General features: G+C 65.1%; 58 protein-coding genes (1 of these 58 cut by a window edge). 23 read left to right on the top strand and 35 right to left on the bottom strand.

What is annotated here, in order from left to right:
* Nucleotides 1–1505, top strand: the 3' portion of a protein-coding gene (locus AC30QB_RS12285; RefSeq protein WP_489546507.1) for a DUF1631 family protein. 1165 nt of this gene lie to the left of the window's left edge; the window shows 1505 of its 2670 coding nt (coding positions 1166–2670); its start codon lies beyond the left edge, outside the window; the stop codon is at nt 1503–1505.
* Nucleotides 1506–1516: 11 nt separating this feature from the next.
* On the opposite strand, the gene pdxA is transcribed toward AC30QB_RS12285, so the two are convergent.
* Nucleotides 1517–2530, bottom strand: coding sequence for a 4-hydroxythreonine-4-phosphate dehydrogenase PdxA (gene pdxA, locus AC30QB_RS12280; RefSeq protein ID WP_489546506.1), 1014 nt, complete (start codon nt 2528–2530; stop codon nt 1517–1519).
* Between the two features lie 42 nt (nt 2531–2572).
* Complete coding sequence (locus tag AC30QB_RS12275; RefSeq protein ID WP_489546505.1) at nt 2573–3325, bottom strand: Nif3-like dinuclear metal center hexameric protein; 753 nt, start codon at nt 3323–3325, stop codon at nt 2573–2575.
* Nucleotides 3326–3342: 17 nt separating this feature from the next.
* Here AC30QB_RS12275 and AC30QB_RS12270 point away from each other — a divergent pair, with 17 nt between their 5' ends.
* Nucleotides 3343–4521 (top strand): S1C family serine protease, encoded by a 1179-nt coding sequence (locus AC30QB_RS12270; RefSeq protein ID WP_489546504.1) that lies wholly within the window; start codon nt 3343–3345, stop codon nt 4519–4521.
* Between the two features lie 12 nt (nt 4522–4533).
* Here AC30QB_RS12270 and tatC read toward each other — a convergent pair whose 3' ends face one another.
* The 9 genes from tatC to AC30QB_RS12225 form a co-directional block, all read right to left on the bottom strand.
* A complete protein-coding gene (gene tatC / locus AC30QB_RS12265) occupies nt 4534–5316 on the bottom strand; it encodes a twin-arginine translocase subunit TatC (protein ID WP_489546503.1) in 783 nt (260 codons plus the stop codon).
* Complete coding sequence (gene tatB, locus AC30QB_RS12260) at nt 5313–5795, bottom strand: Sec-independent protein translocase protein TatB (RefSeq protein WP_489546502.1); 483 nt, start codon at nt 5793–5795, stop codon at nt 5313–5315. The genes tatC and tatB overlap by 4 nt, the downstream gene beginning before the upstream one ends.
* A 105-nt stretch (nt 5796–5900) precedes the next feature.
* Nucleotides 5901–6140, bottom strand: a complete 240-nt coding sequence (gene tatA / locus AC30QB_RS12255; RefSeq protein ID WP_489546501.1) for a Sec-independent protein translocase subunit TatA — start codon at nt 6138–6140, stop codon at nt 5901–5903.
* A 44-nt stretch (nt 6141–6184) separates the two neighbouring features.
* Nucleotides 6185–6535: a histidine triad nucleotide-binding protein gene (locus tag AC30QB_RS12250; RefSeq protein ID WP_489546500.1), complete on the bottom strand. Its 351-nt coding sequence runs from the start codon at nt 6533–6535 to the stop codon at nt 6185–6187.
* A 32-nt stretch (nt 6536–6567) separates the two neighbouring features.
* Entirely contained in the window at nt 6568–6951 is a 384-nt protein-coding gene (locus AC30QB_RS12245) for a DUF4870 family protein (RefSeq protein WP_489546499.1), read from the bottom strand.
* Nucleotides 6948–7298, bottom strand: coding sequence for a phosphoribosyl-ATP diphosphatase (locus AC30QB_RS12240; RefSeq protein ID WP_489546498.1), 351 nt, complete (start codon nt 7296–7298; stop codon nt 6948–6950). Before AC30QB_RS12240 ends, AC30QB_RS12245 begins: the two co-directional genes overlap by 4 nt.
* Nucleotides 7295–7684: a phosphoribosyl-AMP cyclohydrolase gene (gene hisI, locus AC30QB_RS12235; RefSeq protein ID WP_489546497.1), complete on the bottom strand. Its 390-nt coding sequence runs from the start codon at nt 7682–7684 to the stop codon at nt 7295–7297. The genes AC30QB_RS12240 and hisI overlap by 4 nt, the downstream gene beginning before the upstream one ends.
* A gap of 12 nt (nt 7685–7696) precedes the next feature.
* A complete protein-coding gene (locus AC30QB_RS12230; RefSeq protein WP_489546527.1) occupies nt 7697–8122 on the bottom strand; it encodes an NUDIX domain-containing protein in 426 nt (141 codons plus the stop codon).
* Nucleotides 8123–8133: 11 nt separating this feature from the next.
* Nucleotides 8134–9012, bottom strand: coding sequence for an ATP-binding protein (locus tag AC30QB_RS12225; protein ID WP_489546496.1), 879 nt, complete (start codon nt 9010–9012; stop codon nt 8134–8136).
* A gap of 203 nt (nt 9013–9215) precedes the next feature.
* On the opposite strand from AC30QB_RS12225, the gene AC30QB_RS12220 reads away from it, so the two are divergent.
* From AC30QB_RS12220 to AC30QB_RS12205, 4 genes are all read left to right on the top strand, one after another.
* Entirely contained in the window at nt 9216–9842 is a 627-nt protein-coding gene (locus AC30QB_RS12220) for an esterase/lipase family protein (RefSeq protein WP_489546495.1), read from the top strand.
* Nucleotides 9843–10051: 209 nt separating this feature from the next.
* Nucleotides 10052–10771 carry a peptidyl-prolyl cis-trans isomerase gene (locus AC30QB_RS12215; protein WP_489546494.1) on the top strand — a complete coding sequence of 240 codons (720 nt, stop codon included), beginning with the start codon at nt 10052–10054 and terminating at the stop codon, nt 10769–10771.
* A gap of 110 nt (nt 10772–10881) precedes the next feature.
* The gene (locus tag AC30QB_RS12210) at nt 10882–11751 is read left to right on the top strand and encodes a lipase secretion chaperone (protein WP_489546493.1); all 870 of its coding nucleotides are present in this window, start codon (nt 10882–10884) and stop codon (nt 11749–11751) included.
* Nucleotides 11729–12550 (top strand): peptidylprolyl isomerase, encoded by an 822-nt coding sequence (locus tag AC30QB_RS12205; protein WP_489546492.1) that lies wholly within the window; start codon nt 11729–11731, stop codon nt 12548–12550. The genes AC30QB_RS12210 and AC30QB_RS12205 overlap by 23 nt, the downstream gene beginning before the upstream one ends.
* A 16-nt stretch (nt 12551–12566) precedes the next feature.
* On the opposite strand, the gene slmA is transcribed toward AC30QB_RS12205, so the two are convergent.
* The 3 genes from slmA to argB are packed head-to-tail and all read right to left on the bottom strand — an operon-like array spanning nt 12567 to nt 14865.
* Nucleotides 12567–13220, bottom strand: coding sequence for a nucleoid occlusion factor SlmA (gene slmA / locus AC30QB_RS12200; RefSeq protein WP_489546526.1), 654 nt, complete (start codon nt 13218–13220; stop codon nt 12567–12569).
* A gap of 20 nt (nt 13221–13240) precedes the next feature.
* Nucleotides 13241–13939 (bottom strand): pyrimidine 5'-nucleotidase, encoded by a 699-nt coding sequence (locus tag AC30QB_RS12195; protein ID WP_489546491.1) that lies wholly within the window; start codon nt 13937–13939, stop codon nt 13241–13243.
* Nucleotides 13939–14865 (bottom strand): acetylglutamate kinase, encoded by a 927-nt coding sequence (gene argB / locus AC30QB_RS12190; protein ID WP_489546490.1) that lies wholly within the window; start codon nt 14863–14865, stop codon nt 13939–13941. The genes AC30QB_RS12195 and argB overlap by 1 nt, the downstream gene beginning before the upstream one ends.
* 112 nt (nt 14866–14977) lie before the next feature.
* Here argB and AC30QB_RS12185 point away from each other — a divergent pair, with 112 nt between their 5' ends.
* The gene (locus AC30QB_RS12185; RefSeq protein ID WP_489546489.1) at nt 14978–16849 is read left to right on the top strand and encodes a hypothetical protein; all 1872 of its coding nucleotides are present in this window, start codon (nt 14978–14980) and stop codon (nt 16847–16849) included.
* Here AC30QB_RS12185 and AC30QB_RS12180 read toward each other — a convergent pair whose 3' ends face one another.
* Entirely contained in the window at nt 16850–17995 is a 1146-nt protein-coding gene (locus tag AC30QB_RS12180) for a zinc-binding dehydrogenase (RefSeq protein WP_489546488.1), read from the bottom strand.
* Nucleotides 17996–18062: 67 nt separating this feature from the next.
* The gene (locus AC30QB_RS12175; protein WP_489546487.1) at nt 18063–19121 is read right to left on the bottom strand and encodes an RNA methyltransferase; all 1059 of its coding nucleotides are present in this window, start codon (nt 19119–19121) and stop codon (nt 18063–18065) included.
* Nucleotides 19122–19401: 280 nt separating this feature from the next.
* Here AC30QB_RS12175 and AC30QB_RS12170 point away from each other — a divergent pair, with 280 nt between their 5' ends.
* Nucleotides 19402–19530 carry a hypothetical protein gene (locus AC30QB_RS12170; RefSeq protein WP_489546486.1) on the top strand — a complete coding sequence of 43 codons (129 nt, stop codon included), beginning with the start codon at nt 19402–19404 and terminating at the stop codon, nt 19528–19530.
* A gap of 14 nt (nt 19531–19544) precedes the next feature.
* Here the strand turns inward: AC30QB_RS12170 and AC30QB_RS12165 are convergent, their stop codons facing one another.
* A complete protein-coding gene (locus AC30QB_RS12165; protein ID WP_489546485.1) occupies nt 19545–21542 on the bottom strand; it encodes an SDR family oxidoreductase in 1998 nt (665 codons plus the stop codon).
* Nucleotides 21543–21743: 201 nt separating this feature from the next.
* On the opposite strand from AC30QB_RS12165, the gene AC30QB_RS12160 reads away from it, so the two are divergent.
* The gene (locus AC30QB_RS12160) at nt 21744–22298 is read left to right on the top strand and encodes a phasin family protein (RefSeq protein ID WP_489546484.1); all 555 of its coding nucleotides are present in this window, start codon (nt 21744–21746) and stop codon (nt 22296–22298) included.
* A 74-nt stretch (nt 22299–22372) separates the two neighbouring features.
* On the opposite strand, the gene AC30QB_RS12155 is transcribed toward AC30QB_RS12160, so the two are convergent.
* Both AC30QB_RS12155 and AC30QB_RS12150 read right to left on the bottom strand, forming a co-directional pair.
* Entirely contained in the window at nt 22373–22969 is a 597-nt protein-coding gene (locus AC30QB_RS12155; RefSeq protein ID WP_489546483.1) for a hypothetical protein, read from the bottom strand.
* 95 nt (nt 22970–23064) lie between these two features.
* Entirely contained in the window at nt 23065–23547 is a 483-nt protein-coding gene (locus AC30QB_RS12150; protein WP_489546482.1) for a YqaA family protein, read from the bottom strand.
* Between the two features lie 111 nt (nt 23548–23658).
* Between AC30QB_RS12150 and dusB the strand changes: the two genes are divergently transcribed.
* The 6 genes from dusB (at nt 23659) to ruvC (ending at nt 29031) form a co-directional block, all read left to right on the top strand.
* Nucleotides 23659–24699: a tRNA dihydrouridine synthase DusB gene (dusB, locus tag AC30QB_RS12145; protein WP_489546481.1), complete on the top strand. Its 1041-nt coding sequence runs from the start codon at nt 23659–23661 to the stop codon at nt 24697–24699.
* Nucleotides 24700–24808: 109 nt separating this feature from the next.
* A complete protein-coding gene (locus tag AC30QB_RS12140) occupies nt 24809–25045 on the top strand; it encodes a Fis family transcriptional regulator (protein ID WP_489546480.1) in 237 nt (78 codons plus the stop codon).
* Between the two features lie 13 nt (nt 25046–25058).
* Nucleotides 25059–26630 carry a bifunctional phosphoribosylaminoimidazolecarboxamide formyltransferase/IMP cyclohydrolase gene (gene purH / locus AC30QB_RS12135; protein ID WP_489546479.1) on the top strand — a complete coding sequence of 524 codons (1572 nt, stop codon included), beginning with the start codon at nt 25059–25061 and terminating at the stop codon, nt 26628–26630.
* A 235-nt stretch (nt 26631–26865) separates the two neighbouring features.
* Entirely contained in the window at nt 26866–27486 is a 621-nt protein-coding gene (locus tag AC30QB_RS12130; protein WP_489546478.1) for a lysophospholipid acyltransferase family protein, read from the top strand.
* 28 nt (nt 27487–27514) lie between these two features.
* Entirely contained in the window at nt 27515–28486 is a 972-nt protein-coding gene (locus AC30QB_RS12125; RefSeq protein ID WP_489546477.1) for a phosphatidate cytidylyltransferase, read from the top strand.
* The gene (gene ruvC, locus AC30QB_RS12120) at nt 28483–29031 is read left to right on the top strand and encodes a crossover junction endodeoxyribonuclease RuvC (protein ID WP_489546476.1); all 549 of its coding nucleotides are present in this window, start codon (nt 28483–28485) and stop codon (nt 29029–29031) included. The genes AC30QB_RS12125 and ruvC overlap by 4 nt, the downstream gene beginning before the upstream one ends.
* A 219-nt stretch (nt 29032–29250) precedes the next feature.
* Here ruvC and AC30QB_RS12115 read toward each other — a convergent pair whose 3' ends face one another.
* Genes AC30QB_RS12115 through AC30QB_RS12095 form a run of 5 tightly spaced genes read right to left on the bottom strand, consistent with a single transcriptional unit; the run spans nt 29251 to nt 34708 of the window.
* The gene (locus tag AC30QB_RS12115) at nt 29251–30039 is read right to left on the bottom strand and encodes an enoyl-CoA hydratase (protein ID WP_489546475.1); all 789 of its coding nucleotides are present in this window, start codon (nt 30037–30039) and stop codon (nt 29251–29253) included.
* Nucleotides 30036–31118 (bottom strand): DUF3108 domain-containing protein, encoded by a 1083-nt coding sequence (locus AC30QB_RS12110; RefSeq protein ID WP_489546474.1) that lies wholly within the window; start codon nt 31116–31118, stop codon nt 30036–30038. The genes AC30QB_RS12115 and AC30QB_RS12110 overlap by 4 nt, the downstream gene beginning before the upstream one ends.
* Nucleotides 31103–32833: a M61 family metallopeptidase gene (locus tag AC30QB_RS12105; RefSeq protein WP_489546473.1), complete on the bottom strand. Its 1731-nt coding sequence runs from the start codon at nt 32831–32833 to the stop codon at nt 31103–31105. Before AC30QB_RS12105 ends, AC30QB_RS12110 begins: the two co-directional genes overlap by 16 nt.
* A 9-nt stretch (nt 32834–32842) precedes the next feature.
* A complete protein-coding gene (locus AC30QB_RS12100) occupies nt 32843–33592 on the bottom strand; it encodes a DsbC family protein (protein ID WP_489546472.1) in 750 nt (249 codons plus the stop codon).
* Between the two features lie 9 nt (nt 33593–33601).
* The gene (locus tag AC30QB_RS12095; RefSeq protein WP_489546471.1) at nt 33602–34708 is read right to left on the bottom strand and encodes an FAD-dependent monooxygenase; all 1107 of its coding nucleotides are present in this window, start codon (nt 34706–34708) and stop codon (nt 33602–33604) included.
* Nucleotides 34709–34815: 107 nt separating this feature from the next.
* Here AC30QB_RS12095 and AC30QB_RS12090 point away from each other — a divergent pair, with 107 nt between their 5' ends.
* The 3 genes from AC30QB_RS12090 to AC30QB_RS12080 are packed head-to-tail and all read left to right on the top strand — an operon-like array spanning nt 34816 to nt 39027.
* Nucleotides 34816–37245: an AsmA family protein gene (locus tag AC30QB_RS12090; RefSeq protein WP_489546470.1), complete on the top strand. Its 2430-nt coding sequence runs from the start codon at nt 34816–34818 to the stop codon at nt 37243–37245.
* The gene (locus AC30QB_RS12085) at nt 37242–38099 is read left to right on the top strand and encodes an MOSC domain-containing protein (protein ID WP_489546469.1); all 858 of its coding nucleotides are present in this window, start codon (nt 37242–37244) and stop codon (nt 38097–38099) included. The genes AC30QB_RS12090 and AC30QB_RS12085 overlap by 4 nt, the downstream gene beginning before the upstream one ends.
* A 4-nt stretch (nt 38100–38103) precedes the next feature.
* Nucleotides 38104–39027, top strand: coding sequence for a DMT family transporter (locus AC30QB_RS12080; RefSeq protein WP_489546468.1), 924 nt, complete (start codon nt 38104–38106; stop codon nt 39025–39027).
* Here AC30QB_RS12080 and AC30QB_RS12075 read toward each other — a convergent pair.
* Nucleotides 38996–39868, bottom strand: coding sequence for a pirin family protein (locus AC30QB_RS12075; RefSeq protein WP_489546467.1), 873 nt, complete (start codon nt 39866–39868; stop codon nt 38996–38998). The two genes, AC30QB_RS12080 and AC30QB_RS12075, sit on opposite strands and share 32 nt — an antisense overlap.
* A gap of 68 nt (nt 39869–39936) precedes the next feature.
* Here AC30QB_RS12075 and AC30QB_RS12070 point away from each other — a divergent pair, with 68 nt between their 5' ends.
* The 4 genes from AC30QB_RS12070 (at nt 39937) to rpoH (ending at nt 47316) form a co-directional block, all read left to right on the top strand.
* Nucleotides 39937–41805: an ATP-binding protein gene (locus AC30QB_RS12070; protein ID WP_489546466.1), complete on the top strand. Its 1869-nt coding sequence runs from the start codon at nt 39937–39939 to the stop codon at nt 41803–41805.
* Nucleotides 41806–41856: 51 nt separating this feature from the next.
* Entirely contained in the window at nt 41857–42948 is a 1092-nt protein-coding gene (gene ychF / locus AC30QB_RS12065) for a redox-regulated ATPase YchF (protein WP_489546465.1), read from the top strand.
* A 128-nt stretch (nt 42949–43076) separates the two neighbouring features.
* Nucleotides 43077–46265, top strand: a complete 3189-nt coding sequence (locus AC30QB_RS12060; protein ID WP_489546464.1) for a CHASE domain-containing protein — start codon at nt 43077–43079, stop codon at nt 46263–46265.
* A 109-nt stretch (nt 46266–46374) separates the two neighbouring features.
* On the top strand, nt 46375–47316 hold the full coding sequence (rpoH, locus tag AC30QB_RS12055; RefSeq protein WP_489546463.1) for an RNA polymerase sigma factor RpoH: 942 nt from the start codon (nt 46375–46377) through the stop codon (nt 47314–47316).
* Between the two features lie 51 nt (nt 47317–47367).
* On the opposite strand, the gene AC30QB_RS12050 is transcribed toward rpoH, so the two are convergent.
* From AC30QB_RS12050 to AC30QB_RS12030, 5 genes are read right to left on the bottom strand one after another with little or no spacing between them, the layout of a single operon-like run.
* Nucleotides 47368–47985 carry an SCO family protein gene (locus tag AC30QB_RS12050; protein WP_489546462.1) on the bottom strand — a complete coding sequence of 206 codons (618 nt, stop codon included), beginning with the start codon at nt 47983–47985 and terminating at the stop codon, nt 47368–47370.
* Nucleotides 47985–48896, bottom strand: coding sequence for a heme o synthase (gene cyoE / locus AC30QB_RS12045; protein ID WP_489546461.1), 912 nt, complete (start codon nt 48894–48896; stop codon nt 47985–47987). The genes AC30QB_RS12050 and cyoE overlap by 1 nt, the downstream gene beginning before the upstream one ends.
* Before the next feature lie 20 nt (nt 48897–48916).
* On the bottom strand, nt 48917–50020 hold the full coding sequence (locus AC30QB_RS12040) for a COX15/CtaA family protein (RefSeq protein ID WP_489546460.1): 1104 nt from the start codon (nt 50018–50020) through the stop codon (nt 48917–48919).
* A 4-nt stretch (nt 50021–50024) separates the two neighbouring features.
* Entirely contained in the window at nt 50025–50732 is a 708-nt protein-coding gene (locus AC30QB_RS12035; RefSeq protein ID WP_489546459.1) for an SCO family protein, read from the bottom strand.
* Nucleotides 50686–51420, bottom strand: coding sequence for an SURF1 family protein (locus AC30QB_RS12030; RefSeq protein ID WP_489546458.1), 735 nt, complete (start codon nt 51418–51420; stop codon nt 50686–50688). The genes AC30QB_RS12035 and AC30QB_RS12030 overlap by 47 nt, the downstream gene beginning before the upstream one ends.
* Before the next feature lie 11 nt (nt 51421–51431).
* Here AC30QB_RS12030 and AC30QB_RS12025 point away from each other — a divergent pair, with 11 nt between their 5' ends.
* Nucleotides 51432–51653, top strand: a complete 222-nt coding sequence (locus tag AC30QB_RS12025; RefSeq protein ID WP_489546457.1) for a twin transmembrane helix small protein — start codon at nt 51432–51434, stop codon at nt 51651–51653.
* A gap of 122 nt (nt 51654–51775) precedes the next feature.
* On the opposite strand, the gene AC30QB_RS12020 is transcribed toward AC30QB_RS12025, so the two are convergent.
* From AC30QB_RS12020 to AC30QB_RS12000, 5 genes are all read right to left on the bottom strand, one after another.
* Nucleotides 51776–52660 carry a cytochrome c oxidase subunit 3 gene (locus AC30QB_RS12020; RefSeq protein WP_489546456.1) on the bottom strand — a complete coding sequence of 295 codons (885 nt, stop codon included), beginning with the start codon at nt 52658–52660 and terminating at the stop codon, nt 51776–51778.
* Between the two features lie 62 nt (nt 52661–52722).
* Complete coding sequence (locus tag AC30QB_RS12015) at nt 52723–52956, bottom strand: DUF2970 domain-containing protein (protein ID WP_489546455.1); 234 nt, start codon at nt 52954–52956, stop codon at nt 52723–52725.
* A complete protein-coding gene (locus AC30QB_RS12010) occupies nt 52953–53552 on the bottom strand; it encodes a cytochrome c oxidase assembly protein (protein WP_489546454.1) in 600 nt (199 codons plus the stop codon). The genes AC30QB_RS12015 and AC30QB_RS12010 overlap by 4 nt, the downstream gene beginning before the upstream one ends.
* On the bottom strand, nt 53552–53662 hold the full coding sequence (locus tag AC30QB_RS12005) for a cytochrome oxidase small assembly protein (RefSeq protein ID WP_489546453.1): 111 nt from the start codon (nt 53660–53662) through the stop codon (nt 53552–53554). The genes AC30QB_RS12010 and AC30QB_RS12005 overlap by 1 nt, the downstream gene beginning before the upstream one ends.
* Before the next feature lie 28 nt (nt 53663–53690).
* Nucleotides 53691–54622: cbb3-type cytochrome c oxidase subunit I (locus AC30QB_RS12000; RefSeq protein WP_489546452.1), on the bottom strand; the 932-nt coding region annotated here is incomplete at its 5' end.

Here is a 54622-nt window from a genome sequence, read left to right as displayed (position 1 = left end):
TGCTGGGTGCCGCCACGGGCGGCGGCGCTTTTGGCGACGTGGCCTCGGGCCTGATGGCCGCAAACCTGATTCGAAACCACCGCGAGGAGCTGCGCGCGGCCTCCACCGGCACGCTCGATCACATGGTGATCGACGTGGTGGGCAGCCTGTTCGACCAGATCCTGTCCGACCCCCGCGTGCCGCCGCAGATGGCGCGGCAGATCGCGCGCCTGCAGCTGCCGGTGCTGCGCGTCGCGCTGGCCGACAACACCTTCTTCTCGTCGCGCAAGCACCCGGTGCGACGCTTCGTCAACCGCATCGCCTCGCTGGCCGTCGCCTTCGACGACTTCGACGATGGCGCGGGCAAGCTTTTCATGGCGCGGGTGCGCGAGCTGGTGCAAGAGATCGTCGAAGGCGACTTCGACCAGATGGATGTCTACACATCCAAGCTCAACGCCCTTGAAGGCTTCATTGCGCAGCAAGCCAAGACTGATGTCGAAGCGAGCGCGTCGGCCGTGTCGGTGGTTGACAGCAAAGAGTCCGACCTGCGCATCCAGCAGCGCTACATGCTGCAGCTGCGCGCAGCGCTGACGCCGCTGTCGCTGCAAGACTACCTGCGCGACTTCCTCGCCCAGGTGTGGAGCCAGGCGCTGGCGCTCGGCACGCGGCGCGAGGGCCCGCAGTCGGAGCTGGTGCAGCGCCTGAAGCGCGCCGGCCGCGACCTCGTGATGAGCGTGCAGCCAAAGGGCTCGCCAGCCATGCGCAAGAAGTTCCTCATGCAGCTACCGCCGCTGATGAAGGACTTGAACGAGGGCATGAAGCTCGTGGGCTGGCCGGACGCGGCGCAGAAAGAGTTTTTCAGCAAGCTGCTGCCCGCGCATGCCGAGTCGCTGAAAGGCCAGCCGCTCACCGAGCTCGAATACAACCTGCTCGCCAAGCAGCTCGAAGCGGTGTTCAACACCCCCGTGCCCGAGCCCGACGCACTGCTGCGCGACGTGCCCATGACGAGCACTGGCGTGGCCGCGCTGGAGCCGCAGTTCTCCGACACCGAGGCCAAGCAGATCGGCTTGGTGGATGAAAGCTCGGTCGACTGGGCGGGCGCCATCGACATCGACTTGACGAGTGAGCCCGAGCCACCACCCGTCGACCCTGACACCGGCCCTGTCGACCTCAACCTAGACCTCTCGGCCAGGCTCGACATCAACCTCGACTTCTCGCCCAAAGACGCAGCCGAGCCGTCGCAGGGCATACAGCTGATGGACCACGTGCGCCTGGGCTTCGCCTACCAGATGCACCTGAACGACCAATGGCAGAAGGTGCGCCTGAGCTACGTGAGCCCCGGGCGCGCGTTCTTTGTGTTCACCCGCGGCAAGCGCCACCACGAGACCGTGTCGCTCACCGCGCGCATGCTGTCGCGCATGTGCGAGACCGGGCGCTTCAAGGCCTTCGAAAGCTCCTACCTGATCGAGCGCGCCACCGCGCGTGCGCGCAAGCAGCTTGCGGCCTTGACGGCCAACAGCAAGTAGCGCGCTCCCGCCTACTTCGCGAGCTGGCGCGCCATGCGCAGGGCCGCGATCAAACTGGCCGGCTCGGCTCGGCCGGTGCCGGCGATGTCAAACGCAGTGCCATGGTCAGGGCTGGTGCGCACGAAGGGCAAGCCCAGCGTCACGTTCACGCCCTGCTCCACCCCAAGATATTTCACCGGGATGAGGCCGTGGTCGTGCGTCATGGCCACCACCAGGTCGAACTCGCCAGGGTGCTTCACCGTATGGCGCGCGCGCATGAAGACCGTGTCGGGCGCATACGGGCCGCTCGCTGCTATGCCTTCAGCGCGCGCCGCGGCAATGGCCGGCGCAATGATGCGCAGCTCTTCATCGCCAAACAGGCCGCCCTCGCCCGCATGCGGGTTGAGCCCGGCCACGGCAATGCGCGGCGATGCCAAACCGAAGGCGCGCGCAGCCTGGTCGGCAATGCGCAAGGTCTGCAACACGGCGTCGAAGGTCACCGCGTCGATCGCGCGGCGCAGCGACATGTGGATGGTCACCAGCACGGTGCGCAGCTCATCGTTGGCCAGCATCATGCGCACCGGCGGCGCGGGTTGCCCGGGTTTTGCGGCCAGCGCTTGCAGCATCTCGGTGTGGCCGGGGTAACCCACCCCCGCCGCGGCCAAGGCTTCTTTGTGGATGGGCGCCGTGACGATGGCACTCGCCTCACCCGACTGCACCAGCGCCACGGCCTGCGTGATGCAGGCTGCGGCCGCAGCGCCCGCGCGCGCATCCACCTGGCCGATAGGCGCGTGCAGCAGATCGGCGGGCAGGCCCGAGGCCTGCAGCAGCGGCACGCAGTTGGGCGGGCAGTCCGACGCATCGCTTGCGCGCTGCAGCAGGGCCAGTACCGTGCCCTGCCCGGTGAGTGCCAGCGCACGTCGCATCACGCCCGCATCGCCCAGCACGAAAGCACCTTGCGCACGGCCCGACGCAAAAGCCTTGGCGATGATCTCGGGCCCGATGCCGCAGGCATCGCCCATCGTGATGGCGAGGAGCGTGTTCACCGGAGTGCCTTCATGCAGCGCTCTTGGGGCGGCCCAGCGAGCTCATGCCGGGTTGTCGATCTCGATGAACTGGTGGTCCAGCCCGAACTTCTCGGCCAGGTGTGAGGCCAGCGCCGGTGCACCGTAACGCTCGCTGGCATGGTGGCCGCAGGCGAAAAAGGCCACGCCGGTCTCGCGCGCCAGATGAGCTTGGGGCTCGGAGATTTCACCCGTGATGTAGGCATCGGCGCCCGCCGCAATCGCCTCTTCGAAGTAGCCCTGCGCGCCCCCGGTGCACCAGGCCACGCGGCGGATGGTGTGACCTGAACGGCCCTCCACCATCACCGGCGAGCGACCCAACCGAGAACCGAGAGAAGCGCCTAAGGCCGCAGCCGTCAAAGGCTCGGTCGGAGTGCCGATGAAGCCAAGGGCCTGGTCGCCAAACCGACCGTCGGGTGTGAAGCCAAGCCGCACACCAAACTGCGCGTTGTTGCCGTACTCGGCATGCGCATCCAGCGGCAAGTGATAGGCGAATAGGTTGATGCCGTGCGCCATCAGCAACTCAACGCGCGCCTTGAGCCAACCCGTCAAGCGCCCGTCGTGGCCCTTCCAGAAAAGACCATGGTGCACGAGCAGTGCATCTGCCTTTTGTGCGATGGCTGCCTCAATGAATGCACGGCTGGCGGTGACGCCGGAGACGAGCCGCTGCACTTGCGCCTTGCCCTCTACCTGCAGACCGTTCGGCCCATAATCGCGAAACTTCCCCACCTCCAGAAGCGTGCCCAGGTACGAGTCGAGTTCGGAGCGTGGGGTCATGAAACAGGATCTCGTTGATGCGCAAGACGTGGCTCATTTTCTCCCAAGCCGTGACCGTGGCCTTGGCTGTTTTGTTCGTGGTCGCCACGCTCAAGCCCGAATGGATCCGCCGCGGCAACAGCAGCGGCATGCTGCCCAGCATCGTCTCCATCAGCCAGGCGCCGCTGGTGCAGCCGGTGGCCTTGTCGCCGTCCGGCAGTGTTAGCAGCTACAGCGGTGCCGCGAAGCGGGCCACTCCGGCAGTGGTGAGCATCATCGCGAGCAAGGCGCCTCAACGCGGCCCACATGGCGAAGACCCGTGGTTCAAGTTCTTCTTTGGCGACCAGGCCCAGCGGCAACAGCAGCAGCCACAGGTCGGCCTCGGTTCGGGTGTGATCGTGTCACCCGAGGGCTACCTGCTGACCAACAACCACGTCATCGAAGGCGCCGATGACATCGAGGTGCAGCTGCCCGATGGCCGGCAGGCGCGAGCGCAGGTGGTGGGCATCGACACCGACACCGACGTCGCCGTGCTGAAGATCACCTTGGACAAACTGCCCGTCATCACCTTCGGCAGCATCGACACCGTGCAGGTAGGCGACGTGGTGCTCGCCATCGGCAACCCGTTCGGGGTGGGTCAGACCGTCACCTCGGGCATCGTGAGCGCGCTGGGTCGCAACCAGCTGGGCATCAACACCTTCGAGAACTTTATTCAGACCGATGCCGCCATCAACCCAGGCAACTCGGGCGGCGCCCTCGTCGACGCCAGCGGCAACCTGCTGGGCATCAACACGGCCATCTACTCACGCAGCGGGGGCAGCATGGGCATAGGCTTTGCCATTCCCGTGAGCACTGCCAAGCTGGTGATGGAAGGCCTGATCCGCGACGGCCACGTGACTCGCGGCTGGATCGGCGTGGAGCCACGCGACCTCACACCCGAGATCGCCGAGACCTTCAACCTGCCCATCAAACAAGGCGTGCTGATCACCGGCGTGCTGCAAAACGGGCCGGCCAGCGCGGGGGGCCTGCGCCCAGGTGACGTGGTGGTGAGAGTGGCCGACACTCCCGTGATCAACACCGTGCAATTGCTGGCTGCTGTGGCAGCCCTGAAGCCGCAAGCGCCCGCCACGATCGGTATTCAGCGCGGGGACAAGGCCATAGACCTGAAGGTCACGGTCGCTCAGCGGCCCAAGTCACAGCCTCGCAGGGAGCAGTAAGGCAACAGCAGCTCAGGCCGAGGTCTTCTCTTCAGGCGCCTGTGTGTGCTTGATGAAAACCACGGCCGCCCAGATACCCACCTCGTAGAGCAGGCACATGGGAATGGCCAAGGCCAGTTGCGAGACCACGTCGGGCGGCGTCAACACGGCCGCCACGATGAAGGCAATGACAACAAAGTAGGCCCGAAATTCTTTCAGCTTCTGGATACTCACCAGGCCCATGCGCGCCAGCACCACCACCACAATCGGAACCTCGAACGCAGCGCCGAAGGCAATGAACATCGTGAGCACGAAGCTCAGGTAGGCCTCGATGTCGGGTTGCGCCGTGATGCTCTTCGGCGCAAAGCCCTGGATGAACTTGAACACCTGGCCGAAGACGAAGTAGTAGCAGAACGCCACCCCGCCGAAGAACAGCAGCGTGCTGGAGATGACCAGCGGCAGCACCAGCTTCTTCTCGTGTGTATAGAGCCCCGGCGCCACGAAGGCCCACACCTGGTACAGCACCACGGGCAAAGCCAGCAGGAAAGCCGCCATCAGCATGATCTTCATCGGCACGAGGAAAGGCGAGATCACGTTGGTTGCGATCAACTTGCCGCCCTCGGGCATGCTGGCCACGAGAGGCTGCGCCAGGAAGTCGTACAGCGCGGCCGGCCCCGGCCAGATGGCCAAGGCGATGCCACAGATCACCACTGCAATGAGCGCACGCACCAAGCGGTCGCGCAACTCAACGAGGTGGGTCACAAAAGGTTGCTCGGTGCCCTCGAGTTCGTCGGGCTTGTCGTCAACAGAACTCATGCGGAGGAACCTGGGCGCGGAGGCCGAAAACGCGCCACGCGCGCGGCGCCCGACTGCGCCTTGCTGCGCACGCCATGCTGCTGCTTGTACCACTGGGGCATGGTGCTGCGCTTGAGGCGCCAGTTTTTCTTCGGGTGTTTGTAGCTGGGCGGCGGCATCAGGCCTTCATGCATGCCACCGCCGTATGGCGGGTCGGCATCGGCCCAGGCATTTTCCAGGGCCGAGGTGGTCTGCTGGATTTCGTTGGAGACCGATTTCTCGACATCGCGTGCCGCGTCTTCGAACTGGCCCTTCATCTTCTTCAGCTCTTCGAGCTCGATGGAGCGGTTGACCTCGGCTTTCACGTCGGCCACATAGCGCTGCGCCTTGCCGAGCAAGGTGCCCACAGTACGGGCCACACGTGGGAGCTTTTCAGGGCCGATGACGATGAGCGCCACCGCGCCGATGAGCGCCATCTTGTCGAAACCAAAATCAATCAAGGCAGTAAGACTTCAAGGTGACCCAAAGGACGGTAGATCGCACGAGCGCAGCGCAGTGACCCATCAAGCAACGCCCGCGGGGGCAGGAGCGAAGCGACTGGGGGCTCACAATTTTGTCTTTGCTTCCACGTCGACGGTGTTCGGATCGTTAGCCTTGTTGGCCGTGACTTGCTGATTGGGTGCGGCCGGGTCAGCAGTGCTGCTGGCACCGTCTTTCATGCCGTCCTTGAAGCCCTTGACGGCGCCGCCGAGGTCGGAGCCCATGTTCTTGAGCTTCTTGGTGCCGAACACCAAGACCACGATGGCCAGCACGATGAGCCAGTGCCAAATACTGAGTGAACCCATGATGTATCTCCTAGAGAGGAATAGCGAAGTTTAGGTGACGGGGCTCAGCCCTTGGCCCATGGCCGGGGGCCGCCCATTGCATGCAGGTGCAAATGCGGTACTTCCTGGCGGCCGTCGGGCCCGCTGTTGACCAGAACCCGGAAACCGCCCGTCACGCCATGCTCACGCATCAGCTGCGGCGCCAGGGCCAGCATGCGCCCGAGCAAGGGCTGGTGTTTCTCAGGGGTGGTGTCGTAAAGCGACTCGATGTGCTGCTTGGGAATCACCAGCACATGCACCGGCGCCCAGGGCGCGATGTCGTGGAACGCGAGCAGATCGTCGTCTTCGTAAGCCTTGCGGCTGGGGATCTGCCCCGCGACGATCTTGCAGAAAATGCAGTTGGGGTCGTGGCTCATGGTCGCACTGTGTGATTCGGGTACGGCGCAGATCAGGTCGGCGCCGGCATGGGTGCGTGGGCATTGAGGTTGATCCAGCCGCGCACCACGCGGTAGAGGAACCAGACCGAGATCAGCGCCCAGGCTATCCAGCCCGGAAGCACGAGCAGCAGCCACAACGGGATGGTGACGAGATACAAGCCCCCGGCCCATAGCACCGAGCGGATGCGCCACCGAAAGTGCGACTCCTGCCAGGAGCCCGCCGCTTCATCCTTCTTCACGAGGTCGAGCACGAAGGCCACGACGAGCAACACGATGCTGGCTTGAACGCCGGGTAGCACGGCACCCACGGCCACCACGGTGTGCAGGGCGTAGCTGATGTGCCCGATGGTCTTGAGCGAGCGCTCTTTTGGGCTGATCTCGATGACTTCACTCATGTGTTATCCACCTCTCGTTGTTGTGCCTTGCGCGCGGCGAACTCTTCCAGGCCCGACAGGCCCTCGCGCCGCTCAAGCTCGGCCAGCACATCGGCTGGCTTCAAGCCGTAGGCGCTCAAGGCGATCATGGAATGGAACCAGAGGTCGGCCACCTCGCAGATGATCTTCTGGCGGTCGCCGTCTTTGGCCGCCATCACCGTCTCGGTCGCCTCTTCTCCGATCTTTTTCAGAATGGCATCGTTCCCTTTATGAAACAGACGCGCCACGTAGCTCTTGTCGGGGTCGCCAGCCTTGCGGGTTTCGATCACCTCCGCCAGGCGGGCCAGTGTGTCGTTGCTGCTGGTCATTTATAGATGCTCTCCGGGTCTTTCAAGACCGGCTCCACCGCTTTCCACGCATCGCCCTCGTAGCGCTGGAAGAAGCAGCTGTGGCGTCCGGTGTGGCACGCAATGCCGGGCTCATGACCGAGTTGCGTGACCTTCAAAAGCAGCACGTCGTTGTCGCAATCCATGCGCATTTCATGCACCTTCTGGATGTGACCTGAGTCTTCGCCCTTGTGCCACAGCCGGTTGCGTGAGCGGCTCCAGTAGACGGCTTCGCCGCGGCGCGCCGTTTCGGCCAAGGCTTCGCGGTTCATGAAAGCGAACATCAACACATCGTTGCTGCCCAGCTCCTGGGCAATCACGGGCACAAGGCCCTGCGAATCCCACTTGATCTCGTCTAGAAAACTCATCGAGCCAGTGTATCAACCGGCCTTGTGCGTCGCGCCGACAAAGCCGCGTTCGCCCGCAAACCATTGCAGTACCGGCACCGTGCCCGGCAGCACCGGCGCCACCTCGACCGGCAAGCCCTCCCAAACCATCGCCTGCTGCTCGCGCATTTCGAACTCGCCCGACCACTCGTAGACCTTGCAAAAATGCAGCCGAACACGAGCATGCTCGTAGTCGACCAGCTCGATTTTCCACGGGTGCACGGTACCGATGCTGATGCCCAGCTCTTCGTGCAATTCGCGACGCAGGGCTTGTTCCACTGTCTCGCCGGCTTCGAGCTTGCCGCCCGGAAACTCCCAGTAGCCTGCGTAGACCTTGCCCACCGGCCGCGATGTCAGGAGAAACCGCCCCTGCCCGTCGATCAGCACCCCCACCGCCACATCGACGGGCGTTCTCTCCATCGCTGCGGCGCTCACGCGGCATGCCTTCCGGCGTAATCCTTGGCGAACTGGAAGGCCACGCGCCCTGATCGCGAGCCGCGCTCCAGCGCCCAGACCAGGCTCTCTTGCCGTGCGGCGGCAATCGCTTCTTCGCTCACCGCGTGGCCACGCAACCACTGCGCCACGATGGCCAGGTATTCGTCTTGTGTGAACGGATAAAAACTCACCCACAGCCCAAAGCGCTCGCTGAGCGAAATCTTCTCTTCGATCACCTCGCCCGGGTGCACCTCGCCGTCTTCGGTGTGGGTGTAGCTGAGGTTTTCTTTCATGTACTCGGGCAACAGGTGGCGGCGGTTGCTGGTGGCATAGATCAGCACATTGTCAGAAGCCTGGGCTACGGAGCCGTCGAGCACCGATTTCAGCGCTTTATAGCCGGCCTCGCCTTCGTCGAAGCTCAGGTCGTCGCAGAACACGATGAAACGCTCTGGCCGGGCCGCCACCAGATCGATGATGTCGCTCAAGTCGACCAAATCGGCCTTGTCCACCTCGATCAAGCGCAGACCCTGCGGTGAAAACTCATTCAGGCAGGCCTTGATCAACGAGCTCTTGCCCGTGCCGCGGGCACCCGTCAGCAAAACATTGTTCGCTGCACGACCACTCACAAATTGCTCTGTATTGCGCAGCAAACGCTCTTTTTGCGGCTGCACCTCGACCAGTGAATTCAGCCGGATCGGGGCGACATACCTGACCGGCTCCAGCACACTGCCGCCAGGGCGTTTGCGATAGCGAAACGCCGTAGATGCCTGCCAATCAGGCGGTAATAACGGGTGTGGTAGCACACTTTCAAGGCGCACCATCAGCGCTTCTGCGCGGGCGATCAGGTGCAAGAGGGGGTCGTTAAGTGCAGCCATGAGGTCAATGAAGCCTAGGGTTTTGGATGAAAGGGTTAACCACAAGGGGGTTATCGAGATAACTTAATAATGCACGATCGTTCAATATAAAGGCGCCAACTCGTTCAGATCCGTGTCAATTTAGCCAGAGCGACGAGTGGCAGCCCCAAGGTTGCAAAGCATGCCGCCCGGAGGTTCATTCAACCACTGCAGGAGACACTCCCATGAAACGCATCGTCACCCTCGCCAGCATCGCACTGGCTTCCCTCTTCGCTTGCGGCCATGCCGCCGCCCAAAGCGAACCCATCGTGTTCGTGCACGGCTACAGCGGCAGCTCGTCGAACTTCTCGTCCATGATGTCGCGCTTCACCGCCAGCGGCTACGGTGGCCGTCTGTACGGCTTTGACTACAACTCGTTTGTCAGCTCCGACACCGCCAGCGGTGCCCAGCTCGCCAGCTACGTGAGCAGCGTGCGCGCCCAGAACGGCGGCGCCAAAGTCAGCATCGTCGCCCACTCGAATGGCGGCTTGGTGGCACGCGCCTTCCGCGTCAAAAACGGCGGCACCTCGGTGATGCGCCGCTTCGTGACACTGGGCACACCGCACAACGGCACCACCAGCGCCTACGCTTGCGTCAGCGCGGCCTGTTTCGACATGCGCGCCGGCTCGCTGTTCTTGCTGGGCTTGGCCGGCCGCGGCTGCGACCGCTCGCTGTGGTCAGCCACCGATGGCGTCATCTTGCCCGCCAGCAGCGCGCGCTGCGGCAGCAGCACACAAGTGGCCAGTGTCGATCACCTCTCGCTGCTGACGAACACCAGCGTCTACAACAGCCTGCGCGCAGCACTGAGGTAAGCAAAGGGGCTATGGCAGTGCCGAGAGACCCGTAAAGTCTCTCGGCCCTTTCCCCTCGTCACCTCATCGAGATGTTGTTGATGCCTTTCCTTCGCCTATGCACTGCAGCGGCTGCCATCATGGCCGCCCTGGCCGGCTGCCAGCCCGCAGCTTCGCCAGCTCCCGCACCCGCCACGCCCTCTGTTGCTGCCCCAGCCACCGACGACGTCATGGCCACACTCAACGGCGAGCCCGTGCGCCGCGCGCTGCTGGAGCAGCTGGTCGTGAACAAGCTGGGCACGCCCAACCCCTACGACCTTCAATCAGCTTCCGCTGCGGCGTCTGCCCCCTCCGTCGACCGCCAACGCATGCTCGACGAACTGCTCGGCATCGAGCTGCTGGCGCAAAAGGCGCGCGAGCGCGGCCTCGACAAATCGCCTTCCGTGCGCGCCGAGAGTGAGCTGCAAAGCAAGACCTTGCTCGCGCAGGCAGTCGTGCGCGAGCAGATCGCGGGCATCAAGGTCAGCGAAGCCGAGCTGCAAGCCCTGTATGAAGACAAGATCCCGCCGCACGAATTCCAGCTCTTTCACACCATGCTGCCCGACCGCGCAGCCGCCGAGGCCTTCATAGAGCAGCTTCGCCAGGGCCGGCGCTTCAAGGAGCTCACCGGCAAGCGAGGCCGTGGCCCCGGTTGGGCGATGGCCGAACAGATGCCGCCCGAGGTCGCCTCGGTCATCAAAAGACTCAAGCCGGGCGAATACAGCCCGCAGCCGCTGCTGATGGATCAAGAATGGCATGTGGTGCAACTGGTGGCCACACGCCCCGTCAAGCGGCCCAGCTTGCAGACCGCCCAAGTGTGGTTGCACCCGCAGCTGGTGCAACTCAAGGTGCAGGCCCAGCAACAGCAGTGGCGCGAGCAGGCCACCGTTCAGGTGTCGCCCACGCCATGACTGCCATGCAGCTGCGTTTGGCCGGGGGTGCGGCCCTAGCCGCTGTCGTGGCAGGCGTCGTTCTCTGGCCCAACGCGTCAGACGAAGCGCCCTCGGCGAAGGCTCCTCCCATGCCCTCCACGTTTACGGCACGCGGCCCGGCCACCTCTTCCACCCCTGCCGCTTCGGGGGTGATGAGCACGGTGGAAACAACCGCCCGCCTGTTCGAGCTGGGCTTGTCCGGTGACCTCACCGTTGACGTGAACACCCGCGGCACACTCGATGTGCTGCAGGCCGAGCTGGGCCCCAACCCCACCGAAGCCGACTATCAACGGCTGGAAGACGCCATGCGGCGCGCCATGCCCGGCGAAGCCGCCACGCAGGCCATGGCCCTGGTGCGCCACTATGCCGACTACACCCGCTCGGCCGCAGCCGACGCAGGTTCTCAGCAGCCCCCAACCACGGCCGACGAGCTCAAAGCCTTGCTCGACAAGACCGCGGCCCTGCGCCGCAGCCACTTCGACGCTTCAACCGCACAGGCCTTGTTCGGTGCCGAAGAAGCGCAAACCCACCACGACCTCGCCGCGCAAGCCCTGCAAGCCGACACCCGCCTGTCGCCACAGGAAAAAGCAAGCAAGCTCGAAGCCCTGAGCGCCCAGCTGAGGCCCGAGGTGGTCGCGTTGCAGTCACCTCCCTCGCTGGCCATCACGGAAATGGAAAGCAAGCTCAGCGCCTTGCGCCAGCAGGCTGCACCGGCCACACAGATCGAACAGGTGCGACGGCAATACCTGGGCGCCGAGACTGCCGTCGCCATGGGTGAGATGGAAGCGCAACGCGCCGGCTGGGAGTCACGCTACCAGGCCTACCTGCAACAGAAGAAGACCTTCGTGGCATCGGCCTCGACCGATGCCCCCGCGCAGCTCGAAATGCTGCTGCGACAACACTTTTCAGAAGAAGAGCTGGCCGCGGCCCGCGCCTATGACCGTGCACACCCTCAATGACATGCAGCGCGCAGCGCTCGCCATCACAGCAGCCCTCGTTTGCGCCGCGATCCCCCTTCACGCCAGTGCCACCGAGCCCGTCTTGCCGGCCGGTGTGGTGGCCTTCGTGAACGGCCAGCCGATTCAGCGCAGCCTGCTCGACGAGCTGGCCAAGGCGCGCGAGCCCGAAGGCCAGAGCCGCGCGCGCCTGGTCAACGATCTGGTGACCACCGAGCTGCTGAGCCAGCGCGCCCGTTCGACCGGCCTGGCCGCCCGCCCCCAAACACAGGCCGAGCTGGAGCTGGCCCACAAGACCTTGCTCGGCCAGCGCCTGATGCAGCAGCTAGCCTCCGAGATGGTCATCTCTGACGATGCGCTTCAAGCCCGCTATCGCGAGCTGCAACCCGAGGCCGACCTCACGGTGAACCACATTCTGGTGGCCGATGAAGCCACTGCACGTCAGCTGATCGCGCAGCTGGAAAGCGGCAGAGCCCGCTTCGCCGCTCTCGCGCGCAAGCACTCGGTCGACACCGAAAGCCGCGACAAGGGTGGCCAGCTCGGCACGCTGAATTCGAATGAGCTGACGGCGTCTTTCGTGGCCGCGGCCCGCGCGCTGAAACCCGGCAGCTACACGCACCAACCGGTGCGCACCGAAGCGGGCTGGCACGTGATCCAGCTGCGCGCGATACGCCTGCTGCAGAAACCCGCGTTCGAGGCCGCAAGCGCAAGTTTGCGCACGCAGATCGTGAGCGAGCGCCTTGAAGCCCAGATTGCGCAATGGCGCAACGAAGCCAAGCTCACACGGCTGCAAGCGCCCTGACGGGAAGCGCGGCCGATCAGCCCGGAACCAGCAGCTTCAGTGCAGCGTCGAGGTGCTCGGTGGGCACACGCTTGAAGCCCGAGCGGGCATAGCGCTGCAGGCGGCCGACGGCAAAGCCTGTCAGCACCGACGACTGCGCATTGGCGTCGACGGTCGGTGTGTTGGAGCCGGCCGATTCAGCGGCCAGGCGCAGGCTCTGGCGCAACTGCGACTCGATGCGGTCAAAGAACTGGTTCATGCGAGACACCAGGCGTTCGTTTTCGAACACCAGGGCATCGCCCACCATCACGCGTGTCATGCCCGGGTTTTTTTCACCGAACTGCAGCAGCACGCTGAGAATTTTTTGCGCCTGCACGAGGCCGCTGGTCTCGCGCTCACCGATCTGGTTGACCAGGGTGAACACGCTCTGCTCGATGAACTCGATGAGCCCTTCGAACATCTGCGCCTTGCTCGCGAAGTGGCGATAAAGCGCCGCTTCAGAGACTTCTAGCTTGGCGGCAAGAGCCGCTGTGGTGATGCGCTCTGCACCCGGTTGCTCCAGCATGGTGGCCAGCGTGTGCAGAATTTGCACGCGGCGCTCGCCAGGCTTTGGGCGCTTGCGCCCCACCGGTTCGGCTGCGCCAGTGGATGGCGCTTTCGCTTCTTCGGGGGTGGTGTCAGCGTCGGTCATCGCGGCGTGGGGGCTGGTGGTCAAAGGGTATGCAGGCTCTTGATCGAACGAATTCTTGCATACACATAGGGGGGCTTTCGGCAAGGGTGAACACCAACTTCCATGCCGTTGTTCACACTCTTGTTCGCTGAGTGAAGGTAACGCCGCATCCAGACCGTGCGCATGCCGATGCCATGCGCCGAGCGCTGGTGCTGCAAAGTGTCTTCGACCAGCACGCATTGGCTGGGCCTTACCTTCAAGCGTGCTGCGATGCAGCGAAACATGCGCGCGTCCGGCTTGGGCCGGTGGTGACCGAACATGCACAGGTCTTCCACAGTGATGACGCCCTCGAAACAATCAGCGAGTTTCAAGGTGTTGAGCACACGCATGGCATAGGCGCGCGGCGCATTGGTCAGTATGAACTTGCGGCCTTTCAGGCGGCGCAAAGCAGCACGGTCGTGAGCGCTGGTGCGCAGCCGCTCTTCCAGGCCCGGCAACCGGTGCGTTTCTTCCAGAAAGTGCGCCGCCTTCACGCCATGGTGTCGGACCAGGCCGAGCAGCGTGGCGCCATAGCGCATCCAGTAGTGGCGCCGCAGCGCCGATGCTTCTTCACTCGACAAGCCCACATGCTGCGCCACATACGCCGTCATTGACACATGCAGCTCGCCCATTGCGGCATGCGTCGCATCGTGCAGCGTGTCATCCAGGTCGAACAGCCAGACGCGCCCTTTCGCGCTCATCAATGCGATCTGATCATCGTGCCGTAAGCCTGTTCGGTCAGGATTTCAAGCAGCATTGCGTGCGGCACGCGCCCGTCGATGATGTGCACCGTGTTCACGCCGTTCTTCGCTGCATCGAGCGCCGAGGCGATCTTGGGCAGCATGCCGCCGCTGATGGTGCCGTCGGCAAACAGCTCGTCGATCTCTCGCGCCGACAGGTTGGTGAGCAGCTTGCCCTGTTTGTCGAGCACGCCCGGGATGTTGGTGAGCATGATCAGCTTCTCGGCCTTCAATACTTCGGCCAGCTTGCCGGCCACCACGTCGGCGTTGATGTTGTAGTTTTCGTTTTCGGCACCGAAGCCCAGCGGCGAGATGACGGGGATGAACTGGTCGTCTTGCAGCGCTTTCACCACAGAGGGGTCGATCGATTCGATCTCGCCCACCAGGCCCACGTCGTGCACCTTGGTCGGGTCTTTCTGGTCGACCAGCTTGAGCTTGTGCGCGCGGATGAGCCCGCCGTCGCGACCGGTCAGGCCCACGGCCTTGCCGCCGGCCACGTTGATCAGGCCCACGATGTCTTGCTGCACCTGGCCGGCCAGCACCCACTCGACCACTTCCATGGTTTCTTCATCGGTGACGCGCATGCCCTGGATGAAGGTGCCCTTCTTGCCGATCTTGGCGAGCGCGTCTTCGATCTGCGGCCCGCCACCGTGCACCACCACCGGGTTCATGCCCACCAGCTTCAAGAGCACCACGTCTTCGGCGAAGTCTTGCTGCAGGGCCGGGTCGGTCATGGCGTTGCCGCCGTACTTGATGACGATGGTCTTGCCGTGAAACTTGCGGATGTAGGGCAGCGCCTGCGCCAGGATCTCGGCCTTGTCGCGCGGTGCGATGTTGGCGAGCTCCGCTGTGTGTGAGGGGGGGGCAGAGGGGGGCTCGTTGGTCATGGCTGCGGGCGTCCGGCAAAGTTGAATGCGCCAAATTGTAGGGGCCGGTCATTTGAGCGGCGCGCCGTCCTCCTACAGATGAATGGCCGCGCTGCTGCGACACTTGGCGCCTATGCGCCTCACCCTCTCCATTCGACTCGTGCTCACTGGCTTGGTGAGTTTGGCCAGCAGCATCGCCACTGCCGCTGACAACGACGCGCCACCTCCCCCCGCGCAAGCCGCTTCATCGCCTCCCGCCACGCCTCCCCCCACGCCTACCGCCACGCCCGCGGACAACACCCTCGCCGCCATTCCCGGCCGTATCGAAACCACGCTCGATTCGTGGCAGGAATTTCTCGACGACCTGCTGCTCGACGCACTCGGCCCCAACCCCCAGCGCCGCTACCGCGTGTTCGGCCAGCGCAAGACGGTCGACCTGGGCAAGCGCTGGACGCTCGCGCTCGACGAGCGCCTGACCGGCCGCCTGAGCAACGCGGGCACCGGCATCCCGGCGGCCGGGCAGCCGGCGCGCACCTGGGAGATCCTGCACGACGGCAACACCAACCAGCTGCGCTTCTATAACCAGCGCGACGGCAGTGGCCGCGAAAACGGCGCTTCGGCCGTCACGTCCATCGCGCCCGGCTGGGCTCTCAACACCCATGGGCTGAAGCTGCATGACGACACCGTGGGTGTGACCCGCACCGATGCCCAGACTGGCCTGCACGTGGGATCGCCCGAGCTGTGGGTCGAAGGCTTTGTGCGCCACGCGCAGCTTGAAGACAAAGACGCCCGCGAGAATTGGCTCGACCCCAAGCCCAGCGCCAACTTTGCCGGCGTGCAAACCCAGTGGGAAGCGCTGCCCGGCCTCACCTTCGGCGCGCAGCACCAGCGCGCCATCAAGCCCGACATGCTGCCCGGCGACGAGCGGCTTGCAGGCCCGCGCACCGAGTTCGGCAGCGACTACCGCCCCGGTGGCCGCTGGAGCGGCTCACGCGTCTACTGGCGCGAGGCCACGCAACTGGGCCTGTTGTCGTCGGCCGGCGTGGAAGAACGCACCACCTACAAGCGCGTGATCGGCGCCGAGACAACCGAGGGCTCACCCGATGGGCTGGTGTACGCACAGGTGCGCCAGAAGAGCCTGATCGCCGACGACGACGCTCTGCTGGTGCTGGGCTGGCGCCACACCAGCGATTTCGCGCCGCAGTGGCGTGCGCAATCGCTGATCGAAACCGGCATACCGATCGCGGGCGAGAACGCCGTCAAATCGAACAGCGTCGACTTGCGAGTGTCGAACAACGTCTTTCCCGAGCATGTGCTGCTGACCGAAGTGCAGGCCGTGCGCACGCCGATCAGAAACAGCGCCTTTGCAAGCATCGACTACACCCAGCACCTGACGACCAACAGCCTGCTCGTCGCGCGCAGCAGCGTGACCGGCACGCAGCCCAACGAGCAACCCGACGAAGTGCCGGTGAACACGGGCAACCTCACCTTGGGCTGGGGCTGGCAAGAACCCACTGAGCGTCTGTTCAGCACCTTCTGGTACTACACCGCCATCGCCCGCAACGCCCTGTACGACGACGTGGTGCAGCCCGGCGTGGCAGACCGCCGTGCCCATATCGTCTCGAGCGAGTTCACCTGGCAAAGCACCGAAAAGCTCAACTTGTTGCTGCGCGCCGCACGCCGCTGGGACCGCGACGATTCGTTCGAGAGCGCCAAGCTGCGCACCACCAACTTCATGATGCTGCGCCCCACCCAGCAGATCGCCGAGCGCTGGCGCCTGAGCGTGCATGCCGCACGCCTGACCGACAGCGCCCTGCCCGCAACCGCCGGCTATGGCGCCGAGCTCAGCGTGCAGCTCAACCACAAGATCGTGCTGGCGCTCGGCTACAACTTCAAGGGCATCGACGACGGCGAGCTGGCGGGTGACGAGCGCCTGGGCAAGGGCGTCAAGCTGCGCTTGTACGTCCCCACCGAGGCCACACTCACGCACTGGCTCAAGCGCTGATCACAGCCCCTTGTTGGGGTTGACCAGGTACTTGGTGCCCGTCGCCTGCTTGCCATACGAACCGATGGCTTGCAGTGACAGCGCCTCGGCCAGCGACACCTCGGCGGTGTAGTGGCTGGCGAAGGTGGTCTTCAGCTCTGACGCCACGCGCTCGCGCAGCTTTTGCGCGGCGGCAAAACCGATCTTCTGCAAGAACGGCGTGAGCAGCCAGCCGCCCAAGCTCCAGGCCATGCCGAAGCTGCGGTTGAGCTCGGTCGGGCCACGGTCCAGGCCGCCATAGATGTAGACCTGCTTGTGCACGGTCGAGCCGTAGCGGCTGTATTCCTTGGCGGTCTTGTTGGCGGCGATCTCCATGCAGGTGAGGATCTGGCCTGCCAGCTTGCCACCGCCGGTGGCGTCGAAGGCCAGTGTGGCGCCGGTTTCCGCCAGCGCCTGGGTCAGGTCTTCCATGAACGTGGGCTTGCTCGCGTCGCACACGTACTTGGCGCCAATCTCGCGAAGAATGGCTTCCTGCTCGGGCTTGCGCACGATGTTGACCAGCGCCACGCCGTCCTTGATGCAGATCTTGTTGAGCATCTGGCCGAGGTTAGAGGCCGCAGCGGTGTGCACCAGCGCCTTGTGGCCTTCGAGCCGCATCACCTCAACCATGCTCAGCGAGGTGAGCGGGTTGACGAAGCACGACGCGCCTTCCGACGGCTTGGTGCCTTCGGGCAGCAGCAGGCACTGCACCGCCTTGATGGCGCGGTACTGCCCGTAGGTGGCACCGCCCAAGATGGCGACGGTCTTGCCGAGCAGCGCTTTGGCAGCGTCAGACGAGCCGGTCTTGACGACCACGCCTGCGCCCTCATTGCCCACGGGCATCGACTCTTCCAGCCGGCCGCCCATGGCGCGCATCAGCTTCTCGGGGATGGTGGCAGTGACCACTGGCTGGGCGGCCGTGCCCGACGCCTTGGCCGTGCTCATGTCGGCCGCGCCGAACAGCAGGCCCAGGTCAGACGGGTTAATGGGTGCGGCTTCGATGCGCACCAGCACTTCTTCCGGGCCTGGCTCGGGGATCGCCACCTGGGCGAGCGAAAGCTCCAGCTCGCCGGTCTTCTTGACCAGTGAACGAAGTTGAAGGAATGTGCCGGTGTGGTCGTTGCTCATGGGGGTCTCCTGTGTAGCCGTCCTCGGTAGGGCGGCCAGTATAGGAACGGCCCTGCCCCCGCCGCTGTCACCTAGGTGTTGGGCTTGGTGGCAGAGGGGTCGGCGGGCGGCGCACCAGCGTGACCGGGGCTTCCGTGGCACGCGCACGAAGCTGGCCGCAGCCACCGTCCACGTCTTGCCCGGCCGAGTGGCGCAGCTTGGTCAGCACGCCGCGGCGGTGCAGCGAGCGGGCGATGGCGGCCGCGCGTTCCCAAGAGGGCCGCTTGAAATCGAGCCCTTCGATGCTGTTGTACGGGATCATGTTCATCACCGCGTACTTGCCACGCAGCAGCTTCACGATGCCATCCAGCTCGTCGTCGTTGTCGTTGATGCCTTCAAGCAGCGTCCACTGATATTGCACGGGGTAGCCGGTGGCACGGGCATAGCGCTCGCCTTCTTCCACCAGCTCGGCGGGGTCGATTCGAGGCGCACGCGGCAGCAGCTTCACCCGCAGCTCGGGCTTGGTGGTGTGCAGCGAGAGCGCCAGCGCCGGTTTCACCAAGCCCAGCGGCAAACGCTCGAACACACGCATGTCGCCCACGGTCGAGAAGACCAGGTTCTTGTGGCCTATGGCGCCTGCCGTGCCCAAGAGCTCGATGGCTTCGAGCACGTTGTCGAGGTTGTGGGCCGGCTCGCCCATGCCCATGAACACCACCTTCTTCACCACGCGGCGCGTACGCGCCAACGCCACCTGGGCCACGATCTCGGCGCTGCCCACCTGGCGCAGCAGGCCGTCGCGGCCAGTCATGCAAAACACACAGCCGACGGCGCAACCCACCTGGGTGGACACGCACAGGCCATCGCGCGGCAGCAGCACGCTTTCAACCGTCTGGCCATCGGCCAGATCCACCAGCAAGCGCGCCGATCCGTCTTCACCCGGGTGTTCGGAGCGCAGCCGCACAAGGCCGTGCACTTCGTCCATCAGCGCGGGCAAGGCCTCACGCACGCTCAGCGGCAAAAAGTCTTCCGGCTTGCGCCGCCCGCTGTCTGGCGGCAGGGCCTGCGCCCACAGGCGCAGCACACGCTGCTCGTGCACGGGCTTGGCGCCTGCGGCACGCAAGCGCTGGCGGATTTCTTCAATGCGCATGCAGGCTCGGTTCGGTGGGGTGGTGGGGCACAGAAGCCATTGGACACGATCCCCGCCACAAGCCCATACCAACTCCACAGTTGGGATGGCAAGCTGCCCACCGTGGCAGGCTGCGATGCCGGTGTGCTGATCCTGGGCGAACCGGCACGGGCAAAGAGGTCTTTGCGCAATCCATCCACTACCTGTCGGCATGCGCAAGCAAGCCGTGGGCGCGCGACGTGAGCGGGGTCGCAGCTGCTGCGCTTCAAAAACTGCTGTCGTATGACTGGCCGGGCAACGTGTGCTTCTTCAGGGCGGCTTGTTCAGCGCCGCGCAAACGCTTGAAGCATGCCTGTTCGTGCTCGAAGAAAAACTGGATGACCGGCAGGCGGCAGTGCTGCACTGCTGGGGCACCACCGCCACGCCCTGATCAACCAGCAGGGGTCAGAAGTGGATGCCTCGCATCATCTGCTGCAAAGCCACGGCCTCGGGTGAGAGGGTCGGCTTGGCGTTCTTGTCGCCCTTGGCCGCCGAGCTGTCGGGGAACATGCGGAAGCTGGTGTTCATCACGATCTGCGCCACACGCGGCAGCAGCGCATGCAGCACCTCGCCCGAGATGCCCAGGCGCGTGGCGATGCGCACCGGCTTGTACACACAGGCCTCGGCGATCATGTCGGCCGCTTCTTCGGGTGCGAGCGTCGGCACGTTTTTGTAGATCTGCGTGGGCGCGATCATGGGCGTGCGCACCAGCGGCATGTTGATGGTGGTGAAGCTGATGCCGGTGTCGGCGTACTCGCTGGACGCGCAGCGCGTCCACGCATCGAGCGCTGCCTTGCTGGCCACATAGGCCGAGAAGCGCGGTGCGTTGGTCAACACACCGATCGAGCTGATGTTGACAATGTGCCCCCGGCGCTTGGCCGTCATGCCGGGCAGCAAGCCCATGGTCACGCGCAGGCAGCCAAAGTAGTTGAGCTGCATGGTGCGCTCGAAATCATGAAAGCGGTCGTAGCTGCTCTCGATGGCGCGGCGGATCGAGCGGCCGGCGTTGTTGATGAGGAAGTCGACGCCGCCGTAGGTGTCGGTCAGCCAGTCGATCAGTGCCTTGCAGCTGGCTTCATCGGCAATGTCGGCCGAGAAGGTGGCGACGATGGCGTCTTTGCCGGCGGCGGCCATGATCTCTTTTTTGGCTTCTGCGAGCTTGGTTTCATCGCGCGCGCAGATCACCGTGATGGCGCCGGCCTCGGCAAACTTGATGGCCGCCGCCAGGCCTATGCCCGAAGAGCCACCTGTCACCAGCACCACCTTGCCACCCACCGTGCCGCGCAGGCTGTGGTCAATCTTGAGTGCGGGGTCTAGGTGACGCTCCCAGTAGTCCCACAGACGCCAGGCGTAATCGGGCAGCTTGGGGCACTCGATGCCACTGCCCTTGAGTGCGGCCTGCATGTCGCGGCAATCAAAGCGCGTGGGGTAGTTGATGAAGGTCAAGATGTCTTCGGGCAGGCCCAGGTCTTTCATCACCGCCTTGCGCACACGGCGCACCGGCGCCAGCGCCATCAGGCCCTTCTTCACGCTCTTGGGAATGAAGCCCAGCAGCGCAGCGTTGATGAAAACATTCATCTTCGGCGCGTGCGCGGCCTTGCTGAACACGTCGAGCACGTCGCCTACGCGGTAGCCCTCAGGGTCGACCAGGTGGAAGCACTTCTTGTTCAGCTCGCCCTTCTGGTGGCTGATGTGGTCCAGCGCCTTGACCACGAAATCGACCGGTACGATGTTGATGCGCCCGCCTTCGAGGCCAATGCTCGGCATCCATGGCGGCAGCAGCTGGCGCATGCGCTGGATCAGCTTGAAGAAGTAGTACGGCCCGTCTATCTTGTCCATCTCGCCGGTGATCGAATCACCCACCACCAGCGCGGGGCGGTAAACCGTCCAGGGCACCTTGCTTTCCTTGCGCACGATCTTCTCGCTCTCGTGCTTGGTCATGAAGTAAGGGTGGTCCAGGCCCTCGGCCTCTTCGAACATGTCTTCGCGGAACACGCCCTCGTACAGGCCGGCCGCGGCAATGCTGCTCACGTGGTGCAAGTGGCCGGCGTCAATCGCCTTGGCAAACTCGACCAGGTTGCGCGTGCCTTCGACGTTGACCTGCACCTGCGACTCTTCGTCGGCGCCCAGGTCGTACACCGCCGCCAGGTGGTACACGTGGTCGATGTGGCCCTTGAGCTTCTTGATCGCATCAGCCGAAGCCCCGAGCTTCTTGCCCGTGAGGTCGCCGTACACCGGCACCGCGCGCGCGGCGCTCACACCCCAGTATTCGAGCAGGCCCGCAACCTTCGACTCACTCTCGGCGCGCAACAGGAAGTGCACCGTGGCACCACGACGAGCCAGCAAGGTCTTGACGAGGCGTTTGCCGATGAAGCCGGTGGCTCCGGTCACAAAATATTGCATGCGTTCCTCCTGAAGGGGTCGTCGATCCGCCGCATTCTTCATCAAACCCTCGGTGGGCCTGCTGCACGCTTACCCCGAGTGGCCCATAGAGATCGCTCACTAGAGAAACGCTAGGCGCGCGGCGCATGTCGCTCCTATAGTGCGAGCCATACGCTGCTCTGGGCCCGGAGCGGTTTTCATCCCACCCACAGGAAAGAAACCATGGTCAAGAAACTCAAGCAGATGGCAGACAAGAAGAGCGCATCGGCATCGAGCCTGCTGGACAGCCAGTTCGCCAGCACGGTGAAAGACTCGGCACAGCAGATCTGGCTGGCCGGCCTGGGGGCCTTCTCCAAGGCTCAGGAAGAAGGCGGCAAGGTGTTCGAGGCGTTGGTGAAAGAAGGCGGCGCCTTGCAGAAGAAAACGCAAAACGTGGCCGAAGAAAAGCTGGGCGAAGTCGCCAGCAAGATGAGCGGCATGGCCGGCGACGTGACGGCCAAGGCTGGTCAGCACTGGGACAAGCTCGAATCCATTTTCGAAGAGCGCACCTCGCGTGCCCTGGGCAAGCTGGGCGTGCCCAACGCCCGCGACGTGGCCGCTCTCACCCAGCGCATCGACGAGCTGACCGCGCAAGTGGCCAAGCTGGGTGGCAAGGCCCCGGCCGCGAAGACGGCAGCCAAGACCACCGCCAAGACGGCCACCAAAACCCCCACCAAGTCGGCAGCCAAGCCGGCGGCCAAGCCTGCCGCCAAGCGCGCGCCGCGCAAGACAAGCTGAGACTCAGAGCGGCAGACGTGACAAGGGGCGCCCCGGCGCCCCTTTCGCATTCTCTGGGCGCGTCGCTCGCGCGGTCAGAGCTTCTGGCCGGTCAAAGACCGCTCCCACTGCGCGTTGGCTTCCATGAAAGTGGTCACGCTCGATTCATTCACCTGCAACGGGTGGCTGTCTTGAAAGTCCGACAGCCGCTCCGCGCCGCGCAGGCTTTTCTTGGCGCGCCCGTGCTTCACCAAAGCTGCGGTGAGACGGGCACGTAATGCCGCCAGCCCACCATGCGACCAGTCGGACACCAGCGTCTCAAGCTGAGACAGCGCCCGCTGCATCACATCGGGCGGCAACTCTTCCAGCGCTTTCAAGCCGTGCCGGTTGAGCGCCTTTTCCAGCACACGCAAATGTGGCACCACCGAGCGCGCCGAGGCATGGCGATCAAGTACACCCTTGAGTGCCATCCGCAGCATGGTGGCTTCAGAGGTGTGCGCGGCCACAGCCTCTCGCTTGATGCCGGCAAGGTGCTCGGCCGGGTCTTCGATCAGCAGATGAATGCTGGCACCCTTGCGCTGGAAGCGAAGCCGCAGGCGCTTCAGTCGATCGAGCCAGCCCAGCGGTTTCGTCGCCTTCTTCTCAGCGGGGCGGGCCTTTTGGGCCCGAGCATCAAGACTCTTGGTGGACACGAAAACCTCGGTGCGGAATGGTCCGGATGATCGTGCCACACCGATCACGCTGATCGCAGCCTGAGGCGGCGCACAACTGTCGACTATCTGGCAGTTCAGTAAGAAAACTTTCCCGGCCAGAGCCACAGCACGGCCGCCGACATGGCGACATAACGGCCAAACTTGCCAACCGCCATGTAGCCCACGCAAGGCCAGAACGGCAAACGCAACCAGCCCGCCACCGCGCACAGCGGGTCGCCCACGAAGGGCAGCCACGACAGCAAGCAGCCCTTGGCGCCAAAGCGCTTGAGCCACAGCAACAAGCGCGCCTCATGCGGCTTGTGCACCAGCTTCTCGTAGGCACGCTCGGCGCCATAGCCCATCCACCAGGTGAAGGCTCCGCCAAGCGTGTTGCCTGCGGTGGCCACGAGCACGGCCGGCCAGAACATTTCAGGGTTGAGTTTCAAAAAGCCCAGCACTGCCACTTCAGAGCCCAGCGGCAGCAAGGTGGCAGAAACAAAGGCCACCACGAAGATGGTGCCCAAGCCAAACTTGGGAAGGGCCAAGAGGGCCAGCAGCGGCTCTATCCATGCATCCATCGGCGGGGATTATGCGGGGGCGAGTTTGTGCAAAAGAGCTCGGCTGTGCGGGGCTATACTCTGCCTCCTTTTTGAGCAGCCACCCTCGCGCTTCAGCAGCCTCCTCGCGCCATGCACATCGGCCACATTCCTCTGGCAAACCGCTTGTTCGCCGCCCCGATGGCGGGCGTGACCGACAGGCCGTTTCGCCAGCTCTGCAAGCGCCTGGGCGCGGGCTATGCAGTGAGCGAAATGGTCACTTCGCGCAAGGACCTGTGGAACAGCCTGAAGACCTCGCGGCGCGCCAACCACGACGGCGAGGTGGCGCCCATCGCGGTACAGATCGCCGGCACCGAGCCCGCCATGATGGCCGAGGCCGCGGCCTACAACATCGCCCGCGGCGCACAGATCATCGACATCAACATGGGCTGCCCCGCCAAGAAGGTCTGCACCAAGTGGGCCGGCTCGGCGTTGATGCAAGACGAGCCATTGGCGCTAGAGATCATCGAAGCCGTGGTCGCTGCCTGTGAGCCTCACCGCGTACCCGTCACACTCAAGATGCGCACCGGCTGGTGCCAGGCCGAGCGCAACGCCGTGCGCATCGCACGCGCCGCAGAATCGGCGGGCGTGGCCATGGTGACGGTGCATGGCCGCACGCGCGAGCAAGGCTACAAGGGCAACGCCGAGTACGAGACCATCAGCGCGGTGAAAGCCGCGCTGCGCATTCCAGTGGTGGCCAATGGCGACATCGACAGCCCCGAGAAAGCACGCGAGGTGCTCGCGGCCACGGGTGCCGACGCCATCATGATCGGCCGCGCTGCACAGGGCCGGCCCTGGATCTTTCGCGAGATTGCGCATTTCCTGGAGACGGGCGAGCACCTGCCCACACCCGAGGTGCAACAAGCCAAGCAGTGGCTGCTGGAGCACCTGCACGAGCACTACGGGCTCTATGGTGAATTTGCCGGCGTGCGCACCGCGCGCAAGCACATAGGTTGGGCCGTGCGCGCCTTGCCTGGCGGCGAAAGCTTTCGCGCCTTCATGAACACGCTAGACACTTGCGATACGCAAGTCCGCGCCGTGAACGACTGGTTTGACCAACTGGCCGACACCCATCACCGGCTGCCCGCCATCCGCCCGGCAGCCATTGAAACCCTCATCGAACAAGAAGCATGAACCGTAGCGCCCCTTCTCATGTGTACCTGGCCGCCGTGCCGGGCCGCCCCAAGCAAGGCCCGACCCTCTTGCAGGGTCGGTCGCCGTATTCGGCGAGCGGGGAGCAGTCATGAGTAAAAAACATATCGAAGAATGTGTGCGGGACAGCCTGGAGGTCTACTTCAAGGACTTGCGCGGCGTGGAGCCCACCGCGATGTACGAGATGATCCTGAAGGTGGTGGAGAAGCCACTGCTTGACGTGGTGATGAAGCACGCCGAAGGCAACCAGAGCCGCGCCGCCGAATGGCTGGGCATCAACCGCAACACCCTGCGCCGCAAGCTGCTCGATCACAAGCTCGTGAAATAAACAGAAAGCCGCCATGCAAGCCCTGATCTCCGTTTCCGACAAAACTGGCGTGCTCGATTTCGCCCGCGAGCTGCATGCCCTGGGCGTGAAACTGCTCTCCACTGGCGGCACCGCCAAGCTGCTGGCCGACGCCGGCCTGCCCGTCACCGAGGTGGCCGACCACACCGGCTTCCCCGAGATGCTCGACGGCCGCGTGAAGACGCTGCACCCCACCATCCATGGCGGCCTGCTGGCGCGGCGCGACCTGCCCGAGCATGTGGCTGCCATCCAAAAGCACGGCATCTCGCCCATCGACCTGCTGGTGGTCAACCTCTACCCATTTGAATCCACTGTCGCCAAGCCCGGCTGCACGCTCGAAGACGCCATCGAAAACATCGACATCGGCGGCCCGGCCATGGTGCGCTCTGCGGCCAAGAACTGGAAAGACGTGGCGGTGTTGACCGACGCTTCGCAGTACGCGCAGGTGCTGGCCGAGCTGAAAGCCGACAAGCAGGTGAGCAACAAGACCAAGTTCGCGCTCTCGGTGGCCGCCTTCAACCGCATCTCGAACTACGACGGCGCCATCAGCGACTACCTGTCGTCGCTGCAAGCCGATGGCACGCGCGCCGCGTACCCGGCGCAGAGCAATGGCCGCTTCGTCAAGCTGCAAGACCTGCGCTACGGCGAAAACCCGCATCAAACGGCTGCCTACTACCGTGACCTGCACCCCGCGCCTGGCTCACTGGTCACGGGCCAGCAGCTGCAAGGCAAGGAGCTGTCGTACAACAACATCGCCGACGCCGATGCGGCATGGGAGTGCGTGAAGAGCTTCAGCACGCCGGCGTGCGTGATCGTCAAGCACGCCAACCCCTGCGGCGTCGCGCTCGGTGCCAACGCGGCTGAAGCCTACGGCAAGGCTTTCAAGACCGACCCGACATCGGCCTTCGGCGGCATCATCGCCTTCAACACCGAGGTCGACGGTGCCACGGCCGAGCAGGTGGCCAAGCAATTCATGGAAGTGCTGATCGCGCCGGCCTTCACCCCCGAAGCGCTGGCCATCGTGGCCGCGAAGAAAAACGTGCGCGTGTTGCAGATCGCATTGCCGTCGGGTGGCGAGACGGCCTGGCAGCAAGGCCGCAATGCCCAAGACGTGAAGCGCGTTGGTTCGGGCCTCTTGATCCAGAGCGCCGACAACCACGCGCTGAAGCTGTCTGACCTGAAGGTCGTGACGAAGGTGCAACCCACGACGCAGCAATTGCAAGACATGCTCTTCGCCTGGACCGTGGGCAAGTACGTGAAGAGCAACGCCATCGTGTTCTGCGCCGGCGGCATGACCTTGGGTGTGGGCGCGGGCCAGATGAGCCGGCTCGACTCGGCCCGCATTGCCGGCATCAAGGCCGAGGCGGCGGGCCTCTCGCTCAAGGGCTCGGCGGTGGCGAGCGATGCCTTCTTCCCGTTCCGCGACACGCTCGATGAGCTGGTCAAGGCCGGCGCCACCAGCGTCATCCACCCCGGTGGCAGCATGCGCGACGAAGAGGTGATCGGGGCAGCCAACGAGCACGGCATCGCGATGGTGCTGACCGGCGTGCGCCACTTCCGGCACTGAACACACCACCGTTTGCACTGAGCACGGCACCATCTGCGCTGAGCACGCCACCATTTGCGCAGAGCACGCCACCGTTTGCGCTGAGCACACGCCCATTTGCGCCGAGCACACCACCGTTCGTGCCGAGCAAACCACCGTTCGCGCCGAGCACACCGCCGTTCGCCCTGAGCCTGTCGAAGGGCTTCGACAAGCTCAACCCGAACGCTGCAAGTGCCTCACTCGATAAGATCACCGCATGTCTCTCCCTGAAATGGCAGGCCTGCTGCTGGCCTTTCTTGCGCGCCTGATCACCGGCGCGCAAGGCCACTGGTATGGCAGCCCGCCCAAAGCCGAGCAGCGCATCTACTTCGCCAACCACCAGAGCCATTTCGACTGGGTCCTGATCTGGGCGGCGCTGCCACGCGACCTGCGCGCACAGACTCGCCCCATTGCGGCGCGCGACTACTGGACGTCGTCGCCCTTCAAGCACTGGATCACGCGCGAGGTGTTCAACGCGGTCTATGTAAGCCGCGTGCGCACCGACGATGAAGACCCGCTGGAGCCGCTGGCCGAAGCGCTGCGCAATGGCGATTCGCTGGTGATCTTTCCAGAAGGCACGCGCGGCAACAAAGGCGAGCCACAGGCATTCAAGGCGGGCTTATTCCATCTGGCCGGGCAGTTCCCCGAGGTGCAGCTGATCCCGGCGTGGATTGACAACGTGCAGCGTGTCATGCCCAAAGGCGAAGTGGTGCCTGTGCCTATCTTGTGTTCGGTGACGTTCGGCGCACCGTTACAGCTTGCGCCGGGGGAAGACAAGCGCGCCTTTCTTTCCCGCGCTCGCGACGCCGTGATCGCCCTTTCGAAAGTGGCAGCGTGATGACGGCCCGCGCCGTGGGAGACGCGTGATGAACAGCTGGCTGCGCAGCCTCACCATCTCTCAGCAGATCGGCCTGCTGTTCGTGATCGTGTTCGGCGTTCTCTCGCTGGCCACGGCGATTGCTTTCGTCAGGTCTTTGCGAGCTCTGCCTGCTGACCAGCAGGAAGCGATCGACGCCATGTGGCGCGATCTGCGCGCGCTGTGGGTCGGAACGCTGCTGTTCTGGGTGGCCTGGGCGACCGGGGCGTTCTTCTCAACGCTGATGTTTGCCGTGGTCTCGTTTCTCGCGCTGCGCGAGTTCATCACCCTCACCCACACGCGCCGAGGTGACCACCGCGCGCTGCTGGCGGCTTTCTTCTTCGTGATCCCGGTGCAGTACCTGCTCGCAGGCGGGCAGTACTTCGACCTCTTCAGCGTGTTCGTGCCGGTGTATGCCTTTGCAGCGCTGCCGGTGCTGGCCGTGTTCGGCAACGATGCCACGCGCTTTCTTGAGCGCACTGCCAAGATCCAGTGGGGCACGATGGTCTGCGTCTACGGCATGAGCCACGCGCCAGCCTTGCTCTTGCTCGAATTCCCCGGCTACGTAGACCGCGGCGCTTTCCTGGTGCTCTACCTGGTGGTGGTCGTGGTCAGTGCGCAGATTGCGCAGCAGGCGGCGACCCGGCGCTTGCGGCCCCGGCCGGTGGCGCGGCACATCAGCCGCAGCTTCTCGTGGCGCGCGTGGTGGCTGGGCTGCATTGCCAGCGGCGTGGTGGGCGCCCTGCTGTTCTGGATCACGCCGTTCAAGCCGGGCCAAGCCCTCTTCATCGGCTTCGTGGCCGGCGGTTGCGGCACCATGGGGGCGCTGGTGATGCAGGCGCTCAAGCGAGATGCCGGCGTGCGGCATTGGGGCGGCCGCGCCTCGGTGACAGGGGCCGTGGGCCTGCTCGACCGCGTGGCGCCCCTTTGTTTTGCCGCACCCGTGTTCTTCCATTCCGTCCACTGGTATTTCGGCGCATGAGAATCCTCGGCATCGACCCCGCGCTGCGCACCACCGGCTTCGGCGTGGTCGACGTGGAGGGCAGCGAGCTGCATTACGTGGCCAGCGGCACCATCAAGACCGATGCAGTCGACAAGGGCCAGCTGCCGTTGCGCCTGAAGGTGATCTTCGACGGCGTGCGCGAGGTGGCCGCGCGCTACTCGCCGCAATGCGCCTCGGTCGAGATCGTGTTTGTGAACGTCAACCCGCAGAGCACGCTCTTGCTGGGCCAGGCGCGAGGCGCAGCCATCACGGGCCTGGTGTCGTGCGACATCGAGGTGGCGGAGTACACCGCCCTGCAGATGAAGAAGGCCATCGTCGGCGCCGGGCACGCGACCAAGGAGCAGGTGCAGGAAATGGTGAAGCGGCTTTTGAAGCTGCCCGGCCTGCCCGGCAAGGACGCTGCCGATGCGCTAGGCCTGGCGGTGTGCCACGCACATGCTGCGCGCTCGTTTGCGGCGATCGAGAAAGCCACTGCGCGGGTGCGCACGACCAAAGCACAGTTCAAGGGTGGGCGCAGCTATTGAACGTGCGCGCATCCTTGGGTCTGCGGGTTCACCCGTAAGCGACCCCGCCCGCCCATAATTCAAAACATCAAATTCATTGAACCTCGCGCCTTCGTTCCGCGACACAAGAGCAAGATCACAAATGGAGTTGAACAACGCCGAGGTGCTGGCCGTACCGACGGCTTCTCTTGAGTTGCAGGTGGCGAGTCCAGGCGCCTGTTCAGGCCGCCAGCCGCAGCGTCATCGATGCTGGAATGTCGCCTTGCGCTTGTTCACGAACGCCTCCATGCCTTCCTTCTGGTCGTCCGTCGCAAACAGCGAATGAAACAGGCGCCGCTCGAACAGCACGCCTTCGGACAACGGTGACTCGTACGCGCGGCTGACGCTTTCCTTGGCCATCATCACGCTAGGCCCGCTGAACTCGCAAATGGTCTGCGCGGCGGCAAGCGCCACATCGAGCAACTCGGCGGCGGGCACCACCCGCGACACCAGGCCTGCTCGCTCGGCTTCGGCCGCGTCCATCATGCGGCCCGTGAGCACCATGTCCATGGCCTTGGCCTTGCCCACGGCGCGTGGCAGGCGTTGCGTGCCGCCAGCACCCGGGATGATGCCGAGCTTGATCTCGGGCTGGCCGAACTTGGCGGTGTCGGCGGCGATGATGACGTCGCACATCATCGCCAGCTCGCAGCCGCCGCCGAGCGCAAAGCCGGCCACCGCGGCGATCACCGGCTTGCGTATCGCGCGTATGGTTTCCCAGTTACGCGTGATGTAGTCGCTCTTGTAGACGTCCATGTAGCTCCAGCCCGCCATGGCCGCGATGTCGGCCCCGGCCGCAAAGGCTTTCTCGCTGCCGGTGATGACGATGCAGCCCACGGCGTCGTCGGCGTCATAGGCCTTGAGGGCCGCGCCCAGCTCGTCCATCAGCGTGTCGTTCAGGGCATTGAGCTGCTTGGGGCGGTTCAGCGTGATGAGACCGGTTTTCTTTGGGCCGCTGCCGCGCAGCTCGGTCAGGATGCATTCGAAGGTCATGGTGGGTTCCTTGCAGAAGTGTCGGGAGCGGCCAGCTCGGGCCGGCGGTCTAGCACCAGATCGAAGTAGGCCTCGGGGTCGGGGCGGATGCGAAAGCGAACGGGCAGATGCCGCAGCTGGGGCGCGATCCAGATGTCGACGGTCATGTCGCCGCCCGCGCGCGGCTCGCGGCGCGGCTTCAGGTGAAAGGCCTGCACTTCGCCGAAGGGCGTGTAGAGCGTCTCTTCTTCCACCACGTCGTATTGCCAGAGCGACACTTTGCGGGGCATGGCCAGCGGCATCTCGACCATGTTGCCCACACGCAGGCGCTCGGGCTGTGAGCCGAACAAGAAGCTCAGCTGCACGAACTGGCTCACCGTGTCTTGCACGCCGGGCCAGCGGGCCACCAGTTGCCCCGTCGCAAGCCGTATCTGGTCGCCGTCGAAGCGCACCCAGGTGCGGTGCGGGTCGTCGAACGCAAGCTTGGTTTCCTGGTCGTAGCGGCGCGGCGACAGGCCTTCGGGCGTGATCTCGCCTTCACTGCTCATGCGGCGCGACGCCAGCAGGCCAACCGACACATCCAGGTGCACCTGGTAGCGCGGGCCGGCGCGTATCCATTCCACCTGCGCATCGCCATGCACCTCGCCACGAAAGTTGCCCGTCAGCTCGTAACGCATGCGGGTGGACACCGGCCAGTCGAAAGGCTCAGCGGCGGAGGCCGCCAGGTCGGGTGGCAGCGCGTCGGCGACGACAGTTGGCGTCACGGGCTCGGCGGGCTCGGGCTCGGCGGGCGCTTGCGCAAGCGGTGGCTCCACAAGCTGCGGCGTCGACGCGGCAGATGCCGCAGGAGCGAGTGAGGGCGCAACAGTGCGCCGCTGGGCCGAAGCTCGGGCGGCGCGCGGCGGCGGCACAGCGAGCACCATCTCGCGCACGTAGACGACTTCCATGCGCGCCGGCATGGCCGCCTGCGCGTCGGCAAAGCGGGCTGCGTGCTGCGCCAGCAGCTCGCTCAACACCAGATGACCCGCCAGCACCACCAACACGAGTGCCGCAGCCGCGAGCACCCGGCGCAACGAGAGGAGCGTCAGGTCGCGAGCCATGCGCGCCGCAGCGCCATTGCGGCCTGGGGCGTGCTGTCGGCAGGCGCCAAAGCGAGTGACACGGCGCCGCTGTCGGGTGCGGCAGGCAGCTTGAGGGCCAGCGTGTGCATGCGCTGGTCGCGTGACACGAGAAGCTGGGCGGTGGCCTTGTCGGCGATCAGGCGCGTGAGGTCGTCGAGGCGGCGCACGCGCCAGCCATCGACCGCGATCACCTCATCGCCAGGCGACAAGCCCGCGGCTTCGGCGGCGCCATCGCGCAGCACGTTGCTGAGCTTGATGCCGGTGAGCGCGCTCTCGGACGCGCGCAGCCCCAAGCGCTGGGCGACGCTCGGCGGCTGCTGGCTCCAGGCCACGCCGGCCTTGGCCAGCAGCGTGCGCCAAGGCGGGTCGTCGGTGCCGTGCACCCAGGCGCGCAGCTCCTTGGCATAAGAGCGGCCGCCGACATGTGCAAGCGCCGAGGCGATGTCGGCCTCGCTGATCGGCCCGCCCTCGCTGCGCTCCCACAAGGCGCGCATCACATCGTCGAGCGAGCCTTTGCTCTCGCCGCGCAGCGTAAGGTCTAGGGCCAGCGCCACCAGCGAGCCCTTGGTGTAGTAGCTGATGGTGGCGTTGGGCGTGTTCTCGTCGCTGCGGTAGTACTTCACCCAGGCGTCGAAGCTGGCTTGCGCCACGCTCTGCACCTTGCGCCCGGGCATGCTCAGCACGCCGCCGAGCGTCTTGCTCAGCAGCTTGATGTAGCGCGCCTCGTCGATCAGGCCACCGCGCAGCAGCAGCAGGTCGTCGTAGTACGAAGTGAAGCCTTCGAAGAACCACAGCAGCTCGGTGTAGTTCTCTTGCGTGTAGTCGAAGGTCTTGAACTCGGCGGGCCGCAGGCGCTTCACGTTCCAGGTGTGGAAGTACTCGTGGCTGATCAGGCCCAGCAAGGTCACATAGCCTTCGGTGAGCTCGCTCTTGCCGCGCTGCGGCAGGTCGCGCCGCGCGGCGATGAGCGCCGTGCTGGCGCGGTGCTCCAGGCCGCCGTAGCCGTCGTCGACCGCGTTGAGCATGAGCACATAGCGCTTGAAGAAGGTCTTCTTTTTGCCGTGCCAGAAGGCGATCTCGGCTTCGCAGATGCGGCGCGCATCGGCCAGCAGGCGGTCGCCGTCGAAGTCGGGCAGCGCGCCCGCCACCACAAACTCATGCGGCACCCCCGCTGCCTTGAACTCGCCGCGCCAGAAGCGGCCCATCTCGACCGGGTGGTCGACCAGCTCGTCGTAGTCGGCCGCTTCGTAGTAGCCCTTGATCAACGAGGGCAAGGCGGTGGCCACTTCCCAGCCTTTGGGCAGGTTGCGCAGCTCCATGCGTTGCGGCTCGGCCTCGCGGCCGTGCACTCGCAAGAAGACGCTGGTGCCGTTGAAGAAGCCGCGATGGGTGTCGAGAAAGGCGGTGCGCACCGAGCTGTCGAAGGCATACACCAGGTAGCGCAGCGTCAGCGCACCCTTGCCTTCACAGGTGGCCACCCAGGTGGCCTTGTCGAGCTGCTGCAGCGGCACCGCGTGCGAGCCCTGCTGCGCCTGCAGGCCCGAGAGGTGGCGCGCGAACTCGCGCACCAGGTAGCTGCCGGGGATCCACGCCGGCAAGCTGATGTGCTGCTGCGCCGCAGGTTGCGGCACGCTGACGGTGATGCGAAAGAGGTGGGCGTGCGCGTCGGCGATCTCGAGCCGGTAAGAGATCATCGACGGGGGTCAGTTGGTCGCGGGAGCGGCCGGCTTGGCACTGGCCACCAGTTGCTTTTCAATCTGCTCGGCATTGATGGCACCGGGCACGCGCGTGCCGTCAGCAAAGATGAGGGCGGGCGTGCCGTTGATGCGGTACTTCTTCGCGAACTCTAGGTTGCGCTCCATGGGGGTGGGGCATGAAACCATGTTCTTGGTCGGCGTCTTGCCTTCGAGCATCCACGAGAGCCAGGCCTTGGCCGGCTCCTTGGCGCACCAGATGTTCTCTGATTTCTGCGGCGAGTCACCCCCGAGCACGGGCAACAGGAAGGTGTAGACGGTCACGTTCTTGACCTTCTGCAGATCGGCCTCGAAGCGCTTGCAGTAGCCGCAATTCGGGTCGGCAAAGACGGCCATCTTGCGTGCGCCGGTGCCGTTCTTCCACATGAAGGCGTCTTTCAGCGGCAGCTGCGCGAAGTCGATCGCGCTCAGCTTGTTGAGGCGGGCCTCGGTGATGTTGGTGCGGGTGCGCGTGTCGATCAGGCTGCCCTGGATGATGTGGTTGCCGGCTTCGTCGGTGTAGATCACCTCGCTGCCCAGGCGCACCTCGTAGATGCCGGCAATTGGCGTCTTGCTCACCTCGTCGATCGCGGGGAAGTTGGGCAGGCGCTCGGGCAGGTTCTTGCGGATGGCCGCTTCATCGGCCCCGGCGGTTTGCACCAGCAGCAGACCCACTGCCAAGGCGAGGAAGGTGCGGGAGGAGGAGCGAGTGAACAACATAGGAGGCTTTCAAGAACCCAGCGCGCGCGAAGTGAGCCAGCGCTTGAGTGGAGGGAGGTGACTCACGAGACTCATGCCACGGTTGCGAAGTTCCCGCAGGGCGGGCTGCTCCTGTGAAAAGAGTCGCAGAAGACCATCGGTCAATTGACCCATGGCGACGGTGGGGGCCTGACGCTGGCGCTCGTAGCGGCGCAGCAGGCGCGCATCGCCCAGCGAGCGCCAGGGCTCGCGCTGCGAGACAACGCTGGCCAGCGCCGCCACATCGGCCAGGCCCAGGTTCAGGCCCTGGCCGGCCAGCGGGTGCACCACATGGGCAGCGTCGCCCAGCAACACCCAGCCTTCGCCACACCAGGCTTGCGCGCGGGCCAGCGTGAGCGGCCAGCTGGCGCGCTCGCTGGCCAGGCGCAGCGCACCGCAGGCGCCGCCGGTGGCGGCTTGAAGCTGTTGCTCGAAGGCCGGGGTGTCGAGTGCCAGCAGCGCCTGCGCTTGCGCTTCGGGCAGCGACCAGACCAGCGCATAGGAATGCTCGGGCTGCGGCGAATCGAAAGGCAACAAGGCCAGCACGTCGGGCTGGCGAAACCATTGGCGCGCGGTGTTGGCGTGCGGCCGCTCGGCCACCAGGCGCGCGGCGAGGGCACGGTGGCCGTAGTCTTGCTTGTGCCAGACCACGCCGCGTGCCTCGCGCGCCGCCGAGGCCTTGCCTTCGCACAGCGCGGTGAGCGTGGCCTCTGCCGGGCTGCTCATCACCGTGACGTGAGGGGCAAAACGCACGGCAGCGGCCAGAGATTTTTCGAGCACGGCCGCGTCAGTGATCCAGGCCAGTTCGCTGAACTTTTGCTGCCAGGCCGAGAACTCCAGCACGCCGCTGGGCTGGTCGCCTTCGATGTGCATGTCGTAGACGGCGGTGGCGGCGTGGGGGGGCAGCGCGTCCCACACCTTCAGGCCGCGCAGCAACTCGACCGAGGCGGCATTGAGCGCATAGGCGCGAACGTCTTCAGCTGCGGCGCTGCCCGCATCGGCCACCAGCGCAACCTGGTGCCCCTGGCGCGCAAGCGACAGCGCCAGGCTCTGGCCGACGATCCCGGCCCCTTGCACACAGACATCGAAGCGATTCATAGCGTTTCATTGTAGAGAGGCCAGCATGGCAGTAGCTCCAAGGCAGAATCTGTGTTTTCCCTGTCTGTTCTCCCACACAAAAGGCCCTCACGAGGGGCCGAGCCCGCATGAAATCTCCCTGGATACGCAAGCTGCTGATCGGCCTGGGCGTGTTCGTGCTGCTGATCGCAGCCGCCCTCACCTACCTGGTGGCCACCTTCGATGCCAATGCCTACAAGGGCCTGGCCGTCGACTGGATGAAAACGCACCGCGACCGCACGCTGGCCATCAACGGCCCGGTCAAGCTCTCGGTGTTTCCGCGCTTGGCGGTGCAGGTGTCGGGCGTCACGTTGAGCGAGAAGGGGCGCGCCGACGAATTCCTGTCGCTGAGCGAAGCCGCACTGTCAGTTGACGTGCTGCCATTGCTGCGCCAGCAGGTGGTGGTCGACCGCATCAGCGCGCGCGGCCTGCGGGTGAGCTACCGGCGTGGCGGCAAGGGCGAGTCCAACATCGACGACCTGCTGGCCAGCGAGCCCGACGCAGCACCCAAGCCCAGCGGCCCCGCCCTGCGCTTCGACGTGAGCAGCATCCAGCTCGACGACCTGCGCCTCACGCTGCGCGACGACCAAGCCAAGCTCGCCGGCGACATCACACTCACCTCACTCAGCACCGGGCGCCTGGCCGACCAGGTCGAGTCGCCGGTGACGCTGAGTGCACAGATCGCACTCGCTGCACCGGCGGTCAAGGGCGAGCTGAGCGGCAGCACGAAGCTCACGCTAGACCTCGCCAACAAAGGCCTGCGCCTGCGCGACATGGCGTTGGCATGGAAGGGTGACGCGCCCGGCGCGCAGGCGGTCTCGGCCACGCTGAAGGGCGCCTTGGCACTCGACGGCAACAAAGGCACGCTGCAGGCCGACGGCGTGCAGCTGGCGGGTGACGCCACCCTGGGTACGCTGCGGCTCGCCAACTCCACGCTGGCGGTAGAGCGCTTTGCCTACGACCCATTGAACAAGTCGCTGCTGCTGGCCAAGCTGCGGGTGAAGCTGGGTGGCACGTCGAATGGCCAGCCGCTGAGCCTCGACCTCGACTGGCCCCAGCTGGCGGTGCAGAGCGACTCACTCACCGGCAGCCCCTTGAGCGGGCAGATCAACCTGCAAGGCCCGACCACCATCGAGACCCGCTTCAAGACCGCTGCGCCCAGCGGCAGCTTTGAGCGCATCGTGGTGCCCAATGTCGAGAGCACGCTCAAGGGCCGCAGCGGCCCGCGCCAGCTCAGCGGCACGGTGCAGGCCACCTTGCTGCTGCAGCTGGAAAAGGGTGCATTGGCTGTCACCGACCTCAACACCCAGCTGCAGCTGCAAGAGCCCTCGCTGCAACCGCTGAGCATCGCCATTCAGGGCAAGGCCGATGCCTCTGCGCAAGCGGCGCACTGGGCGCTCAAGGGCCAGATCAACGCCAACCCCTTCACCAGCGAAGGCAGCGCCATCCTGGCCACCACGCCGCTGACACTGAACGCCAGCGCGCGCTTCGAGACGCTGGACCTGAACCGCTTGCTGCCAGCCGCCGCGGCCGCCGCCTCCGCAGCCAAGACCAACACAGGCCCTGCCGCCGACACGCCGGTCGACCTTTCAGCCCTGCGCTCGCTGCAAGGCAAGTTTGACGTGCGGGTGGGGCAGTTTGCCTACCAGACCTATCGCGTGAACGACCTGGTGTTGATGGCCACACTCGAAGGCGGCATGCTGCGCGTGAGCCAGCTTGCCGGCAAGGCGTGGAGCGGCAGCCTCGTGGCCACGGCCTTCGCCGACGCCCGCGCCAGCCGCGTGGCGGTGACCGCTACCGCCACCGGTGTGAACGTGAACGCACTGCTGAAAGACGTGGCCAAGAAAGACATTCTGGAAGGCACAGGCCGCGTCACGCTCGATGTCGACAGCGCCGGGCGCAGCGTGAACGAGCTGAAGTCTGGCCTCAAGGGCACGGCCGCATTGCAGCTGCGTGACGGCGCCATCAAGGGCGTAAACCTCGCCAAGAGCTTGCGCCAGGCCAAGGCCACGCTCGGCATGAAGCAGGCCGATGAAAAGCAGAAGGCCAGCCAGAGCGAGAAGACCGATTTCTCTGAGCTCACCGCCAGCTTCAAGATCAATGCGGGTGTCGCAAACAACACCGACCTCGACGCCAAGAGCCCGTTCTTTCGCCTTGGCGGCGATGGCGCGCTCGACGTGGGCAAGGGCGTGATCGACTACACCGCGCGGGCCACGGTCACGTCCACCACCAAGGGGCAAGACGGGGCCGACCTCGCAGCCTTGAAGGGCCTGACGATCCCGGTGCACCTGAGCGGGCCCTTCGAGGCCATGGACTGGCGCATAGAGTGGTCGGCCATTGCCGCGCAAGCGCTCAAGACCGAAGTGGGCGCGCAGGTGAAAGACAAGCTGAAAGAACAGCTGCAAGAAAGGCTGGGCCTGCCCTCGGCCGCAAGCGCTGCCAGCGGCAGCGATTCGGCTTCGATAAAAGACGCGGCCAAAGAAAAACTGAAAGACAAACTCAAGGGACTCTTCAAGTGAGCAACGAACTGAACGTGACGCTGAGTGGCTTGAACGTCTACCCCGTCAAGAGCTGTGGCGGGGTCAGCGTGCGTGAGGCGCTGCTGATCGAAACGGGCCTGGAGTTCGACCGCGCCTGGATGGTGGTCGACGAGACAGGCACGCTCGTGACCCAGCGCGAGCACCCGCGCATGGTGCTGGTCCAGCCCACGCTCAAACACACCGAGGTGGTGCTGCGCGCACCCGGCATGCTGGCTCTGCACCTGGCCAACGATGCCGTTGAAGGCCCGGTGCGGGTGAGGGTGTGGGACGACGAAGTGGCGGCCTTCGACATGGGTGACCTGGCAGCGCAGTGGTTCGGTGACTACCTGGGCCAGAAGGTGCGCCTGGTGCGTTTCGATCCCGACGAAAAGCGCTTGTCCAGCAAAGAATGGACGGGCGACATCGACGCGGAGAACGCCTTCAGCGATGGCTTCCCGCTGCTGGTGGCTGCTGAGGCTTCAGTGGGCGAGCTCAACCAGCGGCTGGCCGCACGCGGCGCCGAGCCGGTGACGATGGCGCGCTTTAGGCCCAACATCGTGCTCACAGGCCTCGATGCGCACGGCGAAGACCAGCTCGACGAGATCCGCTTCGACACACCCGAAGGCCCGGTGCGCCTGAAGCTGGTGAAGCCCTGCTCACGCTGCCCCGTGCCCAACGTGAACCCTCTCACCGGCGAGATGGGCGTAGAGCCGGGCGACACGCTGAGCACCTACCGCACCCACGCGCTGCTCGACGGCGCCATTGCCTTCGGCATGAATACGGTGATTGTCGAAGGCATCGACTGCGGGCTGCGGGTCGGCCAGACCGGCGTCGCCCGCTACCGTTTCGACTGAAGGCATGACACGTTTTCCGGCATGGCAGCTTTTTGCCATTTGCGTGATCACGTGGGGCACAACCTGGCATGCCATCACCTACCAGTTGGGGGTGACCCCGCCCGAGCAGGGTGTGGCGATGCGCTTTGCGTTGGCCGGCCTGTGCGTGCTGGCCTGGCGCGCCTGGCGCGGCGACCGGCTGCGCTTGGGCCTGCGCGACCACGCCTGGTTGGCCCTGCAGGGCGTGTTTCTCTACGGCGTGTCGTACATCTGCGTCTACCACGCCGAGCGCCACCTGCCTTCAGGCCTGGTGGCGGTGGGCTACTCGGCCTCACCATTGGCGGCCGGCATCGGCGCCTTGTGGCTCTTCGGCACCCCCATGAGCGCGCGCTTCGTCGCGGGCGGCCTGATGGGCCTGGCCGGCGTGGCACTGATCTTCTGGCCCGAGTTTGGCAAGGCGCATGAAGGCGAGGCGACCTCGCTGGGCGCGCTCTTCACCGTAGGCTCGGTGCTGTTGTCCACGGTGGGCAGCCTGGCCGCCAGCCGCAACCGCGAGCGCCGCCTGCCGATGTGGCCCAGCCTGGGCTACGGCATGTTGTATGGCGCGGCCATCTGCATGGCGGTGGTGCTGGTCACCGGCCAGACCATGGTGTGGCCCACTTCCGTGTCGTGGTGGGTGGCCCTGGTGTACCTCGCGCTGGCCGGCTCGGTGCTCACCTTCGCCTGCTACCTGACCCTGCTAGACCGCGTAGGCCCCGGCAAGGCCGGCACCATAGGCGTGATGACGCCGCTGCTGGCGCTGGTGGTGTCTATGGCCTTCGAGCACTACCGGCCCGATGCGCTCAGCGCGGTGGGCGTGCTGCTGGCCATTGCCGGCAACGTGTTGATGCTGAGGCGGGCGACGACGTCTCCGGCGGCTACAACGGGCGCTGCGCCGGCAACGGAATGAACTCGGTCTCACCCGCCACACGCTCGAAGCGCTGAGCTTCCCAATCGTCGGCCGCCTGCGCGATACGCTCCTTGCGGCTGGAAACGAAGTTCCACCACATGAAGCGGTGCCCCAATGGCGCGCCGCCCATCATCATCACGCGTGCGCCCTTCGCGGCCTGCAAGCGTGGCTCGGCGCCTTCAGGCAAGACCACCATCACGCCGGGCTGCACGGTTTCACCATCGAGCGTGTAGGCGTGGTCGATGCTGTACAGCGCGCGCTCTTGAGCGGCGGCAGGCACGGTGAGCGAAGCGCCTGCGCTGAGTGCGAGGTCAACATACAGCGTGGGCGACAAGGTGGGCACCGGCGAGCTCAAGCCGAAGGCACTGCCGATGAGTACCCGCAACGCCGTGCCAGCCAGCGTGGCAGACGGGATTTCTTGCGCCGGGGTGTGCGAGAAGCTGGGCGCGTCTTCTTCATGCGCTGTGGGCAGGCCTGCCCACAGCTGCAAGCCGTGGCTGCGCCGGGTGATGCTGCGCAAGTCATCGGGCGTGCGCTCCGAGTGCACGATGCCGCGGCCAGCCGTCATCCAGTTGATGGCGCCCGGCTCTATGCGCTGGACCACGCCGGTGCTGTCGCGGTGCATCATCGCGCCCTCAAACAGATAGGTCACCGTCGCGAGGCCGATGTGCGGGTGCGCTCGCACATCGTGGTTGTCGCTGGGCTGGGCGGTGATGGGCCCGAAGTGATCGAAGAACAGAAACGGCCCCACCGCCTGTGCCTTGGACGACGGCAGCAACCGTCGCACGGTAAACCCACCCCCCAGGTCCTTGGTATGGGGCGTGAGGCTGAGCAAATTCATGGGGGTGTTCCGATGGAGGCGCTGCCCCGGATAATAGGCCGCGATCGTTCGCAAGCCGCAGGCCCGCCATGCCCTCCGAACCGACACCAGCACCCGAGCCACTTGCAGCGCGAGCCACGGTGCCCACGATCACGCTGGTCGCGCGCGGCACCGCGCTGTGGCTGTTCGGGCTGATCGCCGCCAGCGTCGCGCTGGTCTGGTGGACCGAGACCGCGCTAAACCAGATCACCGCGTCTGACCGCTGTGCCTACCCGCTGCTGATCGCATGGTTCATGGGGCTCGCCGCCCTGGTGTGGCGCCGCCCGCGTGCGTTGGTGCTGGCGCAGGGCCTGGGCTCGCTGGGCCTGAGCGCGTACTTCGTGTTGAGCGTGGCCTACATGCTGCTCATGGCCGAGTCGGTGACCATCTATGCCGCGGCGTCGATGGCATATTGGCTGGTCGCCGCCCATCTGCTCATCTACATCACCTGGCCGCTGTGGCGTGCACTGGGCCTGAGCCTCGCGGTCAGCTTGCTGACGCTGCTGCCGGCGGTCATCTTGCGCCTGCGCGGGCCGGGCTCCCCCGAGTGGGAGCAGACCATCTGGCCGCTGTGTGTGAATGGTTTTTTTGCGCAACTCTTCGTGGTGGGCGCGCTCTTCGGCGTGGCGCGCCAGCTGCGCAAGCTGGCAGTGCTCACACCACCAATCGACAGCCAGCTCGACGCGCCCGCGAGCCAGCCGCTCACGGTGGACGACCTTGTCAGCCGCCGCGTGCGCGACCTGGAGCTCGCGCGCGACCTGGCCGAGCAAGCCTCGCAGGCCAAATCGCGTTTTCTGGCGGTGATGAGCCATGAGCTGCGCACGCCTTTGCACGGCGTGCTGGGCGCGGCTGACTTGCTGCGCGACCCGTCGCTCGTTGAAGCCAACCGCCGCGAATTGGTCGAAACGGTGCGCCGCGGCGGCACCCACCTTCTGCATTTGATCAACGATGTGCTCGACCTCTCGCGCATCGAAGCCGGCCGCCTGGAGCTGCTCGACCAGCCCTTCGACCTGCGCGCCTGCCTGGGCCAGGTGATGGAGACCGTGCAGCCGCAAGCCGATGCCAAGTCGCTGCAATGCAGGCTTGCAATTGAAGACAGCGTGCCGGCCTGGCTGCGGGGCGACGAGTTCCGGCTCAAGCAGGTGCTGATGAACCTGCTGGGCAATGCCGTCAAGTTCACCGACCGCGGCCATGTGAGTCTGGCCTTGCGCTACGAGGCAGCGCTGAGCCAGCTGCAGATCCAAATCGAAGACACCGGCATCGGCATCGAGCGGGCGCACCAGGCGCTGGTGTTCGACGCCTTCCACCAGGCCGATGGCGGCGAGACGCGGCGCCACGCGGGCTCCGGGCTGGGCCTGGCCATCACGCGCCAGCTGGTCACGCTGATGCACGGCAACCTCGTGCTGCAAAGTGAGCCCGGTGTGGGCACGCGCATCACGCTGCGCCTGCCGCTGCAGCCCTGCGAAGCCGTGGCGCCGCAGCCTTCCAGCTCGGCGCTTGCGCCGCTCGCCGGTGGGCTGGTCGGCATGCGCGTGCTGCTGGTCGACGACGACGCCGTCAACACCATGATCGCCTCGCAAATGCTGGAAAGCGCCGACATCGTGGTGCACACCGCGGGCACCGGTGTCGACGCACTGAACCAGCTCACCCGCGGTGGCTTCGACCTGGTGCTGATGGACTGGCGCATGCCCGACATGGACGGCCTCGAAGCCACCCGCCGCCTGCGCGCCGGAGAAGCCGGCGAGCACGCCCGCCACTTGCCGGTGGTGGGCCTCACCGCCAGCGCCTATGCCGAAGACCGGGCGGCCTGCCTGGGTGCGGGCATGGACGAGGTGCTGGTCAAGCCCGTGGGTCGCATGCGATTGCTGCAGACGGTACAACAGGCCTTGGAAACCCGTGCCGCGGCTGCGGACAACTAGAATCACCCCCCTGCTCCGCCCCCCGCGGGCCCCACTTCGCCCTACCCCACCATGAGCCTCAAATGCGGCATCGTGGGCCTGCCCAACGTCGGCAAGTCCACCCTCTTCAATGCCCTGACCAAAGCCGGCATCGCGGCCGAGAACTACCCGTTCTGCACCATCGAGCCCAATGTGGGAGTGGTCGAGCTGCCCGACCCGCGGTTGCAGGCGCTGTCGGCCATCGTCAAGCCCGAGCGCATCGTGCCGGCGATCGTCGAGTTCGTCGACATTGCGGGCCTGGTGGCAGGTGCCTCCAAAGGCGAAGGTCTGGGCAACCAGTTTCTCGCGCACATCCGCGAGACCGACGCCATCGTCAACGTGGTGCGCTGCTTCGACGACGAAAACGTGATCCACGTGGCCGGCAAGGTCGACCCGATCTCTGACATCGAAGTGATCCAGACCGAGCTGTGCCTGGCCGACATGGGCACCGTCGAGAAGGCCGTGCACCGCGCCCACAAGCTCGGCCGTGCGGGCGACAAAGAGGCGCTCAAGCTCGCGGCTGTGCTCGTGGGTGTGCAGGCCGGGCTCAACGAAGCCAAGCCCGTGCGCTCGCTAGGCCTGAGCAAGGACGAGTTGCTGTTGATCAAGCCGCTGTGCCTGATCACCGCCAAGCCGGCAATGTTCGTCGGCAACGTCGACGAGCACGGTTTCGAGAACAACCCCTACCTCGACAAGCTGCGCGCCTATGCCGAGGGCCAGAAGGCACCGGTGGTGGCCATCTGCGCCAAGACCGAAGCCGAGATGGCCGAGATGAGCGACGAAGACAAAGAGATCTTCCTCGCCGACATGGGCCAGACCGAGCCGGGCCTGAACCGCCTGATCCGCAGCGCCTTCAAGCTGCTGGGCCTGCAAACCTACTTCACCGCCGGCGTGAAGGAGGTGCGCGCCTGGACCATTCACGTGGGCGACACCGCACCACAAGCGGCCGGCGTGATCCACACCGACTTCGAGCGCGGCTTCATCCGTGCCCAGACCATCGCCTTCGACGACTTCATTGGATTCAAGGGTGAGCAAGGCGCAAAAGACCACGGCAAGATGCGCGCCGAAGGCAAGGAATACGTGGTCAAAGATGGGGACGTGCTGAACTTTCTGTTCAACGTGTGAGCGGCCGGGCCACGCAGATGCAGCGTGGCATGACGTGACTGGCCTCGGGTGGTAGGCTCGGGTCGCGGCCCCGGGAAAGACCTGCCGGCACTGCGCCCCGCGCTACCCCTCACGCCGTTCTAAGCCCGATGACGTCTGCCGCGCCCTTCCGTCAATCGCCCCACTGGACGCTCGCACTGGCCGGCACAGCCGTGGCCTATGCGCTGGTGGGCTGGGCGGCCTTGTGGCTGGCCATCCCGCCGGGCTACGCGGCACCGCTCTATCCAGGCGCTGGCATTGCGCTGGTCTGCGTACTGACCTTCGGCTGGCGCATGCTGCCCGGTGTGGCGCTGGGCGCATTCACCGTCAATGCCCTGCTCGCCATCGACCGGGGCTCGCCCAATCTGGTGGGGGTGTTGTTGCTGCCAGCCGCGGTAGCAGTGGGTGCTACTTTGCAGGCCGCCATCGGTGCGGCGCTGGTGCGGCGCTTCAGTGGCCATCCGCTCACCCTGAGCGAGCCGCGCGACATCGCCGTCTTCTTCGGCCTGGGCGCGATGCTGGCCTGCCTGACCAGCGCCAGCATCGGCACGGCAGCGCTGTACTTTCTGGCCCACCAACCCGCCAACACGCTCTGGTTCACTTGGTGGGTGTGGGCCTCGGGAGACTGCCTGGGCGTGTTGATCGCAGGGCCGATGCTGCTGACGCTGATCGGGCGGCCGCGCGGCGAATGGGCCATGCGTCGATTGACGGTCGGGGTGTCGCTCGCCGTAGCCACGATGTTGATCGCGCTGGGCATCAAGCAGATCGGGTACTGGGAAGAAGCCCGGGTGCAGGCCACCTTCGAGCGCGATGCGGTGCACGCCTCGTCCAACATGGCAGCGCGGCTGGAGTACCCGCTGCACGCTCTGGAAGCCCTGCGCGGCGTGTACCTCGCGTCGGACGACGTGACCCGCATCGAGATGCAGAAGGCCACGGCAGCGTGGCTCACGCCCACAGACCACCTGCAGGCGATGGGCTGGAGCGAGCTCATGACACGTGCCGATGTGCCGGCCTTCGAGGCACGCGTGCGTGCCACCGACACGCCCGCCTATCGCGTGTTCGATCGCAGCGACTCGGGCTTCAAGCCACAGCCCGACGACGTGATCGTGGCGCTGCGCTACATCGAGCCTGTGCAACTCAACGCAGCCGCCTTGGGCGTGAACGCGCGCTCGATCACCGAAGCGCGCAGCGCCATCGACACGGCCTTGCGCACCGACAGCCCCACCGCCACCGCCGGCTTCCGTGCCACGCAAGAGACTGGGGAGGCGACCGCCGTGGTGATCTACCACGCGCTCTACCGCGGCTCGCCGTCGACCGTGAGCGAGCGCCTCGCCTCGGCCCGGGGCGTGGTGTTCGTGACACTGCGCATGGATGCAGCCCTCAAGGCCTTCCAGAGCAGCCTGCCCCATTACCTGAGCCTGTGCATCGTCGACACCGAGCCCACGGCGAAACGCCGTCGCCTGGCCGGCGCACCCGACTGCGAGCGCCAGCAAGGCGATCTGCAGCACGTGCGCCCCATGCCTTTTGCCGGCCGCCAGTGGGACCTGCGCGTCTCGGCAGACCGCAGCGACGTGCCCGACGCGCGCGAGCGCAACGCGCTGCTGTTTTCGCTGGTCGGCCTGATGGCCACAGCCATGCTCGGCGCCTTGCTGCTGACCGTCACTGGGCGCACACGCCGCATCGAAGCCGCAGTGAAAGACCGCACCGCAGCGCTGCAGCGCGAGATCGGCGAGCGCGAGCGCACCGAAGCCAATTTGCGCGAGAGCGAGCAGCGCTTTCGCAACATTCTCAACAACGTGCCGATCGGCGTGGTCTACACCGACCTGCACGGCAACGTGAAACAGGTGAACCCCCGGTTTTGCGCCTTGACTGGCTACCAGGCCGAAGAGCTGATGGGCATGAACGTGGCAGCCCTCACCCACCCCGATGACCGGGTACAAGACTTCGAGCTCTCGGGCCAGCTCGTGCGCGGCGAAATCCCGATGTACCGCCGCCAAGGCCGCTACCTCACGCGCCACAGCCGCATGGTGTGGATCCAGTCGATCGTCACGCTGCTGCGCGACGTGCAGGGGCAGCCGCACCGCATCGTGGGCGTGGTGGAAGACATCACCGAACACCTGCGCCTGGCCGAGGCCGAGCGTGCGCGCGAAATCGCCGAGGCAGCCAACTTGGCCAAGAGCGAATTCCTGTCACGCATGAGCCATGAGCTGCGCACGCCACTCAACGCCATGCTGGGCTTTGCGCAGCTGCTCGAGCTGGACCAGAGCCATCCGCTGCCCGCGCCGCACCGGCCCTGGGTTGCGCAGATACAGAGCGCCGGCTGGCACTTGCTGGACATGATCAACGACGTGCTCGACCTGTCGCGCATTGAGTCGGGCACGCTCAACCTGCAGCCCGACAAGCTCGACCTGCGTGAAATCATTGCGGCCGCATTGCCGCTGGTTGAGCGCGACGCGCAACGCCGTGGCATCACCGTCACGCAAAACCTGCCCGAAGACATGTCGCGCGTGATCGGCGACAGCACGCGGGTGAAGCAGATCCTGATCAACCTGCTGAGCAACGCCGTGAAATACAACAGCGACGGGGGCCGCATTCACATCGCAACGCGCGTGAGCCACCGCGACAGCATCGAGCTGGTGGTCAACGACACCGGCCTGGGCATGACGCCCCAGCAGCTCGCCCAGCTGTTCCAGCCTTTCAACCGCCTGGGCCGCGAACGGTCATCAGCCGAAGGCACCGGCATCGGCTTGGTCATCAGCCAGCGCCTGGCGGAGCTGATGGGCGGCGCCCTGCGGGCGCGCAGCACGGCAGGCGAAGGCTCCGCGTTCATCCTGAGCCTGCCTCGCGCCGAGGTCAACGAATCGCAAGCCGCCACCCTCGACGACGCGCAAACCACGTCGAGCGACTACCACCAGCGCAGCGTGCACTACGTCGAAGACAACGAGACCAACGTGGAGGTGATGCGCGGCATCTTGTCGCGCCGGCCGCAGGTGCGTTTCGACGTGTCGATTACCGGGTTGGACGGCTTGGCCGCCATCCGCGCCCACCGGCCTGACCTCATCTTGCTCGACATGCACCTGCCCGATATCGACGGGCTGGAGCTGCTGCGCCACCTGAAGGCCGACAGCAACACTTCGGACATCCCAGTGGTGGTGGTCTCGGCCGATGCCCTGGCCGCGCAGATCGATGCGGCCATGAAAGCAGGTGCCTATCAGTACCTCACCAAGCCGGTGAGCGTGGCCCAATTGCTCTCGGTGGTAGACATCGTGCTGGACGATGCTGAGACGAGATTTGGCTAAATTATTCTCATAAATTGAGAGTACTCGCTCACATCTATGCGCGTCCTACGCGCCGTCAGCACTCTCGAAGGTCGAGTGCTAATATGCAGGGAACGAAAGGAGTTCGAAGATGTCTGATGTTGCTATGAACATGTCATCTGCTTCTGCTTTGACCGTCCGCGACCCATTTGCCCTCGTTCCTTCACTGGGCAACCTGAACGCGTATATCTCGGCCGTCAACCGCATTCCCCTGCTCACGCAGGAAGAAGAGTTGAGCTTTGCCAAGCGCCTGCGTGAGCATGGCGATGTCGAGTCGGCCGGGAAGATGGTGCTGTCGCATTTGCGCTTGGTGGTGTCGATCTCGCGCCAGTACCTGGGCTACGGCTTGCCTCATGGCGACCTGATCCAGGAAGGCAATGTCGGCCTGATGAAGGCCGTGAAGCGCTTCGACCCCGATCAGGGCGTGCGCCTGGTGAGCTACGCCATGCACTGGATCAAGGCCGAGATTCACGAGTACATCTTGCGCAACTGGCGCATGGTGAAAGTGGCCACGACCAAGGCCCAGCGCAAGCTCTTCTTCAACCTGCGCTCGATGAAGCAAAGCCTGAAGGAAGACGCAGGCGACGAAAACACCCACCGCAGCACACTCACGCAAAGCGAGGCCGACGCCGTCGCCCGCAAGCTCAACGTGAAGCGCGAAGAAGTGCTGGAGATGGAAACGCGCATGACCGGCGGTGATGTGGCGCTAGAGCCGCAAACCGACGACGGCGAAGAGAGTTACGCCCCCATCGCCTACCTGGCCGACGACAGCACCGAGCCCACGCGCGTGATCGAAGCACACCGGCGCGACTGGCTGGCCGGCGACGGCATCGCCCACGCACTCGATGCGCTGGACGCCCGCAGCCGCCGCATCGTCGAAGAGCGCTGGCTGAAGGTGAACGACGACAGCTCGGGTGGCATGACGCTGCACGACCTGGCCAGCGAATACGGCGTCAGCGCCGAGCGCATACGCCAGATCGAGGTGGCGGCCATGAAGAAGATGCGCAAGGCGCTGGCAGAAGACGCGGCTTGAGCGCCTCCACTGCGCAAATGCAAAACGGCCCTTCGGGGCCGTTTTTGTTTCTCACGTTTGGCTTTGTCCTGCGGCCAAAAGCGTTTTCAGGTCAGCACTCAGCGCATCGGGCCCGCCACCGTAACGGGTGAAGAGCCTCAGCTTGCCGGTGGTGTCGAAGATGTAGGAGCCGGCGGTGTGGTCCATGCTGTAGCTGCCATCGGTCTTGCCTGGCACCTTGGCATAGAAGACCTTGAAGTCTTTCGCGGTGGCGGCCGTTTGCTCCAGTGTGCCGCGCAGCGCGATGAAGCTGGGGTCAAAGCTGGCCATGTAGGCCTTCAGCAGCTCGGGTGTGTCGCGCTCGGGGTCGACGGTGATGAACACGCCCTGCACTCGCTCACCGTCCTTGCCCAAGTCTTTCTTCACCTTCGCCAACTCGGCCATGGTGGTGGGGCACACCTCGGGGCATTGGGTGAAACCGAAGAAGACGACCGTCAGCTTGCCTTTGAAATCGGCCAGTGTGCGCACCTGGCCGTTTTGGTCGGGCAGGGAGAGTTTGCTGCCGTAGTCAGCGCCGGTGATGTCGACCGCCTTGAAGCCGGGCTTGCTGCGGCTGCCGCTCAGCTTGTCGCAGCCTGCCAGCAGTGCAGCGGCACCGAGAAGCCACAGTCGTCGTTGATGTAGGTGCATCACAGCAAAGGCCCCAGGTAGTGATCCACAAGCAAGGCGCCAAAGAGCAGCGACAGGTGAAGGATGGAAAAGCGGAAGGTCTTGCGGGCGAGCGCATCGGAATAGTGGCGCCACAGTTTCCAGGCATAAGCGATGAAACCCGCACCCAGAACCATGGCCGATACGAGGTAGATCACGCCGCTCATGCCGAAGACGAAGGGCAGCAAGGTCGCGGCAAAGAGCACGAAGGTGTAGAGCAGCACCTGCAGCCGCGTGAACTCGTTGCCGTGGGTCACCGGCAGCATGGGCAGGCCAGCTTTGCGGTAGTCCTCGACGCGGTAGAGCGCCAGCGCCCAGAAGTGCGGCGGCGTCCACAGAAAGATGATCAGGCACAGCATCAAGGCTTCAGGCCCGACATCGTTGCGCATCGCAGCCCAGCCCAACACCGGCGGCATCGCGCCAGAGGCCCCGCCGATCACGATGTTTTGCGGCGTCAACGGCTTGAGCACCACGGTGTAGATGACGGCATAGCCCACGAAGGTGGCGAAGGTGAGCCACATGGTGAGCGGGTTGACCAGCCAGTACAGCAGCGCGCTGCCGGCTGCGCACAGCACGGCTGAAAACAACAGCGTCTGGGTGTTGGTCAGCTCACCCTTGGCGGTGGGACGCCAAGCCGTGCGCGCCATCTTGGCGTCAATGCGCTGCTCGACCACGCAGTTGAATGCCGCAGCGGCAGCAGCCACAAGCCAGATGCCGGCAGTGGCGGGCAACACCAAGCGCCATTCGGGCACACCGGGCACGGCCAGCAGCATGCCAATGACGGCACAGAACACGATCAGCTGCACCACGCGCGGCTTGGTCAGCACATAGAACTGGCGCACGGGCGACAGGCGCACGGCAGCAGGAGCGGGGGTGGCGAGGGATTCAGACATGACGAGGCAAGCTTAAGATTTTACGAGGCCACTGCGGTTTGGCGGGCACGCGCCAGCATCACGGCCAGCAAGGTGATCAGCGCAGCGGCTCCTGCGGTGTGGGCGAGTGCAGCGACCAGGGGCCAACCCAGCACCACGTTGCTCAGGCCGCTGGCAAATTGCCAGGCCCCTGCCGCCCCGATGGCAGCGGCCCAGGGGCGCCACGCCGGCTCGCGGCCCGCCAACAGCCGCCACGACAACATTGCCATGGCCGCGAAGACAATCAGCGCGCCGATGCGGTGGGTGAGATGAATCGCGGTGAGCGCTGCAAACGGCAAGAAGCCGCCGTCCTTGCCGGCACCGAGCTCACGCAGCAGGGCAAAGCCGTGTGCGAAATCCATCTCGGGCCACCAGCGGCCCTGACAAGTCGGGAAATCGCTGCAGGCCAGCACCGCGTAATTGCTGCTGACCCATCCGCCCAAGGCGATCTGCGTCACAGTCAACGCCAACAAAGCCCAAACCCCGGTATGAAGGCCGCGCGTCAAGCGCAATGGCGCGCGCACATGGCCCTGGCTCTGCACCGCCAACAGCCCGAGCAGGCTCAAGCCACCCAACAGATGCAAGGTGACGATGGCCGGGTAAAGCTTCATCGTGACCGTGAGTGCGCCGAAAGCACCCTGCAGAGACACACACACCAACGAGGCCGTGGGCCACCAGGGCGACATTGCCGCGTGGCCCAGCCAATGGGCACGCCAGCCGGCAAGGGCGAGCGCGATGCACAGCACACCGACCATGGCGGCGAGGTAGCGGTGCACCATCTCCACCCAAGCCTTGCCATGCGTCACGGGCCCAGTGGGCATGGCTGTCTGGGCCGCCTGGATGTCGGCGCGGGCACCCACCGGGCTCGCGTTGCCATAGCAACCCGGCCAGTCGGGGCAACCCAGGCCGGAATCGGTGAGACGCGTGAAAGCGCCGAAGACCACCAAGTCGAAGGTGAGGAACAGCGTGAAGAAGGTCAGCGCGCGCAAGCGCATACCGGGTGCAGCATGGCGGTGCCGAAACCAGATCCACGCCAATGGCATGGCGCCCAGCAGCAAGCCCAGCAGGGCCAGCGTGGCGAGCGGGCTGAAGTTGTAAGAGGCCACGTGGTCAGCGCCCGGGCTGGTCCCAGGAGGCCGAGGCGCGCAGCAGCTTCTCGATGTCGCGCTTGAGCTTGGCAGCGTCGGGCTGGGGCGGCACTCGCATCATCCAGCTGCCCAAGGGGTCGACGATGTACATGTGATCTTCGAGCGCGTGGCCTGGCGACGGCTGCAACCACGCAGCCAGCGCAGCAGGCGGCACCCGCAACACGGTGGCTGTCGGCACCGTGCTCAAGGCCTGCACGGTTTGAGCACGCGGCGGCGCGCTGTCGTTGATCAGCCAGACCTTGTCGAGCCGCTCCTTCTCGCGCCCCAGCGATTCGCGCAGCTGCCGCTGCAGCCACAAATCTTTCTCGCAGCGCGCGTTGCAGTCACCGCCACTCACCACCACGAGCAGCCATTGGCCCTTGAGCGCGGTGGCGGCCACGGGCTGACCTTGCAGATCCACCAGCGGCAGCTCGGCCGGCACCGGCCGCAGGGGTTGGATCAGCTCGCCGTAGTTGGTGCGGCCTTCTGGGCGGATGACGAAGTAGGTGAGGTACGACGCGACCACCGGTGCGGCGCAGATGAGCAGCACCAGCAGCATCTTGAGGCGGCCATGCTTGGTGCGGCGCTCGTCGAGCGCGGCCGCTGGCATCGAGTGCACGGTGAAGCTCATGCCCGAAGCGGCGTCAGGCGCGGCGTTTGAAGCGGGGGCGGAGGAGTTGGAACCAGACATACAAACCTGCCAGAAGGGCGCACAAGGCAAACCATTGAAATGCGTAGCCATAGTGCTTGTGAACATTGGCCGCGGGGCGCGGCCATTGCCGCAAGAGGCCGTCGCTTGCGGCCTTGGGGGTGTCGAGCTGCAGCACCGTCCAGGGCCTAAGACCCACGCCAAGCTCGCGGGCGTAGTCGGCGACGGCCAGATTCTGCCGGATCACCCCTGAAGCGGCGCCAGCAAAGTCATACAAGCGGCCCGGCGGTGGGGCGACCTGCCCGACGACTTCAACCAGGCCGGCGGGCGTGGGCACGTCGGGTACGTGGGCACGGTCTTGCATGTCGCGCGGTGACCAGCCGCGCTGCACGAGCACGGCGTCTCCTGGGCCGATCAGCAGAGGCGTCACCACGAAGAACCCGGGGTGGCCGTTCATTTGCCGGTTGTCCAGAAACACCGTGGCGCCCTGCTTCCACTCGCCTTGCAAGCGCACGGGTCGGTAGTGCTGCGCCGCGGCCTGCGCATCGGTGCGCGGCAACGCAGACATGCCCAGCTCGGGCAAGCTGCCGCGTGAATCCAGGGCGGTTTGAAGCGCTTCTTTTTGCGCAGCGCGGCTGAGCTGCCACACCCCCAAGCGCGCGGTGATCGCCATGCCTAGCAGCGTGGCCACGAACACAACCCAGGCGCGCCGGCGAGTGTCAGCCAGCATAATCCGCAACCATGAAGTACCTCATCGGCGTGGCCCTGGTCTTGATTCTGGTGGCATTGGCCGCGGCCGGTGTTTTCATGATGCGCGATGGGCGTGACGGCAAGCCCAAAAGCAGCAACATGATGCGCGCGCTGGCCGTGCGGGTCGGCCTATCGGTGCTGCTGTTTTTGTGCATTCTGTTCAGCTACTGGATGGGCTGGATACGCCCCACAGGGATTCCGGTAGGGCAGTAACGACAAACGCCGCGGCGGGCGGCGTTTTATGAATCGAAGCGCGCGAGGAGCGCCGGGCCGCTCCAAGCTGGCCCGCATCCCCTCGGGGGACCGGCCGACGTGTTCGTCGGCTGAGGGGCTCGCTACAACCAGTACACCACGATGTAGAGGCCGAGCCACACCACGTCGACGAAGTGCCAGTACCAGGCAGCGCCTTCGAAACCAAAGTGACGCTGCGGCGTGAAGTGGCCTTTCATCAAACGCAAGGTGATGAACAACAGCATCAACATGCCCACGAACACGTGGAAGCCGTGGAAGCCGGTCAGCATGAAGAAGGTGGAGCCGTACACGCCAGACGAGAGCTTCAGGTTGAGCTCGGTGTAGGCGTGGTGGTATTCATAGCCCTGGAACGCCAGGAAGGTGATGCCCAGGAGCACCGTGACCCACATCCAGGCGATGGTTTTGGCACGGTGGCCGGCGATCAGCGCATGGTGGGCGATGGTCAGCGTGACCCCCGAGGTCAACAGCAAGGCCGTGTTGATGGTCGGAATGGGCCATGGGCCCATGGTGGTGAAAGGGTCGACGATGCCGGCAGGGGAAGCGGTGGCGCCGGCCACCGAGCTGGGCCAGAAGGCCTTGAAATCGGGCCACAGCACGGCGTTGTCTAGGTTGCCCAGCGCTGGCACCGCGTGCAGCCTGGTCCAGTACAAGGCACCGAAGAAGGCGCTGAAGAACATCACTTCCGAGAAGATGAACCAGCTCATGCTCCAGCGGAAGGAAACGTCAACGCGGTCGCTGTAGAGACCGCCTTCGCTCTCCTTGATGGAGTCACCGAACCACTGCTTGAGCACGAAGGCCCACCACAGCAGGCCGAACAGCACCAGGTAGGCCGCCCAGCCGTGGCCGTTGATCCACTGGCCGCCGCCAAAAATCACCATGAACAGGCCGATGGCGGCCATGACAGGGTGCCGCGAGGGTGCGGGGACAAAGTAGTAAGGGGTTTGCCCCGGATGCGTCGCTGCGGACATGCTCATTTCTCCTGCGAATTCCTACGAATCGGACTTTTTGAATCTTGAAACTGAAAGCGGCCTCAGGTGGCCACGCCACTCGAAAGCACCCAGCGCACCAGCAGCACCAGGCTTGCAACGAACACACCCACACTGATCAGCGCCGCGACGATCACGTGCACCGGGTTCAGCTGGGCCACATCTTTCTCATGCTCGGCCGACTTGCGCACGCCGAAAAACGACCAGCCCACCGCGCGCAGCGTCTGGCCGAAGGAGCCCTTGCGTTGCACGGCGTCTTTCAAGCCTTCGGTCTTCATGAGCGAGGCTCCGCGGGCGGTGCGGCCGCCACCTTGCCGCCCACTTCGAAGAAGGTGTACGACAGGGTGATGGTCTTCACATCCTTGGGCAGCTTGGGGTCGATCACGAACACCACCGGCCACTGCTTGGACTCGTCAGGCTTGAGCGTGTACTGGTTGAAACAGAAGCACTCGAGCTTGTTGAAGTAAGGCGAGGCCTGCTTGGGCGCGTAACTCGGGATGGCCTGGGCCGACATGGTGCGGTTCTGGATGTTCCTGAACTCGTACATCACTGTGGTCAGCTCACCGGGGTGCACTTCAAGGTAGCGCTTGGCGGGTTTGAAATCCCAGGGGCCACGCGCGTTGGCATCGAACTCGACGGTAATGGTGCGCGACAGGTCAACCTGCGTGTTGGCTGGCGTGGCCCTCGAGTTACCGGGCACGGCACGCTCGGAGACCGACAACACGTTGATGCCGAGCGCCTCGCAGATCGATTTGTACATCGGCACCAGCGCATAGCCAAAACCGAACATCAGCACCGCCACCACGGCCAGCTTTCGCACCATGCGGCGGTTGTCGCCTTGCAGCGCGTGGTCGACTTTTGGGTCGTCAGCCATCACAGCCCAAACAGAATGGCGCGCGCCATGAAACCCACAAAGAAGATGACGGCCACTGAAGCCAGGATCAAACCCAGCCGGCGGTTGTTCTTCTTTTGTTCGGGTGTCATGGGGTTAGGGCTCAACTGGATCAGTGGGTCAGGCAATGATCTTCGTGGCCGAAGCATTCAGCTTGGGCGGCGTCTCGAAGGTATGGAAGGGGGCCGGCGACGGCACTTCCCACTCCAGGCCTTCAGCGGCTTCCCAGGGGCGCTGTGGGGCTTTTTCGCCCTTGCCGCGCATGCACGGGATGACGACGAAGAGGAAGAAGTACACCTGCGTCAGCCCGAAACCGAAGGCACCGATGGTGGCCAAGGCGTTGAAATCGGCGAACTGCATCGGGTAGTCGGCATAGCGGCGCGGCATGCCAGCCAAGCCCAGGAAGTGCATAGGGAAGAAGGTGACGTTGAAGAAGATCAACGAACCCCAGAAGTGGATCTTGCCGCGCGTTTCGCTGTACATCACGCCGGTCCACTTGGGCACCCAGTAGTAGAAGCCGGCGAACATGGCGAACAGCGAACCGGCCACCAGCACATAGTGGAAGTGGGCCACCACGTAGTAGGTGTCTTGCAGCTGGATGTCGACCGGTGCCACCGACAGGATCAGGCCGGTGAAGCCCCCCATAGTGAACACGAAGATGAAGCCGACGGCAAACAGCATCGGCGTCTCGAATGTCATGGAGCCACGCCACATGGTGGCGATCCAGTTGAACACCTTCACGCCGGTGGGCACCGCGATCAGCATGGTCGCGTACATGAAGAACAGCTGGCCGGTCACGGGCATGCCAGTCGTGAACATGTGGTGAGCCCACACGATGAACGACAGGATCGCGATCGACGCCGTGGCATACACCATCGAGGTGTAGCCGAACAGCCGCTTGCGCGAGAACGCCGGAATGATGGCGCTGACGATGCCGAAGGCCGGCAAGATCATGATGTAGACCTCGGGATGACCGAAGAACCAGAAGATGTGTTGGTACATCACTGGATCGCCACCACCGGCGGGGTTGAAAAAACTGGTTCCGAAATGGC

The organism is Rhizobacter sp. (assembly GCF_046595475.1).
In the GTDB taxonomy this organism is placed as follows: Bacteria; Pseudomonadota; Gammaproteobacteria; order Burkholderiales; family Burkholderiaceae_C; genus Rhizobacter.
This window is presented reverse-complemented; position numbering and strand designations above follow the sequence as displayed.

What these genes read in the sequence shown, in the direction of transcription:
- cyoE (WP_489546461.1), bottom strand. Translation starts at nt 48,896, where the DNA reads ATGTCTGAATCCCTCGCCACCCCCGCTCCTGCTGCCGTGCGCCTGTCG.
- tatC (WP_489546503.1), bottom strand. Translation starts at nt 5,316, where the DNA reads ATGAGTTCTGTTGACGACAAGCCCGACGAACTCGAGGGCACCGAGCAA.
- AC30QB_RS12245 (WP_489546499.1), bottom strand. Translation starts at nt 6,951, where the DNA reads ATGAGTGAAGTCATCGAGATCAGCCCAAAAGAGCGCTCGCTCAAGACC.
- AC30QB_RS12195 (WP_489546491.1), bottom strand. Translation starts at nt 13,939, where the DNA reads ATGAGCGCGAAAGGGCGCGTCTGGCTGTTCGACCTGGATGACACGCTG.
- purH (WP_489546479.1), top strand. Translation starts at nt 25,059, where the DNA reads ATGCAAGCCCTGATCTCCGTTTCCGACAAAACTGGCGTGCTCGATTTC.
- dusB (WP_489546481.1), top strand. Translation starts at nt 23,659, where the DNA reads ATGCACATCGGCCACATTCCTCTGGCAAACCGCTTGTTCGCCGCCCCG.
- ychF (WP_489546465.1), top strand. Translation starts at nt 41,857, where the DNA reads ATGAGCCTCAAATGCGGCATCGTGGGCCTGCCCAACGTCGGCAAGTCC.
- argB (WP_489546490.1), bottom strand. Translation starts at nt 14,865, where the DNA reads ATGACCAACGAGCCCCCCTCTGCCCCCCCCTCACACACAGCGGAGCTC.
- AC30QB_RS12015 (WP_489546455.1), bottom strand. Translation starts at nt 52,956, where the DNA reads ATGAAGACCGAAGGCTTGAAAGACGCCGTGCAACGCAAGGGCTCCTTC.
- AC30QB_RS12080 (WP_489546468.1), top strand. Translation starts at nt 38,104, where the DNA reads ATGACACGTTTTCCGGCATGGCAGCTTTTTGCCATTTGCGTGATCACG.
- AC30QB_RS12160 (WP_489546484.1), top strand. Translation starts at nt 21,744, where the DNA reads ATGGTCAAGAAACTCAAGCAGATGGCAGACAAGAAGAGCGCATCGGCA.
- AC30QB_RS12205 (WP_489546492.1), top strand. Translation starts at nt 11,729, where the DNA reads ATGACCGTGCACACCCTCAATGACATGCAGCGCGCAGCGCTCGCCATC.
- AC30QB_RS12125 (WP_489546477.1), top strand. Translation starts at nt 27,515, where the DNA reads ATGAACAGCTGGCTGCGCAGCCTCACCATCTCTCAGCAGATCGGCCTG.
- AC30QB_RS12025 (WP_489546457.1), top strand. Translation starts at nt 51,432, where the DNA reads ATGAAGTACCTCATCGGCGTGGCCCTGGTCTTGATTCTGGTGGCATTG.
- AC30QB_RS12275 (WP_489546505.1), bottom strand. Translation starts at nt 3,325, where the DNA reads ATGACCCCACGCTCCGAACTCGACTCGTACCTGGGCACGCTTCTGGAG.
- hisI (WP_489546497.1), bottom strand. Translation starts at nt 7,684, where the DNA reads ATGAGTTTTCTAGACGAGATCAAGTGGGATTCGCAGGGCCTTGTGCCC.
- AC30QB_RS12050 (WP_489546462.1), bottom strand. Translation starts at nt 47,985, where the DNA reads ATGCACCTACATCAACGACGACTGTGGCTTCTCGGTGCCGCTGCACTG.
- tatA (WP_489546501.1), bottom strand. Translation starts at nt 6,140, where the DNA reads ATGGGTTCACTCAGTATTTGGCACTGGCTCATCGTGCTGGCCATCGTG.
- AC30QB_RS12225 (WP_489546496.1), bottom strand. Translation starts at nt 9,012, where the DNA reads ATGGCTGCACTTAACGACCCCCTCTTGCACCTGATCGCCCGCGCAGAA.
- slmA (WP_489546526.1), bottom strand. Translation starts at nt 13,220, where the DNA reads ATGACCGACGCTGACACCACCCCCGAAGAAGCGAAAGCGCCATCCACT.
- AC30QB_RS12060 (WP_489546464.1), top strand. Translation starts at nt 43,077, where the DNA reads ATGACGTCTGCCGCGCCCTTCCGTCAATCGCCCCACTGGACGCTCGCA.
- AC30QB_RS12035 (WP_489546459.1), bottom strand. Translation starts at nt 50,732, where the DNA reads ATGTCTGGTTCCAACTCCTCCGCCCCCGCTTCAAACGCCGCGCCTGAC.
- AC30QB_RS12070 (WP_489546466.1), top strand. Translation starts at nt 39,937, where the DNA reads ATGCCCTCCGAACCGACACCAGCACCCGAGCCACTTGCAGCGCGAGCC.
- AC30QB_RS12110 (WP_489546474.1), bottom strand. Translation starts at nt 31,118, where the DNA reads ATGGCTCGCGACCTGACGCTCCTCTCGTTGCGCCGGGTGCTCGCGGCT.
- AC30QB_RS12165 (WP_489546485.1), bottom strand. Translation starts at nt 21,542, where the DNA reads ATGCAATATTTTGTGACCGGAGCCACCGGCTTCATCGGCAAACGCCTC.
- AC30QB_RS12180 (WP_489546488.1), bottom strand. Translation starts at nt 17,995, where the DNA reads ATGAGCAACGACCACACCGGCACATTCCTTCAACTTCGTTCACTGGTC.
- AC30QB_RS12215 (WP_489546494.1), top strand. Translation starts at nt 10,052, where the DNA reads ATGGCCACACTCAACGGCGAGCCCGTGCGCCGCGCGCTGCTGGAGCAG.
- AC30QB_RS12250 (WP_489546500.1), bottom strand. Translation starts at nt 6,535, where the DNA reads ATGAGCCACGACCCCAACTGCATTTTCTGCAAGATCGTCGCGGGGCAG.
- AC30QB_RS12005 (WP_489546453.1), bottom strand. Translation starts at nt 53,662, where the DNA reads ATGACACCCGAACAAAAGAAGAACAACCGCCGGCTGGGTTTGATCCTG.
- rpoH (WP_489546463.1), top strand. Translation starts at nt 46,375, where the DNA reads ATGTCTGATGTTGCTATGAACATGTCATCTGCTTCTGCTTTGACCGTC.
- AC30QB_RS12075 (WP_489546467.1), bottom strand. Translation starts at nt 39,868, where the DNA reads ATGAATTTGCTCAGCCTCACGCCCCATACCAAGGACCTGGGGGGTGGG.
- AC30QB_RS12220 (WP_489546495.1), top strand. Translation starts at nt 9,216, where the DNA reads ATGAAACGCATCGTCACCCTCGCCAGCATCGCACTGGCTTCCCTCTTC.
- AC30QB_RS12030 (WP_489546458.1), bottom strand. Translation starts at nt 51,420, where the DNA reads ATGCTGGCTGACACTCGCCGGCGCGCCTGGGTTGTGTTCGTGGCCACG.
- AC30QB_RS12090 (WP_489546470.1), top strand. Translation starts at nt 34,816, where the DNA reads ATGAAATCTCCCTGGATACGCAAGCTGCTGATCGGCCTGGGCGTGTTC.
- AC30QB_RS12230 (WP_489546527.1), bottom strand. Translation starts at nt 8,122, where the DNA reads ATGGAGAGAACGCCCGTCGATGTGGCGGTGGGGGTGCTGATCGACGGG.
- AC30QB_RS12115 (WP_489546475.1), bottom strand. Translation starts at nt 30,039, where the DNA reads ATGACCTTCGAATGCATCCTGACCGAGCTGCGCGGCAGCGGCCCAAAG.
- AC30QB_RS12095 (WP_489546471.1), bottom strand. Translation starts at nt 34,708, where the DNA reads ATGAATCGCTTCGATGTCTGTGTGCAAGGGGCCGGGATCGTCGGCCAG.
- AC30QB_RS12010 (WP_489546454.1), bottom strand. Translation starts at nt 53,552, where the DNA reads ATGGCTGACGACCCAAAAGTCGACCACGCGCTGCAAGGCGACAACCGC.
- ruvC (WP_489546476.1), top strand. Translation starts at nt 28,483, where the DNA reads ATGAGAATCCTCGGCATCGACCCCGCGCTGCGCACCACCGGCTTCGGC.
- AC30QB_RS12105 (WP_489546473.1), bottom strand. Translation starts at nt 32,833, where the DNA reads ATGATCTCTTACCGGCTCGAGATCGCCGACGCGCACGCCCACCTCTTT.
- AC30QB_RS12270 (WP_489546504.1), top strand. Translation starts at nt 3,343, where the DNA reads ATGCGCAAGACGTGGCTCATTTTCTCCCAAGCCGTGACCGTGGCCTTG.
- AC30QB_RS12020 (WP_489546456.1), bottom strand. Translation starts at nt 52,660, where the DNA reads ATGTCCGCAGCGACGCATCCGGGGCAAACCCCTTACTACTTTGTCCCC.
- AC30QB_RS12150 (WP_489546482.1), bottom strand. Translation starts at nt 23,547, where the DNA reads ATGGATGCATGGATAGAGCCGCTGCTGGCCCTCTTGGCCCTTCCCAAG.
- AC30QB_RS12100 (WP_489546472.1), bottom strand. Translation starts at nt 33,592, where the DNA reads ATGTTGTTCACTCGCTCCTCCTCCCGCACCTTCCTCGCCTTGGCAGTG.
- AC30QB_RS12175 (WP_489546487.1), bottom strand. Translation starts at nt 19,121, where the DNA reads ATGCGCATTGAAGAAATCCGCCAGCGCTTGCGTGCCGCAGGCGCCAAG.
- AC30QB_RS12130 (WP_489546478.1), top strand. Translation starts at nt 26,866, where the DNA reads ATGTCTCTCCCTGAAATGGCAGGCCTGCTGCTGGCCTTTCTTGCGCGC.
- AC30QB_RS12240 (WP_489546498.1), bottom strand. Translation starts at nt 7,298, where the DNA reads ATGACCAGCAGCAACGACACACTGGCCCGCCTGGCGGAGGTGATCGAA.
- AC30QB_RS12185 (WP_489546489.1), top strand. Translation starts at nt 14,978, where the DNA reads ATGCGCCTCACCCTCTCCATTCGACTCGTGCTCACTGGCTTGGTGAGT.
- AC30QB_RS12140 (WP_489546480.1), top strand. Translation starts at nt 24,809, where the DNA reads ATGAGTAAAAAACATATCGAAGAATGTGTGCGGGACAGCCTGGAGGTC.
- AC30QB_RS12210 (WP_489546493.1), top strand. Translation starts at nt 10,882, where the DNA reads ATGCCCTCCACGTTTACGGCACGCGGCCCGGCCACCTCTTCCACCCCT.